The 45,196-nt window shown below is 65.9% G+C and carries 41 protein-coding genes (1 of these 41 running past the window's edge); 29 read left to right on the forward strand and 12 right to left on the reverse strand.

From position 1 onward, the window contains the following. Nucleotides 1-72: the 3' portion of a penicillin acylase family protein gene (locus ARC78_RS04030; RefSeq protein WP_057505804.1), read on the forward strand. It extends 2,223 nt beyond the left edge of the window; 72 of the gene's 2,295 nt are visible here — the last part of the coding sequence; the start codon falls outside the window, past its left edge; it ends in the stop codon at nucleotides 70-72. Between the two features lie 43 nt (nucleotides 73-115). Here the strand turns inward: ARC78_RS04030 and ARC78_RS04035 are convergent, their stop codons facing one another. Both ARC78_RS04035 and asnB read right to left on the reverse strand, forming a co-directional pair. Further along, nucleotides 116-541 carry a RidA family protein gene (locus ARC78_RS04035; protein WP_054657183.1) on the reverse strand — a complete coding sequence of 142 codons (426 nt, stop codon included), beginning with the start codon at nucleotides 539-541 and terminating at the stop codon, nucleotides 116-118. 101 nt (nucleotides 542-642) lie between these two features. Continuing rightward, nucleotides 643-2,328, reverse strand: a complete 1,686-nt coding sequence (gene asnB, locus ARC78_RS04040) for an asparagine synthase B (RefSeq protein ID WP_054657181.1) — start codon at nucleotides 2,326-2,328, stop codon at nucleotides 643-645. 357 nt (nucleotides 2,329-2,685) lie between these two features. Between asnB and ARC78_RS04045 the strand changes: the two genes are divergently transcribed. Together ARC78_RS04045 and ARC78_RS04050 are read left to right on the forward strand one after the other, a co-directional pair. Then, entirely contained in the window at nucleotides 2,686-3,582 is an 897-nt protein-coding gene (locus ARC78_RS04045; RefSeq protein WP_054657179.1) for a tetratricopeptide repeat protein, read from the forward strand. 98 nt (nucleotides 3,583-3,680) lie between these two features. Then, nucleotides 3,681-4,367 carry a pentapeptide repeat-containing protein gene (locus ARC78_RS04050; protein WP_054657177.1) on the forward strand — a complete coding sequence of 229 codons (687 nt, stop codon included), beginning with the start codon at nucleotides 3,681-3,683 and terminating at the stop codon, nucleotides 4,365-4,367. On the opposite strand, the gene dapE is transcribed toward ARC78_RS04050, so the two are convergent. The 5 genes from dapE to map form a co-directional block, all read right to left on the reverse strand. Further along, nucleotides 4,364-5,491, reverse strand: a complete 1,128-nt coding sequence (gene dapE / locus ARC78_RS04055; RefSeq protein WP_054657175.1) for a succinyl-diaminopimelate desuccinylase — start codon at nucleotides 5,489-5,491, stop codon at nucleotides 4,364-4,366. The two genes, ARC78_RS04050 and dapE, sit on opposite strands and share 4 nt — an antisense overlap. Nucleotides 5,492-5,579: 88 nt before the next feature. Beyond that, nucleotides 5,580-5,936, reverse strand: a complete 357-nt coding sequence (locus ARC78_RS04060) for a Spx/MgsR family RNA polymerase-binding regulatory protein (RefSeq protein ID WP_054657173.1) — start codon at nucleotides 5,934-5,936, stop codon at nucleotides 5,580-5,582. A gap of 72 nt (nucleotides 5,937-6,008) precedes the next feature. Further along, nucleotides 6,009-7,049, reverse strand: coding sequence for a 2,3,4,5-tetrahydropyridine-2,6-dicarboxylate N-succinyltransferase (gene dapD / locus ARC78_RS04065; RefSeq protein WP_057505794.1), 1,041 nt, complete (start codon nucleotides 7,047-7,049; stop codon nucleotides 6,009-6,011). Further along, nucleotides 7,049-9,688 (reverse strand): [protein-PII] uridylyltransferase, encoded by a 2,640-nt coding sequence (locus ARC78_RS04070; protein ID WP_054657171.1) that lies wholly within the window; start codon nucleotides 9,686-9,688, stop codon nucleotides 7,049-7,051. The genes dapD and ARC78_RS04070 overlap by 1 nt, the downstream gene beginning before the upstream one ends. Then, nucleotides 9,685-10,476, reverse strand: a complete 792-nt coding sequence (gene map, locus ARC78_RS04075) for a type I methionyl aminopeptidase (RefSeq protein WP_054657187.1) — start codon at nucleotides 10,474-10,476, stop codon at nucleotides 9,685-9,687. The genes ARC78_RS04070 and map overlap by 4 nt, the downstream gene beginning before the upstream one ends. A 478-nt stretch (nucleotides 10,477-10,954) precedes the next feature. Between map and rpsB the strand changes: the two genes are divergently transcribed. The 15 genes from rpsB (at nucleotide 10,955) to ARC78_RS04150 (ending at nucleotide 26,886) form a co-directional block, all read left to right on the forward strand. Beyond that, nucleotides 10,955-11,758 carry a 30S ribosomal protein S2 gene (rpsB, locus tag ARC78_RS04080; RefSeq protein WP_054657169.1) on the forward strand — a complete coding sequence of 268 codons (804 nt, stop codon included), beginning with the start codon at nucleotides 10,955-10,957 and terminating at the stop codon, nucleotides 11,756-11,758. A 133-nt stretch (nucleotides 11,759-11,891) separates the two neighbouring features. Then, a complete protein-coding gene (gene tsf, locus ARC78_RS04085) occupies nucleotides 11,892-12,770 on the forward strand; it encodes a translation elongation factor Ts (protein WP_054657167.1) in 879 nt (292 codons plus the stop codon). Nucleotides 12,771-12,945: 175 nt separating this feature from the next. Then, nucleotides 12,946-14,451 carry a GGDEF domain-containing protein gene (locus ARC78_RS04090; RefSeq protein ID WP_054657165.1) on the forward strand — a complete coding sequence of 502 codons (1,506 nt, stop codon included), beginning with the start codon at nucleotides 12,946-12,948 and terminating at the stop codon, nucleotides 14,449-14,451. 109 nt (nucleotides 14,452-14,560) lie between these two features. After that, entirely contained in the window at nucleotides 14,561-15,289 is a 729-nt protein-coding gene (gene pyrH / locus ARC78_RS04095) for a UMP kinase (RefSeq protein WP_057505795.1), read from the forward strand. Between the two features lie 82 nt (nucleotides 15,290-15,371). Further along, on the forward strand, nucleotides 15,372-15,929 hold the full coding sequence (frr, locus tag ARC78_RS04100) for a ribosome recycling factor (RefSeq protein ID WP_054657163.1): 558 nt from the start codon (nucleotides 15,372-15,374) through the stop codon (nucleotides 15,927-15,929). Nucleotides 15,930-15,932: 3 nt separating this feature from the next. Continuing rightward, nucleotides 15,933-16,706 (forward strand): polyprenyl diphosphate synthase, encoded by a 774-nt coding sequence (gene uppS, locus ARC78_RS04105; RefSeq protein WP_083468365.1) that lies wholly within the window; start codon nucleotides 15,933-15,935, stop codon nucleotides 16,704-16,706. After that, complete coding sequence (locus ARC78_RS04110) at nucleotides 16,703-17,524, forward strand: phosphatidate cytidylyltransferase (protein WP_054657161.1); 822 nt, start codon at nucleotides 16,703-16,705, stop codon at nucleotides 17,522-17,524. Before uppS ends, ARC78_RS04110 begins: the two co-directional genes overlap by 4 nt. A 1-nt stretch (nucleotide 17,525) precedes the next feature. Further along, complete coding sequence (locus ARC78_RS04115) at nucleotides 17,526-18,722, forward strand: 1-deoxy-D-xylulose-5-phosphate reductoisomerase (protein WP_057505796.1); 1,197 nt, start codon at nucleotides 17,526-17,528, stop codon at nucleotides 18,720-18,722. A 26-nt stretch (nucleotides 18,723-18,748) separates the two neighbouring features. Continuing rightward, on the forward strand, nucleotides 18,749-20,107 hold the full coding sequence (gene rseP, locus ARC78_RS04120) for an RIP metalloprotease RseP (RefSeq protein WP_057505797.1): 1,359 nt from the start codon (nucleotides 18,749-18,751) through the stop codon (nucleotides 20,105-20,107). Between the two features lie 71 nt (nucleotides 20,108-20,178). Continuing rightward, complete coding sequence (gene bamA / locus ARC78_RS04125) at nucleotides 20,179-22,644, forward strand: outer membrane protein assembly factor BamA (RefSeq protein ID WP_054658741.1); 2,466 nt, start codon at nucleotides 20,179-20,181, stop codon at nucleotides 22,642-22,644. Nucleotides 22,645-22,748: 104 nt separating this feature from the next. Beyond that, nucleotides 22,749-23,765, forward strand: a complete 1,017-nt coding sequence (lpxD, locus tag ARC78_RS04130; RefSeq protein ID WP_054658739.1) for a UDP-3-O-(3-hydroxymyristoyl)glucosamine N-acyltransferase — start codon at nucleotides 22,749-22,751, stop codon at nucleotides 23,763-23,765. Next, the gene (fabZ, locus tag ARC78_RS04135; RefSeq protein ID WP_054658737.1) at nucleotides 23,762-24,220 is read left to right on the forward strand and encodes a 3-hydroxyacyl-ACP dehydratase FabZ; all 459 of its coding nucleotides are present in this window, start codon (nucleotides 23,762-23,764) and stop codon (nucleotides 24,218-24,220) included. Before lpxD ends, fabZ begins: the two co-directional genes overlap by 4 nt. Before the next feature lie 16 nt (nucleotides 24,221-24,236). Beyond that, nucleotides 24,237-25,028: an acyl-ACP--UDP-N-acetylglucosamine O-acyltransferase gene (lpxA, locus tag ARC78_RS04140; RefSeq protein WP_054658735.1), complete on the forward strand. Its 792-nt coding sequence runs from the start codon at nucleotides 24,237-24,239 to the stop codon at nucleotides 25,026-25,028. Continuing rightward, complete coding sequence (gene lpxB, locus ARC78_RS04145; RefSeq protein ID WP_057505798.1) at nucleotides 25,025-26,230, forward strand: lipid-A-disaccharide synthase; 1,206 nt, start codon at nucleotides 25,025-25,027, stop codon at nucleotides 26,228-26,230. Before lpxA ends, lpxB begins: the two co-directional genes overlap by 4 nt. 32 nt (nucleotides 26,231-26,262) lie before the next feature. Further along, on the forward strand, nucleotides 26,263-26,886 hold the full coding sequence (locus ARC78_RS04150) for a ribonuclease HII (protein WP_054660606.1): 624 nt from the start codon (nucleotides 26,263-26,265) through the stop codon (nucleotides 26,884-26,886). 15 nt (nucleotides 26,887-26,901) lie between these two features. On the opposite strand, the gene ARC78_RS04155 is transcribed toward ARC78_RS04150, so the two are convergent. After that, the gene (locus tag ARC78_RS04155) at nucleotides 26,902-27,336 is read right to left on the reverse strand and encodes a hypothetical protein (protein ID WP_145974275.1); all 435 of its coding nucleotides are present in this window, start codon (nucleotides 27,334-27,336) and stop codon (nucleotides 26,902-26,904) included. A 54-nt stretch (nucleotides 27,337-27,390) separates the two neighbouring features. Beyond that, nucleotides 27,391-29,601 (reverse strand): winged helix-turn-helix domain-containing protein, encoded by a 2,211-nt coding sequence (locus tag ARC78_RS04160; RefSeq protein ID WP_057505800.1) that lies wholly within the window; start codon nucleotides 29,599-29,601, stop codon nucleotides 27,391-27,393. A gap of 146 nt (nucleotides 29,602-29,747) precedes the next feature. On the opposite strand from ARC78_RS04160, the gene ARC78_RS04165 reads away from it, so the two are divergent. The 4 genes from ARC78_RS04165 (at nucleotide 29,748) to ARC78_RS04180 (ending at nucleotide 36,201) form a co-directional block, all read left to right on the forward strand. Continuing rightward, entirely contained in the window at nucleotides 29,748-30,410 is a 663-nt protein-coding gene (locus ARC78_RS04165; protein ID WP_054660855.1) for a hypothetical protein, read from the forward strand. Nucleotides 30,411-30,683: 273 nt separating this feature from the next. Further along, complete coding sequence (gene dnaE / locus ARC78_RS04170; protein ID WP_054658627.1) at nucleotides 30,684-34,271, forward strand: DNA polymerase III subunit alpha; 3,588 nt, start codon at nucleotides 30,684-30,686, stop codon at nucleotides 34,269-34,271. Nucleotides 34,272-34,345: 74 nt separating this feature from the next. Continuing rightward, complete coding sequence (locus ARC78_RS04175; RefSeq protein WP_054658625.1) at nucleotides 34,346-35,305, forward strand: acetyl-CoA carboxylase carboxyltransferase subunit alpha; 960 nt, start codon at nucleotides 34,346-34,348, stop codon at nucleotides 35,303-35,305. Between the two features lie 116 nt (nucleotides 35,306-35,421). Beyond that, the gene (locus ARC78_RS04180) at nucleotides 35,422-36,201 is read left to right on the forward strand and encodes an alpha/beta hydrolase (protein ID WP_054658623.1); all 780 of its coding nucleotides are present in this window, start codon (nucleotides 35,422-35,424) and stop codon (nucleotides 36,199-36,201) included. Between the two features lie 76 nt (nucleotides 36,202-36,277). On the opposite strand, the gene ARC78_RS04185 is transcribed toward ARC78_RS04180, so the two are convergent. Beyond that, nucleotides 36,278-36,733, reverse strand: coding sequence for a CopD family protein (locus tag ARC78_RS04185; protein WP_057505801.1), 456 nt, complete (start codon nucleotides 36,731-36,733; stop codon nucleotides 36,278-36,280). A gap of 63 nt (nucleotides 36,734-36,796) precedes the next feature. On the opposite strand from ARC78_RS04185, the gene ARC78_RS04190 reads away from it, so the two are divergent. Both ARC78_RS04190 and ARC78_RS04195 read left to right on the forward strand, forming a co-directional pair. Beyond that, nucleotides 36,797-37,393, forward strand: a complete 597-nt coding sequence (locus ARC78_RS04190) for a class I SAM-dependent DNA methyltransferase (RefSeq protein ID WP_054658621.1) — start codon at nucleotides 36,797-36,799, stop codon at nucleotides 37,391-37,393. An 84-nt stretch (nucleotides 37,394-37,477) separates the two neighbouring features. Beyond that, a complete protein-coding gene (locus tag ARC78_RS04195) occupies nucleotides 37,478-38,800 on the forward strand; it encodes a polyhydroxyalkanoate depolymerase (protein ID WP_054658619.1) in 1,323 nt (440 codons plus the stop codon). 67 nt (nucleotides 38,801-38,867) lie between these two features. Here ARC78_RS04195 and ARC78_RS04200 read toward each other — a convergent pair whose 3' ends face one another. Then, on the reverse strand, nucleotides 38,868-39,878 hold the full coding sequence (locus ARC78_RS04200; RefSeq protein WP_057505802.1) for a sensor domain-containing protein: 1,011 nt from the start codon (nucleotides 39,876-39,878) through the stop codon (nucleotides 38,868-38,870). After that, the gene (locus ARC78_RS04205) at nucleotides 39,878-40,240 is read right to left on the reverse strand and encodes a PadR family transcriptional regulator (RefSeq protein WP_054660281.1); all 363 of its coding nucleotides are present in this window, start codon (nucleotides 40,238-40,240) and stop codon (nucleotides 39,878-39,880) included. Before ARC78_RS04205 ends, ARC78_RS04200 begins: the two co-directional genes overlap by 1 nt. A gap of 152 nt (nucleotides 40,241-40,392) precedes the next feature. Between ARC78_RS04205 and ARC78_RS04210 the strand changes: the two genes are divergently transcribed. The 5 genes from ARC78_RS04210 (at nucleotide 40,393) to ARC78_RS04230 (ending at nucleotide 45,128) form a co-directional block, all read left to right on the forward strand. Further along, entirely contained in the window at nucleotides 40,393-41,307 is a 915-nt protein-coding gene (locus tag ARC78_RS04210) for a peptidylprolyl isomerase (RefSeq protein ID WP_054660283.1), read from the forward strand. Nucleotides 41,308-41,331: 24 nt separating this feature from the next. Then, nucleotides 41,332-41,574 carry a DUF1653 domain-containing protein gene (locus tag ARC78_RS04215; protein WP_054660286.1) on the forward strand — a complete coding sequence of 81 codons (243 nt, stop codon included), beginning with the start codon at nucleotides 41,332-41,334 and terminating at the stop codon, nucleotides 41,572-41,574. Between the two features lie 268 nt (nucleotides 41,575-41,842). After that, on the forward strand, nucleotides 41,843-42,136 hold the full coding sequence (locus tag ARC78_RS04220; RefSeq protein ID WP_054660288.1) for a hypothetical protein: 294 nt from the start codon (nucleotides 41,843-41,845) through the stop codon (nucleotides 42,134-42,136). A 193-nt stretch (nucleotides 42,137-42,329) separates the two neighbouring features. Further along, nucleotides 42,330-44,132, forward strand: a complete 1,803-nt coding sequence (locus ARC78_RS04225) for a DUF885 domain-containing protein (protein ID WP_057505803.1) — start codon at nucleotides 42,330-42,332, stop codon at nucleotides 44,130-44,132. Nucleotides 44,133-44,747: 615 nt separating this feature from the next. Further along, nucleotides 44,748-45,128 (forward strand): hypothetical protein, encoded by a 381-nt coding sequence (locus ARC78_RS04230; protein ID WP_054660320.1) that lies wholly within the window; start codon nucleotides 44,748-44,750, stop codon nucleotides 45,126-45,128. Nucleotides 45,129-45,196 lie beyond the last annotated feature (68 nt).

Genomic DNA, 45,196 nt, shown 5'->3' on the forward strand with positions numbered 1-45,196 from the left:
TGGGTGGAAGGCCGCTCATCCCCGTTCCTGCCGGGTCGCACCGCGCACAGCCTGCGTTTGAGTCCGCGCTAAGCGACCGCGCGGCGCCTGCCCTGGCACCCCCTGCATAGCGGCGTCACTTCAGGCGAACCGTCCACTCCACCTCGAGCAGGGCCTCGGCGTCGAACAGCCGGCTGACCTGCACCCAGCTGGCGGCCGGATACATGCCATCGACGAAGAAGGTCTTGCGCTCGGGAATAGCCGTGATCAGCCCCTCCATATCGGTGGTGTAGACGGTTTCCTTGACCACCTGGCTGCTGTTGGCGCCAAACCGCTGCAGGATTCCGGTCAACTGGCTGTAGCAGCTCTGCACTGCAGCCTGCATGGTTTCACCTTTGCAGGGCACGCCCGACACATACAGCATGTCGCCGTCGCGGATCACGCCGGTATAGCCGATATCGGTTTCCCAGCTCCCCAGCACGTGCCGCTCCAGCGGCCCCTCCGCCGCATGGAGCAGCGGACTGCACAGCAAGCCGAACACCATCATGGGAAGCACGCGCATTGGTTTTCCTTGATTGACTGGACGCGGAAACGGTCACGGACAACCGCCCGCGACAACCGGAAAAAGAATGGCCCGCATCGCTGCGGGCCAGGCATCGACACTCAGCCAGCCAGTGCTTGGTCATGCACACCGGCGACGGCACGTCCGGAAGGATCGGCCATGCTGGCGAAGCTGGCATCCCAGGCAATCGCCGCCGGCGAGGAACAGGCGATCGACTTGCCGCCGGGCACGGTTTCAGAAGCCGCGCGGCTCGGGTAGAACTGCTCGAACAGATGACGGTAGTAGTACGCCTCCTTGGTCTGCGGCGGGTTGTACGGGAAGCGCTTGTCGGCCGCGGCCAGCACGCGGTCGCTGACCTGTGCCTCGGCGTGCGCCTTCAAACCGTCGATCCAGCCGTAGCCGACACCATCGCTGAACTGCTCCTTCTGCCGCCACAGGATTTCCTTCGGCAGGTAGCCCTCGAACGCCTCGCGCAGCACCGCCTTCTCAATGCGGCCGCTGGCCTTGTCGATCATCTTGTGGCGGGCATCCATCTTCATCGCCACGTCCAGAAACTCGCGGTCCAGGAACGGCACGCGCGGCTCCACGCCCCAGGCCATCATCGACTTGTTGGCACGCAGGCAGTCGTAGTTGTTCAAGGCGTCGAGCTTGCGCACCAGCTCCTCATGGAACTCGCGGGCGTTCGGTGCCTTGTGGAAGTACAGGTAGCCACCGAAGATCTCGTCGCTGCCTTCGCCGGACAGCACCATCTTCACCCCCATCGCCTTGATCCGCCGCGCCAGCAGGAACATCGGCGTGGAGGCGCGGATGGTGGTGACATCGTAGGTTTCGATATGGCGGATGACTTCCGGCAGCGCATCCAGACCTTCCTCGAAGGTGTACTCGAAACCGTGGTGCACGGTGCCCAGCGCCTGGGCTGCCACCTCGGCGGCAGCCAGATCCGGCGAGCCCTTCAGGCCGATGGCGAAACTGTGCAGGCGCGGCCACCACGCCTCGCTCTGGTCGCCATCCTCGATGCGATGACGCGCATAACGCGCGGCGACCGCGGCCACCAGCGACGAATCCAGCCCTCCGGACAACAGCACGCCGTAGGGCACATCGGTCATCAGCTGGCGGTGCACGGCGCGCTCGAAGGCTTCACGCAGCTCGGCCAGGGAGACGTCCACGCCTGCCACCGCGTCATAATCGCGCCACGGGCGTTCGTAGTATTTGCTCAGGGTATCGGTGCTGCTGTCATACCAGTGCCCGGGTGGAAACTGTGCGACATCGGCGCAGGTGTCGGACAGCGACTTCATTTCCGAGGCCACGCACAGCCGGCCCTGCTTGTCGTGCCCCCAGTACAGCGGTACCACGCCGATCGGATCGCGGGCGATGATTACACGGCCCTTGGCCTTGTCCCACAGCGCGAAGGCGAAGATCCCGTTGAGGCGGTTCAGATACGAAGCCGGCTCATCTTCCCGATACAGCGCGTTGATCACCTCGCAGTCCGAACCGGTCTGGAACGCATACGGCTGGGTGAGTTCCTTCTTCAGCTCCTGGTGGTTGTAGATCTCACCATTCACCGCCAACGCCAACTGGCCGTCGTCGGACAGCAACGGCTGCGAGCCGCCGGCCGGGTCGACGATGGCTAGGCGCTCGTGCACCAGGATGGCGCCTTCGTCCACGTAGACGCCGCTCCAGTCCGGGCCGCGATGGCGCTGGCGCTGGGATTGTTCAAGCGCCTGCCGACGCAGCGCCTGCAGGTCGTCACCGGATTGCAGGCCGAAAATGCCGAAGATGGAACACATGGGAAAGCTCCTGGGGTTGTGTGGGGACAAGCATTCGAAGCAACGGCTGGCAGAGGTGCAGCCGCTCGGTGTTCCCGCCCGGCCACAAAAAAACCCGCATCGACCGATGCGGGTTTTCTGGTGTCCTGAGCCTGTTGCCTGTCCTAGCTCTGGTCGCAGTCCCGCAGTGGCCGCGCACGATTATTCGCGCGCAGATTGTTGCGGTTGTTGTTATTGACAGCGTTAGCCGGGAACCAGGACATGGGGCAGACCGTATCCCGGTTTTCCGGAGCGCGCAACTGTTGCTGCGGCAACCGATTCAGTGCTCGGGCCGCCAGGTTCCCGGATAATCCGCGCACCGCTGTCTGGACTTCATGGATGAAACCGTTTGCCTTCCGCGTGCTGTTGCACGCCCTGTGCCTGTTCACACTGGCCGCCTGCACCACCACCGCACCACACCGTCCCGTCGACACCACCGAGCGCGAGGCGTTGGCTGCCGCCAGCGACGGCCAGTTCGACTCGGTACTGCGTGTGGCAAATCTCTACCGGGCCCGCAACGACCCGCGGGCGCTGGACTGGTACGCACGCGCCGCGGCGATCCCGCCCCGAACGCACCACAGCACCGGGGTGGAGGAGCAACTGGGAACGATCCTGCAACGCGGCCGCTTGGACAGCAGCGATGCGCCGCAAACACAGGAAGCCAGGGTGCTCAAGCCCTCCCCGCGCAAGGCATTGCACTGGTTCCGCAGCGCCGCCTACCACGGCTCACCCTACGCGATGCGCGATCTGGAGCGCTGGCATGCCGATCGCGGCGATATGGCTGGCGCATTGCGCTGGCGGCTACGCCACGCGGTGTACATGCGCGAGCTGTACAAGCTGGACGCACTGCGCAACGCAACCCGCACCTCACCCGAAGCGGTACGTCTGGCCAGCAAGCAGCCATCAACGAATGCCGCCATCGCCCACATCCAGCGACGGGCTGCCCGTGGCGATGCCGAAGCGCAGGTCGACCTGGGCACCTTGCACGAAGCCGGCATTGGCATGCCCGAGGACAAGAGCGAAGCACTGCGCTGGTATCAGCGCGCCGGCGAACAAGGCAATGTCTACGGCCAGTACTTCGCAGGGCTGGCATTGGGGCGCGGCGGCAGGGGGCTGCAGAAGGATGAAGTTGCAGCGGCGGCGTGGTTCGCCAGAGCCCATGCACAGGAGTTCTACCTGGCCGAGAAATCCTACTGGCGCAAAGCCATCGCTCCACCGTTCTTCATCTTCGAGTAGAACCGCGGTCTGTAGACACATGGACCAGCAGTGCGACAAGACTGCATCAACTGGCGGATATCGCGCAGAATGACGCGCTGGCATCCGCAGAGCTGGACATGACGAACACCGCCGTTTTCCGTGAAGAAACCATCGACCGCGCGCGCATGCAGCAGATCATCCATGCGCATCCGCGTGCAGCGGTGTTCGAATCCTGCACATTGGACGAAGGCGATTTCTCGCGACTGGACATGGACGGTTTCCAGTTCAACCAGTGCTCGCTGGCCGGTGCGCACTGGCTGGCTGCATCGCTGGAAGAAAGCCAATGGCAGAAGTGCCGTGGCGGCCAGTGCGACTTCAGCTCGGCGCAGCTCAGCGAATCACGCTTCGCCGATTGCGATCTCAACAACAGCCACTGGCGACGAGCAACGCTATCCTCGGTGCAGTTCCAGGACTGCAAGTTGACCGGTGCCCACCTGCAGGAAGTGACCGGCTGGGCATTGGAGTTCCGCCACTGCCTGCTGGTGAGCGCCGATCTGCGCGGGCTTTCGTTCCGCAAGGCACGCCTGGAGGGCATGGATTTCTCCGAAGCCGACCTGTCCGGCTGCGACTTCCGCGATGCCGTGTTCAGCGGCGGCAGCCTGCGCAACGCACAGACCCGCCTGACCCGGTTTGAAGGCGCCGACCTGCGCGATACCGATATCAGCGGGCTCAACGTGATGGACGCCAAGCACTTCAAGAAAGCGGTGATATCGCAGCGTCAGGCCGCCGCGGCGCTTGCCGCGTTCGGCCTGATCGTCGCCTAGGCGAGCAGGCGCTCAATCAGCCGCCGATACAGCTCCGGCAGCGCCTCCAGATCGGCCACCCGCACGTTCTCATCCACCTGGTGGATGCTGGCGTTCACCGGCCCCACTTCGATGCACTGGGCGCCCAACGGTGCGATGAAGCGCGCGTCCGAGGTTCCACCACCGGTGCTTTCTTCCGGCGCGGCGCCGGCGAATTCGGCCAGCACCTCACGCGCGACCCGCCGCAGGGTACCTTCCGGGGTATAGAACGGCTCGCCGCTGCGATGCCAGTCCAACACGTAGTCCAGCCCATGGCGATCCAGCAACGCGGTGATCTCCGCCTGCAACCGGTCGGCATTCCAGTGCGGGTTGTAGCGCAGATTGAACATCACCTGCAGCTCGCCCGGAATCACGTTGCTGGCCCCCGTGCCGGCACTGATGTTGGACAGCTGCAGACTGGTCGGCGGGAAGCTTTCATAGCCATCGTCCCAATGCCGGGCTGTGAGTTCAGCCAGCGCCGGTGCAGCCAGATGGATCGGGTTGCGCGCCTTGTCCGGGTACGCCACATGGCCCTGCACGCCCTTGATACGCAGCTTGGCCGACAGGCTGCCGCGCCGGCCGACGCGCAGCAGGTCACCGAGCTTCGCGGTGGAGGACGGCTCGCCGGTGATGCACCAGTCGATGGCCTGGCCGCGTTCGACAAACAGCCTGGCAACGTGGCGCACGCCGTCGATGGCGTCCCCCTCCTCGTCACTGGTCAGCAGCACCGCCAGCGTGCCCGGATGCTGCGGATACGCGGCGACAAACTGTTCGGCCGCCACCACGAAGGCGGCGACGCTGCCTTTCATGTCCGCAGCACCGCGCCCGTAGAGCGCGCCGTCGCGCACTTCCGGTGTGAAAGGATTGCTGCTCCAGGTCTCGACCGGGCCACTGGGCACCACATCGGTGTGCCCCAGCAGCACAAGCACCGGTGCGCCGCTGCCGTGCGTGGCCCACAGGTTGTCGACCTCGCCCAGCCGCAGGTGTTCGCAAGTGAAACCGGCAGCGCCCAGCCGCCCGGCGATCAGTTGCTGACACCCGGCATCATCGGGCGTTACCGAAGGGCGCGCGATCAACGCGCAGGTCAGGTCGAATACGTCGCTCATGGGACCTCGTGCGGAAGCACCCGCGGTGCTTCCCGGTGGTTTGGGTTGCCGTGGCCACGACGGTATGCGTCGCCAGGGCCACGGGGAATCAGGCGATGTTGAAGCGCGCCTTGAAGCCGTTGTCGCTGAAACCCTGGCTCAGCACGGCGTCCCCGGTGATGACCAGCGGACGCTTGATCAGCTGCGGATACTCGCGCAGCAGCAGCTTCCACTCGGCATCGGACTCGGGGGACTTGCGGTTGTCCGGCAGCTGCCGCCAGGTGGTCGAGGATTTGTTGATCAACGCCGCGAAGCCGCCGGCCTTGCCGGCCCATTCCAGCAGCGTTTCCGGCGCGGGCTTGTTGTCGCGGTAGTCGACGAAGGTGTAGGCGATACCGAAGCGGTCCAGCCATCTGGTGGCCTTCTTGCAGGTATCGCAGTTCTTGAGTCCGTAGATCGTGGTCATTGCAGATTCCATAAATTCAGGCAGGTGCACACAGCGCCCGTCGCCACGTACGGGCACTACGGCGGCAGTGTCTCAGTCCGCCAGACCGCGCAGCAGGTCGTTGACGCTGGTCTTGCTGCGGGTCCTGGCATCGACCTGTTTGACGATCACCGCGCAATACAGCGAATGGGTGCCATCCTTGCTCGGCAACGAGCCGGACACGACCACACTGTAGGGCGGGACGTAACCGTAGCTGATCTCACCGGTGGCACGATTGTAGATGCGGGTGCTCTGGCTCAGGAACACGCCCATGCCGATCACGCTGTGGTGGCCAACCACCACGCCTTCGACCACTTCCGAACGGGCACCGATGAAGCAGTGGTCCTCGATGATGGTCGGGCTGGCCTGCAGCGGCTCCAGCACGCCGCCGATGCCGGCACCGCCGGACAGGTGGCAGTGCTTGCCGATCTGCGCGCACGACCCCACCGTGGCCCAGGTATCGACCATGGTGCCTTCGCCGACGTGCGCGCCGATGTTGGTGAAGCTCGGCATCAGCACCACATCCTTGCCGAAGTGCGTGCCGCGACGGGCGATCGCGCCGGGCACCACACGTACGCCGGCCTGGCGGAACTCCGCCTCGCCATAGCCCTCGAAACGCGACTCCACCTTGTCCCAGAACGGCGCAGGGCTGCCGTCGATCACTTCCATCTCATTGACGCGGAAATACAGCAGCACCGCTTTCTTCAGCCACTCGTTGACCTTCCAGCCACCGTGGCCATCGGGCTCGGCGACGCGGAACTCGCCCGACTCCAGACCGTCGATCACCCGGTTGACCAGTGGACGGGTCGATCCTTCGATCTCATCGACGGTCAGCATGGTGCGGCGCTCGAAAGCGCTCTCGATGCTGAACTTCATTTCCGCCACGCCCGGTGCAGGCGGCTTGCGCAGGCTGCGCGGCCCCATCGACTCGATCGCCTTGGGTTTGGCCGGCATCACCTTCTTCACCGCCACGGCGGCTTTCTTGACCGCCTTCTTTGCCGCGGTCTTCTTGACTGCCGGCTTGGCAGACACGGTCCTGGCCGCGGCGGCGGGCTTGGATGCTGCCTTCTTGGCGGCGGGTTTCCTGGTAGCCATCAGTGGGGGTCTCCTGGCGTTCTGTCGGGCTCCAGACAGGCCATCAACGCATCCCGCAATGACTGTCTGGAAGATTCGGTAAGAGGTTGATCATGCCGATCGGTGAGCTGGAACTGGTCCTCGGCGCGCTCACCGAAAGTGGCGATACGCGCGTCCTGGACACTCAGGCACTGGTCGCGCAGCACATGCGCCACATCGGCCAGCAGGCCCGGGCGATCCGGCGCCACCAGATTCAGCACGGTGCGGTTGTGGTCGCGCGACTCCAGGAACTCGATCCGCGGCGCGAAGCGGAAATGTCTGAGCTGTCGCGGCATCACCCGCCGTGACGGCCGCAGGATCTGGATATTGCCGGCCAGCGCCTTGCGCAGTACCGCCTCCAGACGCGCGGTATCGCCATCGGCGAAGCTGCCGACCGGAATCACTTCAAAGGTATCGAAAATGGTGCTGTCCGGGCCGTCCAGCACACGCGCCCGGTGGATACCGTAGCCGGCACGGTCCAGGGTCATCACGATCGCCGCGAACAGACCATCGCGATCGGGCGAATGCACGAATACTTCCAGCGCGTCGCTTTCCGGCATGATCCGGCGCACCTTCACCAGCGTGCCGCCCTTGCGGATTTCAATCAGCGACGCCGCCTGCCACACCAGCTGTTCGGGCCGGAAGCGCACGAAACTCTCATCGGGCATCGCCGCGAACTGGCGGTCGATCAGCGTATCCGGGTGCCCCAGCAGCCGCATCTGCTGACGCACGCTGTCACGCGCTTCCTGCACCCGTTCGGCCTCGGGCAACGGATGCTCGAGGCCTTCGAGCAGTGCGCGGCGCGCGGCGAAGTACAGGTCCGCCAGCAAACGGTCCTTCCACGCGTTCCAGAGCTTGGGGCTGGTGCCGGCGATGTCGGCGCAGGTCAGCAGGTACAGGTAATCCAGGCGGTCGCGCGTACCCACCAGAGTGGCAAATCGATGGATCACGTCCGGGTCGGTGATGTCCTGTTTCTGTGCCGTCACCGACATGCGCAGGTGCTGTTCGACCAGCCAGGCCACCAGTTCGGTATCGGAGCTGCTCAGCCCGTGCTCGCTGCAGAACTGGCGGGCATCGGCCGCGCCCAGTTCGGAATGGTCACCGCCACGACCCTTGGCGATGTCATGGAACAGGCCGGCCAGCAGCAGCAGCTCGGGCTTGCGCAGACGCGGCCACACCTCATGGGCGATGGAAAAGCGCTCGTCGGCCCGCGCCGAAGCGAACAGACCGATATTCCGCAGCACCATCAAGGTGTGCTGATCGACGGTGTAGACGTGGAACAGGTCAAACTGCATACGCCCGGACACCTGCGCAAAGGCGGGAATCCACTGTCCGAGCACGCCCAGCCGGGCCATGCGGGCAAGCGTGTCGACCGCGCGCGGCCCACGCAGCAGGGCCATGAACCGCTCCCTGACATCCGCCTCCACCCGGGTATAGGGCGGAATCTCATCCAGCATCTCGGCCAGCCCACGCGCCGTCATCGAATGCAGACCTCGCACCTCCGGGATACGCGCCCAGCAGGCGAACAGCGCGAAGAGGGAGCGGATATCGCCATGCGGCCACAACGGATCGTCCGCCGACAGATAACCGCGGCGCAACGAGAAGCCGTCGCCGACCGGCTCGGGCGCAGCCTCGCCATCGAACTGCTCCTCGAAGCGCTGCAGCAGGCGGTCGCTGATGCGGCGGACCACCGCCGCGCTGCGGTAGAAGCCCTGCATCATCTTCTCGACCCCCAGGCTTTCCGCGTCGTCGGCATAGCCCATCCGCTCGGCCAGGGTCTTCTGGTAATCAAAGCGCAGGCGCTCTTCCGGACGCTGCGCCACCAGATGCAGGCCGAACCGGAGCCGCGCCAGCACCAGCCGCTCGCGTTTGAGCGCGGCCGCCTCGTCCAGACCGAGATGCCCCAGCCCGACCAGCGCATCGATATTGCTGACGCCGAACGTGCGCAGCGCCATCCAGCCCAGCGTATTGAGATCGCGCAGGCCGCCCGGGCCGTCCTTGAGATCGGGCTCCAGGTTGTCGGCGGTGTCGCCAAAGCGGCGATGCCGCAGCAGCAGCTCCTCGCGCTTGGCAAGAAAGAACTCCCGTGCCGGCCAGATCAGACTGGGCGAAATCGCCCGCGCCAGCGCCTGTTGCGCCGCGCTTTCGGCACACAGCGGCCGCGCCTCGATCAGCGCGGTCAGGACGGTCTGGTCAGCGGCGGCCTGCACGCACTGCGCAGCCGAGCGCACCGCATGGCTGACCGGCAGCCCGGCATCCCACAGCAAGGCGAACAGCCGGGCAAGATCGGCCTCGTGGGAGTGCTGCGCGGCGGTTTCCCCCAGCACCAGCAGATCGATATCCGAGCGCGGGAACAGCTCGCCGCGGCCATAGCCGCCGACCGCGAACAGCGCCAGCCCTGCACCGGCGGGAACACAGCGCAGCCAGGCCTCGCGGATCAGCTGGTCAACCGCGCGGGCGCGCAACGCGAGCAGGCGTTCGACGTTGTCGGCCTGCTCGAAGCGTTTGCACAGACGCGCATCGGTGTGGACAAGTGACTGCCGGGCATCGGCAGCCCACTGCACATCACCGGCAGTCTCTGCCGACGCGTCCAGACTCGGGCCCGTCGGCAGCTGGCTCATTCCTGCGTGGTTGGCGCTTGTTCGGACTCGGCCGGCGACAAGGTCAGCACCTCGACACCGTCCTCGGTCACCGCGATGGTGTGTTCCCACTGCGCCGACAACTTGCGGTCCTTGGTGACCACCGTCCAGCCATCCGGCAGCACCTTGGTGTGGCGCGCGCCTTCATTGATCATCGGCTCGATGGTGAAGGTCATGCCCGGCTTGAGCACGACCCCCTGGCCCGGCCGGCCGTAATGCAGCACCTGCGGCTCGTCGTGGTAGACCTGCCCGATGCCATGGCCGCAGTACTCGCGCACCACCGAGAAACGCTCGGATTCGGCGTATTCCTGGATCGCGTGACCCACGTCGCCCAGCGTCGCGCCCGGCTTGACCGCACGGATACCGCGCCACATCGCTTCGCGGGTGGTTTCCACCAGGCGCCTGGCCATCACCGACGGCGTGCCGACGTAGTACATGCGGCTGGTATCGCCGTGCCAGCCATCCTTGATGACGGTCACGTCGATATTGATGATGTCCCCGTCCTTCAGGACCTTGGCCTCGCTCGGAATGCCATGGCAGATGACGTTGTTGACCGAGGTGCACACGGTCTTGGGAAACCCGCGGTAACCCACATTGGCCGGAATCGCACCCTGCACGTTCACGATGTGCTCGTGGCAGATGCGGTCCAGCTCCTCTGTGGTGACACCGGGCTTGACGTGGGGGCCGATGATGTCCAGCACCTCGGCCGCCAAACGGCCGGCGATGCGCATCTTCTCGATTTCTTCGGGGGTTTTCAGTTGGATTGCCATCCGCCGATTATCGCCCATTTGACGCCAAACGCTGAATTCCTGACTGCTGCAACGGCGCCTGGACCAGCGGTACGCTGTCTCATCGCACGCGGACCGCGCCCCCGCCGTGCCAGCAATCCGGCGCGCGACGGCGATACCGGCGCCCTGAACGGGGGAAAGCATTCCCGCACCGCAGCCGGTGCAGCAATGCCCCGAACCCCGGGCGCATCGCACGGGCACGGACCCGGTCATTTGCGGGAAGCCCGCCATGCCCCTTATACTCCCGCAGCTGCGCCAGGCCCGGTGCCTGCAAAGTACGCCCACACCGAGCGCCATTCGGTGAATCCACACCTGTCGCCCCCATCCGTGCCGGGGTGCCCTGATCTGTCAGGGTTCGGCCACGGAGGCGCCAGGGAAGCCCAACCCCGGAACCTATCGCGCAGTGCGCGCCGCCTTCTCACCTTTCCTTGGCGGCAGGTTCCCTACCAGGAGTTTTGCAATGCCCCAGGTCACCATGCGTCAGATGCTGGAAGCCGGCGTCCACTTCGGCCACCAGACCCGCTACTGGAACCCCAAGATGGCTCCGTACATCTTCGGCGCCCGCGGCAAGATCCACATCATCAACCTGGAAAAGACCGTTCCGCTGTTCAACGATGCGATGAACTTCATCTCGTCCGTTGCCCAGAAGCGCGGCACCATCCTGTTCCTGGGCACCAAGCGCAGCGCCCGCGACTCGATCAAGGAAGAAGCCGAGCGTTGCGGCATGCCGTTCATGAACCAGCGCTGGCTGGGCGGCACCCTGACCAACTTCGCCACGGTGAAGAAGTCGGTGGCCCGCCTGAAGGAACTGGAAGCCGGCGAAACCGACGGCACCTTCGACAAGCTGGTCAAGCACGAAGTGCTGGGCCTGCGTCGCGAGCGCGACAAGCTGGAAGCCTCGCTGGGCGGCATCAAGGACATGAACCGTCTGCCCGACGCCATCTTCGTCATCGACATCGGCCACGAAGACATCGCCATCAAGGAAGCCAAGAAGCTCGGCATCCCGGTGATCGCCGTGGTTGACACCAACTACAACCCGGAACTGGTCGATTACGCCATCCCGGGCAACGACGACGCCATCCGCGCCGTGCAGCTGTACGCCCGCGCCGCCGCTGACGCCGTGCTGGAAGGCAAGGCCGCCGCTCCGAACTCCGCCTCGGTGCGCGAGGAAGAGTTCGCCGAAGCCGCCGCTGCCGAAGAAGCCAAGCCGGCCCGCCGCGCTCCTGCCAAGAAGACCACCAAGGGCGACGAGGCTTCGGCCTGATCCCCACGTGGGCGCGCCCGCCGCGCCCACCTCCCTGTACCGGCGCACCCGCTGCGCCCGGCACTGACAGGGTCGCGTAACAACGGCCGGCAATCATTGCCGGCCTTCCCCTTTCTATTCGTGAGGTAATCCCATGGCTGAAATCACCGCCTCCCTGGTCAAGGAACTGCGCGAGCGCACTGGCGCCGGCATGATGGAGTGCAAGAAGGCTCTGACCGAGAACGACGGCAACATCGACGCCGCCGCCGAATGGCTGCGCAAGTCGGGCCTGGCCAAGGCCGACAAGAAGGCTGACCGCGTCACCGCCGAAGGCCGCATCGCGGCGGCACAGGACGGCAACAAGGCCGTGCTGGTGGAAGTCAACTCCGAGACCGACTTCGTCGCCAAGGACGCCAACTTCATCGCCTTCATCGACGCCGTTGCCCAGGCTGCCCTGACTTCGGGTGCCGCTGACGCCGAAGCCCTGAAGTCGGCCAAAATGGCCACCGGCGAAACCGTCGAGGAAGCCCGCGCTGCCGCCATCGCCAAGCTCGGCGAGAACATGCAGATCCGTCGCCTGGCCCGCATCGACACCAGCAACACCGTTGCCGCCTACATCCACGGCGGCCGCATCGGCGTGCTGATCGAACTGGCCGGCGGCAACGACGAGCTGGCCCGTGGCTTGGCCATGCACGTGGCCGCCATGAATCCGCCGCACAACAAGGCTAGCGATGTGCCGGCCGAGTTCGTTGCCAAGGAAAAGGAAATCGAGCTGGCCAAGATGTCCGACAAGGAAAAGGCCAAGCCGGCCGACATCCTGGAAAAGATCATCTCCGGCAAGATCAACAAGATCGTCAACGAAGTGACCCTGTACGGCCAGCCGTACGTGCTGGACACCAACCAGTCCGTCGAGCAGGTGCTCAAGGCCGCTGGCGCCGAAGTGATCGGCTTCCAGCGCCTGGTGGTCGGCGAAGGCATCGAGAAGGTGGTGGAAGACTACGCCGCCGAAGTCGCCAAGGCGATGCAGGTCTGATTCCGGCCCGCACCTGATGTCCAGAAGAAGCCGCGGCCCTCCGCGGCTTCTTTTTTGTCCGACCCGAACGGCCGCCACACCCGCAAATCCGCGCAATGCCAGGCAAAAATGTGATGTATCTGCTTTCTTGGCGAGGCGCATGTATTCTTGGGCATCTGCTGACCGCCCTCATGACATGTCACCCGAGCTGACCAACACGCTATCTCTTTGCCGAAACCTGCCCTCGCCGCCGGCCATTGCCCTGCGCATCATCGAGCTGGCGCAGGATCCGGAAACCGATATCGCCACGGCGGCGGACGTCATCGCCCTGGACGTTGCCCTGAGCGCGCGCATGATGCGCATCGCCAACTCGCCGCTGTATGCCAGCCGGCGCCGGATCGAGAATCTGGGCCAGGCACTGACCATGCTCGGACTCAATGCCACCTTGCAGCTTGCACTGGGTTTTTCACTGTCCCGCGCATTGCGCGAGGAAAGCCGCGAACCGCAACTGCTGGAGGCAACCTGGCGGCGCAGCATCCTCAGCGCCCTGGCCGCCCGCTTCCTCGGACTGGGCTGTGGCGTGCGCCGGATCGAAGAACTGATGCTGGCCGGCCTGCTGCAGGACGTCGGCATCCTTGCCCTGCTGCAGGCCCGTCCGGACAGCTACCCCAACCTGCTCGGCACGGCCAGCAGCAACGACGAACTGCTTGCCCGCGAGCGCGCGGTACTGGACTGCAGTCACGCCGATATCGGCGCGCAGCTGTGCGAGCAATGGCACCTGCCACGCTACCTGGTCGAGGCCATCGCCCACAGCGAGCCGCCCGCCATCGCGACCGACCTTTTCGAACGCTGCGTCGCCCTTTCCGGATGCGTCGCCGAGATCTGGCTGAGTGATGACGCCGATGCCGCGCGCACCTATGCCCTGCAGCGGGTACATGCCGAGCTGCAGATGGACAGCCCGCGCTTCGAGCAGGTGCTGCAGCAGATCAGCCAGATGCTGCCGGACCTGAGCGCCCTGTTCGACACCCCGCCCCCGACTTCCGCCCGCGTGACCCAGCTGCTGGAACACGCCAGCGAACTGAAGGAACTGCGCAACCTGCGCGAGCTGCAGGACGCCTCCTCCGCACGCCGGCGGGCCGACGACTTCGAAGCGCAGGCACGCCGCCTGGGCGAGCAGGTCCACCTGGATGCGCTGACCGGGGTGCTGAACCGGCGCCAGCTTGAAGCCGTGCTGGAACAGGAGTTCGCCCGCGCCGCACAGCTCGACCGCCCCCTCTCCATCGCCTTCATCGACCTGGATGACTTCAAGAAAATCAATGACCTGCACGGCCATTTGATTGGCGACCAGGTCCTGCAGGTGTTTGCCGGACAACTGCAGGCACAACTGCGCAGCAGCGACACGATCGCCCGCTTCGGTGGCGAGGAGTTTGTGGTCATCTTCCCCGGCACCAGCGAGCAGCTGGCCGTGGAAGTGATCCGCCGGGTGCTGCTCAACATCGCGCACATCCCGATGATCGAGGTCGAAGGCGCTCCCGTGCATGTCACCTTCTCCGCCGGCGTGGCCGCCCATGGCGACTACGAACGGTTCGTCGATGTGCAGGAACTGCTCAAGGCCGCCGACGACGTGCTGTACCGCTCCAAGACCCAGGGCCGCAACCGCGTCAACGCGCGGGCACCGGCGCCCTCCCCCACCGCCTGCTGAACCGGCAGGGGGCCATCTCCGGAATTTACGCCGCATTGCAACAACACCTCTGACTTGGAACCGCCGCTTCCGTTAGAATTCACGCGTTTTCCAGCCCTGTGAGACCGCCATGTCCAAGCTCGCCTACCACCGCATCCTTCTGAAACTTTCCGGGGAGGCGCTGATGGGAGATGAGGACTACGGCATCGACCCCAAGGTCATCAATCGCCTGGCACATGAGGTGATCGAGGCCCAGCAGGCCGGCGCGGAGATCGCGCTGGTGGTCGGCGGCGGCAACATCTTCCGCGGCGCCGGTCTTGCCGCTGGCGGCATGGACCGCGTCACCGGCGATCACATGGGCATGCTGGCCACCGTGATCAACGCCCTGGCCATGCAGGACGCGCTGGAAAAGGCCGGCGGCAAGGCGCGCGTGATGAGTGCGATCAAGATCAACGACGTGTGCGAGGACTACATCCGCCGCCGCGCGATCCGCCACCTGGAAAAGGGCCGCCTGGTGATCTTCGCCGCCGGCACCGGCAACCCGTTCTTCACCACCGACTCCGGCGCCGCACTGCGCGCGATCGAGATCGGTGCCGACCTGCTGCTCAAGGCCACCAAGGTCGATGGCGTCTACGACAAGGACCCGAACAAGCATGCCGATGCCGTGCGCTACGACAGCCTGACCTACGACCGCGTGATCAGCCAGGGCCTGGAAGTGATGGACACGGCGGCGTTCGCACTGGCCCGCGACAGCGACCTGCCGATGCGGGTGTTCGACATGAGCCAGCCGGGCGAACTGCTGAAGATCCTGCACGGCGAGAACATCGGCACACTGGTCCACGGCCGCGACGCCCACTGACCTTCTCACAACCGGTTCCGGTCCGGTGGGTGCGGGGTTTCGCCTATAATCGACCGGTTCAAGAAACATCAAGGATTCGGCGATGATCAACGAAATCAAGCAAGATGCGCAGGCGCGCATGGCCAAGAGCATCGATGCTCTGCGCCACACCCTCACCACCATCCGCACCGGCCGCGCATCACCGGCCCTGCTTGAAGGCATCAAGGTCAAAGCCTACGGCACCGATACGCCACTGAACCAGGTGGCCAGCATCAGTGTGTCCGAAGGCCGTTCGCTGGTGATCACCCTGTTCGACAAGAACATGATCAAGGACGTGGAGAAAGCCATCTACGCCTCCGACATCGGCATCACCCCCACCACCATGGGCACGGTGATCCGCCTGAACCTGCCGCCGCTCACCGAAGAGCGCCGCCGGGAGCTGGCCAAATCGGTGGGCAAGGAAGGCGAGGAGACCAAGGTCGCCATCCGCAACATCCGCCGCGATGCCAACCAGGAAGTGGCCAAGCTGCTCAAGGACAAGACCATCACCGAAGATGACGACCGTCGTGCACAGGAAGACATCCAGAAGCTGACCGACAAGGCGATCAAGGACATCGACGAGGTGGTCAAACTCAAAGAACAGGAACTGATGGCGGTCTGACCCGTGCCATCCGTCCTGCCCAGCGGCACACCCGCAGCGCGTCTGCCCGGGCACATTGCCATCATCATGGATGGCAATGGGCGCTGGGCGCAGCAACGCCGGCGACCGCGCATGATCGGTCACCGCGCCGGCGCCCGTGCGGTCAACCGCACCATCGACTTCTGCCTTGAGAACGGCATCTGCGGCCTGACCCTGTTCGCGTTTTCCAGCGAGAACTGGGGCCGGCCGAAGGAAGAGGTCGATGCCCTGATGAAGCTGTTCCTCGGTGCGCTGGATCGCGAGGTGGATGAACTCCATCGTCGCGGTGTCCGCGTGCGCTTTATCGGGGACCGGACCCGCTTTGGCAAGGGCATCCTCGAACGCATGGCGCGTTCGGAACAGCGCACGCTCGACAACACCGCGATGACCCTGACCATCGCCGCCAGCTATGGCGGACGCCAGGATATCGCCCACGCCGCACGCGCACTGGCCGAACAGGTTGTCGCCGGCACCCTCACCCTGGACCAGATCGACGAGCAGGCGCTTGCGCGGCATGTCGCACTGGCCGACCTGCCGCCGCCGGATCTGTTCATCCGCACGGGCGGCGACACCCGCATCAGCAATTTCCTGCTCTGGCAGCTGGCCTATACCGAACTGTGGTTTACCGACGTGCTGTGGCCGGACTTCGATGCTGGCGTACTCCAGCAGGCGATGGACGACTATTGCCGCCGTGAACGGCGCTTTGGCCTGACCAGCGCCCAGATCACCGCCGCGGCAACGGAGACCGCAATCCCATGACCAAGACCCGAGTCATCGCCGCGCTGATCATGGCCCCGGTGGCCATCTGCGCGATCCTGCTGCTTCCCACCCAATGGCTGGCAGCTGCCGCGGCACTGGTGTTTCTGACCGGGCTGTGGGAATGGCTCAAGCTCACCCATGTCGACGGCCTGCCGCGCACGGTCCTGCTGGTGCTGAACCTGCTGCTGATGGTGCTGCTGGTGTGGGCCTCGGCCGGCAGCACGGTCCTGTTCCAGCTGGCCACGCTGGTCGGCGTCGGCTTCTGGCTGCTGGCACTGCTGTGGCTGCGGTTTTTCAACTTCGGCGCGCATGAGGAAAGCGGCTCGCGCACCCTCAAGCTGGCCGCCGCGACGCTGGCCATCATTCCGGCCTGGACTGCGCTGGTGCTGATCCATGCCGGCGAGCCCAATGGCAACCGCTGGCTGCTGACCGCACTGGCAACCGTCTGGGCCGCCGATTCCGGCGCCTATTTCGCCGGCCGCACGTTCGGCAAGCACAAGCTCGCCCCACGCATCAGCCCGAACAAGACCATCGAGGGTCTGCTCGGCGGACTGCTGGCAGGCCTGCTGGTGGCCGGCGTATTCGGCTGGATCGCCGGCGTGCAGGCTTCGCAGCTGGGCGGACTGATGCTCGTCGCCGCCATCGCCGTACTGGCCTCGGTGCTGGGTGATCTGTTCGAAAGCCTGCTCAAGCGTCATGCCGGCGCCAAGGACTCGGGCAACGTGATCCCCGGCCACGGCGGCGTGCTGGACCGCATCGATGGCGTCCTCGCTGCCTTGCCGGTGTTCGCGCTGGGCAAGGAAATCTTCGGTTTCTGATATGTCCTTGACCTCTTTTCCGCGCCAGATCGCGATCCTCGGCGCCACCGGCTCGATCGGCAGCTCCGCGCTGGACGTCATCGCCCGGCATCCAAGGCAGCTGCGCGCCAGCGTGCTGGCCGCCGGCAGCAATGTCGACGCCCTGATCGCGCTGTGCCGGACGCACCGCCCCGATCACGCCGCCATCGCCGATCCGGCGTTGTACGCGAGGCTGCGCGACGGACTGGCTGCCGCCGGCCTCACCACCGAGGCCCACGCCGGCGACGACGCCATTGATGCACTGGCGGCCGGCAACACCTGCGACACCGTGGTCGCGGCGATTGTCGGGGCCGCCGGCCTGTCCTCGACCCTGGCCGCCGCCCGGGCCGGCAAGCGCCTGCTGCTGGCCAACAAGGAGTCGCTGGTGCTGGCCGGCGAGCTGCTGACCCGCGAAGCCGCCGCTGCCGGGGCCGAGATCATCCCGATCGACAGCGAACACAACGCGATCTTCCAGTGCCTGCGCTCATGCGATGCACGCCTGGAAGCCGGTGTGCGCCGGATCATCCTCACCGCCTCCGGTGGCCCGTTCCGTGGCCGCAGCCGTGCCGAACTGGAAGGCGTGACCCCGGCCCAGGCTGTGGCCCATCCCAAGTGGTCGATGGGGCCGAAGATCTCGGTCGATTCGGCGACGTTGATGAACAAAGGCCTGGAAGTCATCGAGGCGCACCACCTGTTCAACATCCCGGGCGCGCGCATCGATGTGCTGGTGCACCCGCAAAGCCTGGTGCATTCACTGGTGGAATTCATCGACGGCTCCACCCTTGCTCAGCTCGGGCTGCCGGATATGCGCACCACCCTGGCGGTCGGTCTGGGTTGGCCGCAGCGCATCGAATCGGGCGTCGCCGGGCTGGACCTGCTCAGCCAGGGCCGGCTCGATTTCGAGGCGCCGGACCTGGACGCCTTCCCCTGCCTGCGCCTAGCCTGGCAGGCCATGGACGCCGGCGGCAGCGCCCCGGCCATCCTGAACGCGGCCAACGAGGTGGCGGTTTCAGCCTTTCTTCAGGGCCGTATAGGCTTCCTGTCGATTCCCGCGCTGGTGGAGCACGCCCTCTCCACCCTGCCGTACGTGGCGGCCGATACACTGGACGCCCTGCTGGCAGCGGACGCGCAATCCCGCCAGATCACCGAAGCCGCCATCGCCCGCCTGCCGCATGTCTGAACCCACCTTCCAATCGAGTTCTGCCCATGGGTGATTTTCTCGGCTCCGTGTGGTGGATGATCGTCAGCCTGGGCCTGCTGGTCACGTTCCACGAATTCGGTCATTACTGGGTGGCCCGCCGCTGTGGGGTGAAGGTGCTGCGCTTCTCGGTGGGCTTCGGCAAACCGCTGTGGAGCCGCCGCAACCGCAACGGTACCGAGTTCGCCATCGCCGCCATCCCGCTGGGCGGCTACGTGAAGATGCTGGACGAGCGCGAAGCCGAAGTGCCTGCCGGCGAGCGCGCGGTCGCCTTCAACAACAAGAGTGTGTGGCAGCGCATCGCCATCGTCGCTGCCGGTCCGGCCGCCAACCTGCTGCTGTGCATCGCCCTGCTGTGGGCGATGTTTGTGATCGGCAAGCAGGACTACTCGGCCACCATCGGCCGCAGCACCGGCATGGCCCAGCAGGCCGGCTTTGCCGCCGGCGACCGTATCGTTGAAGTGGATGGCCGCGCGGTGGACACCTGGGCCGAAGCCAGCATGGCCTTCACCACCGCCGCGATGGACCGCCAGGATGCCCGCACCAAGGTCCGCGATGCCCTGGACAACGAGCGCACCCGGGTACTGCCGCTGTCGCAGCTGCCGGCGGATTTCGATGAGCGCAACGTCCCGGTGCAGGCAGGCTTCATCTGGCAATTCTGGCTGCAACCGGCCCTGGTGGAGTCGATCGTCGCCGATTCGGCTGCCAGTGGCGTGCTGCAACCCGGCGACCTGATCCTGGCCATCGACGGCCAGCGGGTGGAGAGCGCCGACCAGGTTGCCCCGCTGGTGCAACAACTGGGCGAGCGCGGCGGCGCCGGCATGCTCGACATCGAGCGCGCGGGCGAGCGCCTGGCCCTGGAGCTGATGCCGATCGCGGGCCAGGGCCAGGACGGCAAGCCGCGCTGGCTGATCGGCGTGGGCTTTGTCACCGGCCAAGCCCCCGCCTACGACGCCCGCCAGCAGTACGGCGTGTTGGCGGCAATCCCGGCGGCCCTGCGCGAAACCGGCAAGCTCGCCAGTGATTCGCTGGGGATGATGCGGCGGATGCTGACCGGCCATGCCTCGGTCAAGAACATTTCCGGGCCGATCACCATCGCCCGCGTGGCCAATGCCTCGGCCGAGCGCGGCGTGGACTGGTTCCTGTATTTCCTGGCCCTGCTGTCGCTGAGCCTGTGCATCATCAACCTGCTGCCAATCCCGATCTTGGACGGCGGCCACCTGCTGTATTACCTTATCGAGTTGGTCAAGGGCAGCCCGCTGAGCGAGCGCGCCATCGCCGCCGGCCAGTACATCGGTCTGGCGCTGCTGGCCGGGCTGATGGGATTGGCGTTCTACAACGACATTCTCAGCCTGGTCCCGCGATGAACTTTTCCCTGCTGTCGTCGTCTTACGCCGGCACCCACGCAACATTGAAATCGACTCCAACCGGACGTGACATGACGCGACTTCCCAATCGCCGCCTGCTTGCCCTCGCCCTTGCTGCCGGTCTGGCCCTGCCTGCGCTTGCGCTGGCGGCCGAGCCCTTCACCGCCAGCGATATCCGCGTGGACGGCCTGCAGCGCATCTCCTCCGGTACGGTATTCACCTATCTGCCCATCGAGCGTGGCGACACGGTCGATGACGCCAAGGTCGGGGACACCATCCGCGCGCTCTACAAGACCGGCTTCTTCGAGGATGTGCAGCTGGACCGCCAGGGCGACATCCTGGTGGTCACGGTCAAGGAGCGCCCGGCGATCAACAAGTTGACCGTCACCGGCAACAAGGACATCAAGAGCGAGCAGCTGCTCAAGGGTCTGAGCGACATCGGCCTGAGCGAAGGCGGCACCTTTGACCGTTTGAGTCTGGACCGGGTGACGCAGGAATTGCGTCGCCAGTACAACGACCGTGGCAAATACAACGTCGAGATCACCCCGACGGTGAGCCCGCTGGACCGCAACCGCGTCGATGTCGCCATCGCCGTGAAGGAAGGCAAGGCGGCCAAGATCCAGCACGTGAACCTGGTGGGCACCGAGAAATTCCCCGCCGAGAACATCCTCGACACCTGGGAATCGAAGGAGCACAACTGGGCCTCGTGGTACCGCCGCGATGACCAGTACTCCAAGGAAAAACTGTCCGGCGACCTGGAGAAGCTCAACTCCTGGTATCTGGACCGCGGCTATGTCGATTTCAGCATCGATTCCACCCAGGTCTCGATCAGCCCCGACAAGCGCGACATGTTCATCACCGCCGGCGTCACCGAGGGTGAGCAGTACAAGATCTCCGAAATAAAGGTCACCGGCGACACCATTCTTCCGCAGGAAGATGTGGAACGCATGGTGATCCAGAAGAGCGGCGACACGTTCTCGCGCGCCCTGCTGGAATTCAGCGCCGATGCGATCACCAACAGCCTGTCCAACATCGGTTACGCCTTCGCCAAGGTGAACCCGATCCCGACCAGCAACCGTGCCGACCGCACCGTCGCGGTGAACATGCAGGTGGTGCCGGGCCCGCGCGTGGCCGTGCGCCGCATCGTGTTCAAGGGCAATTCGCGTACCGCCGATGAAGTGTTGCGCCGCGAAATGCGCCAGTTCGAGAACAGCTGGTACTCGCAGGCGGCAATCGACCGCTCCAAGATCCGCCTGCAGCGTCTGGGCTACTTCGAGTCGGTCGATGTCGAATCCAGCCCGGTCACCGGCAGCAACGACCAGGTGGACGTGGTCTACAACGTCAAGGAAACCACTTCCGGCAGCTTCGTGTTCGGCCTGGGCTATTCGCAGTCCTACGGCATGACCACCTCGATCCAGCTGTCGCAGAACAACTTCCTGGGCGGCGGCAACCGCGTGTCGGTCGACGCCTCGCGCAGCAGCTACCTGCAGCGCTACGGCTTCTCCTACACCAACCCCTACTTCACCGATGACGGCGTCTCGCTGGGCTACAACCTGTCCTGGCGCGAGCTGGACTATTCGGACTTCAACACCGCCCAGTACAACAGCACCAACGGTGCCGCGCAGGTGGTGTTCGGCGTGCCGATCACCGAGAACGACGCGTTCTCGCTGATGTTCGGCATCGACAGCAACCAGATCACCACCTACCAGGGCTACACCCCGCAGGTGATCATCGACTACATCGATGCGGTCGGCACGCGCACCTTCCACTCCTGGCGCACCGAGCTGGGCTGGGCCCGTGATACCCGCAACGACTATTTCATGCCGACCCGCGGCACCTACCAGCGTCTGGGCCTGGAGGCCACGCTGCCGGGCTCGACCGTGGAGTACTACAAGCTCAGCTACCAGTTCTCCAAGTACTGGCCGATCATGCCGTCGCTGGTCATCAATACCCGTCTGGAGCTGGGCTACGGCGATTCCTACGGCAGCGACAAGGTCCGCGACATCTGCTGGAACGATATTCCGGCGGTCCCCGGCACCCCCGCCAATGGCGACACGCCGGCCGTGCCGGGTACCCCGGGCTATTCGCAGGTGGTGGACTGCGCCACCAACCCCACCGCCAACTACCGCCAGATCAAGGCATCCGGCCTGCCGTTCTTCGAGAACTTCTACGCGGGCGGCACCAACTCGGTGCGTGGCTTCGAGGACAACACCCTGGGCCCGCGCTCGGAACCCATTGGCGGCTACTACAACGGCCAGCCGCTGGGTGGCTCGGTGAAGACGGTCGGCTCGATCGAAGCCTATTTCCCGAAGCTGTTCGACAGCCCGTCGGCGCGCGTTTCCGCGTTCCTGGACGTGGGCAACGTCTACGCCGGCACCAGCAACTTCAAGGCCAACGAGCTGCGTGCTTCGGCCGGTGTCGCCCTGCTGTGGCGCGCTCCGGTCGGCCCGATCTCGATCAGCTACGCGTTCCCGCTGAAGAAGGAAGAAGGCGACGAAATCGAGCGTTTGCAGTTCACCTTCGGTGGCCAGTTCTGATTTCCGCCTGACCATTCCATGCACCACCTGCATCAGACAAGGCCCGGGCAACCGGGCCTTGTCATGACCGCTGGCCCCTCTGGCGCTAAACTGCCGCAGTGAATATGCCTACCTATACCGCACAGGAACTTGCCGAACGCTTTGGTCTGCAGGTGCAGGGCGATGCGACCGCCAGCATCCACGGCGTCGCCACCCTCGCCCATGCCGGCGCCGGCCAGCTCACCTTTCTGGCCAATCCGCGCTATCGGCCGCAGCTGGCCGACAGCCAGGCTTCGATCGTCGTGCTTCGTGCCGACGATGCCGCAGCCGCGCCCGGCACCACCCTGATCGCCAAAGACCCGTACACCGCCTTCGCCAAGATCGGCGCGTTGTTCGAGACCGTGCCGCTGCGTGAGCCCGGCATCCACCCCAGTGCGGTCATCGATCCCAGCGCCCAGGTGGCGGCCAGCGCCCATATCGGTCCGCACGTATATATTGGCGCGCGCAGCGTGATCGGTGAAAGCTGCATCATCGGCCCCGGCAGCGTGGTCGGTGACGACTGCCAGCTCGAAGCCGGCTGCGAACTGCTGGCCCGCGTCAGCCTGGTGGCCCGGGTCAAGCTGGGCAAGCGCGTGCGTATCCACCCGGGTGCCGTGCTCGGTGCCGAAGGCTTCGGCCTGGCGATGGACGGCGGCCACTGGATCAAGGTGCCGCAGCTGGGCGGCGTGCGCATCGGCGACGACTGCGAGATCGGCGCCAACACCTGCATCGACCGTGGCGCGCTGGAAGACACCGTGCTCGACGAGGACGTGCGCGTGGACAACCTGGTGCAGATCGCCCACAACGTGCAGATCGGTGCGCACAGCGCCATCGCCGGCTCCACCGGCATCGCCGGCAGCGCCAAGATCGGCCGCTACTGCCTGCTGGGCGGCTCGGTCGGCGTGGTCGGGCACCTGGAAATCTGCGACCACGTCACCATCACCGGCCGATCGGTGGTGCGCAACTCCATTACCGAACCGGGTGAATACTCATCCGGCACCCCATTGACCGACAACCGCACGTGGCGCAAAAACGCCGCGCGCTTCAAGCAGCTCGATGCGCTGGCAAGGCGCATCCTGGCTGTGAGCAAGGAGAAGGAATGAACGCAAGTCCGCAGCTGCCCATCGACGTCACCACGATCCAGACGTTGATCCCGCACCGCTATCCATTCCTGCTGGTCGACAAAGTCGTCGAGCTCGATATCGAAGGCAAGCGCATCGTCGCGCACAAGAACGTCACCATCAACGAGCCGTTCTTCCAGGGGCATTTCCCGACCCAGCCGATCATGCCGGGCGTGCTGATCATCGAGGCGCTGGCCCAGGCCGGCGGCGTGCTGACCCAGCTCAGCCTCGGCCGTGATGCGCAGTCCAAGCTGTTCTACCTGGTCAAGGTGGACAATGTGCGCTTCATGAAGCAGGTGGTGCCGGGCGATGTGCTGGAGCTGCACGTGCAGGTCAAGCGGGTGATCCGCAACATGGCCGTGTACTACGGCGAAGCCAAGGTGGACGGCGAAGTCGTCGCCCATGCCGAAGTGCTGTGCGCCGGCACCCGCGACTGATCCCCGGAGCCGACGCATGAACAACAGCGCCCCGCTGATCCACCCGACCGCAGTCATCGACCCGGCGGCGGTGCTTGCCGCCGATGTCCGCGTGGGCGCTTTCACCCTGATCGGGGCCGAGGTTGAAATCGGCGCCGGCACGGTGGTGGGCCCGCATTGCAGCATCCACGGTCCGACCCGGATCGGCCGCGAGAACCACTTCATCGGCCATGCCGCCATCGGCGGCGAGCCACAGGACAAGAAGTTCGGCGGCGAACGCACCGAACTGGTGATCGGTGACCGCAACGTGATCCGCGAGTTCGTCACCATCAACCGCGGAACCGGCGGCGGCGGTGGCATCACCACGGTCGGCAACGACAACTGGCTGCTGGCCTATGTGCACGTCGCCCACGACTGCCATGTCGGCAACCACTGCGTGTTCTCCAACAACACCACGCTGGCCGGGCATGTCACCGTCGGCAACTGGGTGATCATCAGCGGCTTCGCCGGCGCGCACCAGTTCTGCCGCATCGGCGATCACGCGTTTCTCGGCATGGGCGCCCTGGTGGGCGGCGACGTACCGCCCTTCACCATGGTCGGCACCGACACCCACGGCCGTCCCCGCGGCATCAACAGCGAAGGCCTCAAGCGCCGCGGCTTCGATGCCGAGCGTATCGCCGCGATCAAGCGTGCCTACCGCACCCTGTACGTGGCGGGGTTGCCACTGGCCGAAGCCAAGCAGCAGCTGGCCGAGCAGGCCCGTGACAATGCCGACGTGAAGGACCTGCTGGACTTCATCGAACACACCGACCGTCCGCTGCTGCGATGACCGGGCGCCTGGACCGCTTGCCGGACACCGCCGGACGCGCGCTTCGCATCGCGCTCGTCGCCGGTGAGGCGTCCGGCGACGGACTCGGTGCCGGTTTGATCGATCAACTGCGCCAGCGCTATCCCGATGCCGAATTCGCCGGCATCGGTGGCGATGCGATGCGCAAAGCCGGCTGTCAGACCTGGTTTGATGCCAGTGAACTGGCGCTGATGGGGCTGGCCGAGATCCTGCGCCATCTGCCGCGGCTGCTGAAGCTGCGCAAGCAGTTCCGCCAGCGCGTGCTCGACTGGCAACCGGATGTCTTCATCGGCATTGATGCGCCGGATTTCAATCTGGGCGTGGAAAAGTGGCTCAAGCAGCGCGGTATTCCTACCGTGCATTACGTCAGCCCCTCGGTCTGGGCCTGGCGTGAGAAACGCGCCGAGAAGATCGGCGCCAGCGCCGACCTGGTGTTGTGCCTGTTTCCGATGGAACCGCCGATCTACGCGCGCCATGGCATCGACGCGCGCTTCGTCGGCCACCCCATGGCCGACGAGATACCGCTGGAAAGCGACCGCGAGCAGGCACGCGCGGCGCTGGCCATTCCCGCGCAGGTGCCGGTGCTGGCGGTGCTGCCGGGCAGCCGGCTGGGTGAAGTCAGTCGCCTCGGTCCGCCGTTCTTCGAGGCCGCCTGGCAGCTGTGCGAGAAGAGGCGCGACCTGCACATCGTGGTGCCGGCCGCCAACGCCCACTGCAAGGCGCTGCTGGTCGAGCAGATCCGTGCCGCCGCCCTTCCCAGCGCGCGTGTGCATCTGCTCGATGGTCGCGCCCGCGAGGCGATGACCGCCGCTGATGTGGTGATGCTGGCGTCGGGCACCGCAACACTGGAAACCATGCTGGTCAAGCGGCCAATGGTGGTCGGCTACCGCGTGGCGGAGCTCACCTACCGCATCGTCAGAGCACTGGGGCTGCTCAAGGTCAACCGTTATGCGCTGCCGAATGTGCTTGCCGGCAAGGATCTGGCGCCGGAACTGATGCAGCACGACTGCACCCCGGACAAGCTCGCTGCCGCGGTGACGCAGTGGTTCGAGCATCCGCAGGGCGTGAGCGGTCTGCAGGACGACTACCTGCGCCTGCACCAGGAACTGCGACAGGACGCCTCGGCCCGCGCGGCCGAGGCGGTCGCCGGACTGTTGCGCGTGCCGGCGGCCGCCCGGCCATGACCGCCCGCCGCACCCGCATCCGCGCCGCAGAGATGTCGCTGTCGCTGTTCGACGATGCCGCAGTGGGCGCACATCCAGCCCCGCGCCTGATCGCCGGGGTGGATGAAGCCGGGCGCGGTCCGCTGGCCGGACCGGTGGCCGTGGCAGCGGTGGTGTTCAATCCGGATCTGCCACGCATCAACGGTCTGGATGATTCCAAGGCGCTGACCGCACTGCGCCGCGAGCAACTGTTTGATCGCATCATCGAACGCGCCCTGGCCCACGCCATCATCATGGTCGACGTGGCCGAGATCGACAGCCTGAACATCTTCCAGGCCACCATGCAGGGCATGCGCCAGGCGGTGGAAGGCGTGGCACATGTCGCCCAGTTCGCGCGCATCGACGGCAACAAGATTCCCCAGGGCCTGCCCTGCCCGGCCGAGGCGCTGGTCGGCGGCGACGCCATCGACCGCAGCATCATGGCCGCCTCGATCCTGGCCAAGGTCAGCCGCGACCGCTACATGCGGGATCTGCACCTGCAGTTCCCCGAATACGGCTTCGAGCAGCACAAGGGCTACGGCACGCCCGCGCACATGGCCGCACTGCGGGCCCATGGCCCGTGCCCGCAGCATCGTCGCAGTTTCGCCCCGGTCCGCGCCTGCCTGCAGCCGGCCTGAACCCGGCCGCAGCGTTCAGCGCGGCACGATCTTGATTCCCGGATCGATGCGGGAAACGCCAATACGCGCGTCGTAGGGGATCTCGCTGGTGCTCGTCACCGGCTTGGCGGTGATCAGCACTTCCTGGCGGTTGCCGACGGGCCTGGAGAGGAACTGCGTCGCCGCGGTACCACCTGGCGCTTCGGCGAAGGTGAGTTCGAACGACTCCTGCGCATCAGCCGATTTGCGCCACACCACCTGGGTGCCGCTGCGGACCACACACAGCTCCGGCGTGACGACCGGTCCGGCCACGCCCGGTGCCACATCGACATAGACCAGCTTGACCGCCCGTGGCGGCAACTGGTCCGTGCACAGCGGCGGCTCGCGCGTTTGCGCCGGCGATGTCTGCTGCATGGCCCAGGCCGCGGCGCTGCCCATGACCACTCCGTACACCCACGTTCTGCTACGCATGACGACCACTCCTGGATGGGGTCCGCCGCCACGGACAGGGGAAAAGCAGCCCCCTTATTGCCGGTGCGCGGCCCCGCCGGCCGCGGCGAAACGCTGCAACGACAGCAGTGCATCGATCCGCTGTTGCGGAACGCCCTCCTTCAGCGCGCTGGCGACGCAACTGCGGGCACCTTGCCGATCATCGAGCAGGGTCAGCGTCTGCGCACACCACAGCGCGACCTCGGCCGGCTGGGTGCCCAGTTTGCGCGCGCGCTGCAGGTCCTGCAGCGCGCGTGCCCGCTCGCCCAGATTGGCGCGATACCAGGACAGCAAGGCCAGCGCGTACGCATCGTCGCGGCGCACGTCGACATAACGTTGCGCCAGTTGCGCCGCGCGCCGGTATGGCACCTGCGCCTGGGCGGCGGTGTCCGGTGAGGCGGCCAGCGCATCGGCCAGATTGCCCCAGTGCAGATAGTCGTCCGGCTCCAGCACCGTGGCCTGCTGGAACAACCCTGCAGCGACGGCGTATTCGCCGCTGTCAAATTTCATCGCGCCCAGATTGGTCAGCGCCCCGGCATTGGGTTCGATCGACAACGACATGCTGAACGCCCGGCCAGCCTGGGCGCTGTCACCCTGGGCCAGATACAGACCGCCCAGGCTGCTCCACAGGCGACTGTCTTCCGGCTGCAGGAGGGTGGCGGTGACAAAGGCCTCGATCGCCTGGGGCAGCTCGCCGCGCAGCCAGTGGTGATAGCCGAGCAGACGGTAGATCTGCGCGTCGCTGGGCCGCGCCGCCACCGCCTGCTGGAAGTAGTCCAGCGCCCGCGCCTCCTGCCCGAGCGCGCCATAGGTGCGGGCCAACCCGACCAGTCCGTCGGCACGCAGCGCCGGGTCGTCGGTGGCCTGCCGGTACAGGGTCAGCGCGCGCGCGCTCTGGCCGCTGACCCGGGCGATCTCGGCCATCGCCAGGCTCACCTCGCGCAGCCCCGGATCCATCGCCTGGGCCTGCGCGCAGGCCTGCCGCGCCCGCTCGAACGCCACCGCATCGCTGACCCCTTCGAGCCGGGCGATTTCCGCCCGGCAGATGCCGGCCTGGGCGCGGGCGAAATGCGGATCGGCCGCCAGCGCCTGGCGGAAATTGGCGATCGCCCGTTCATTGCCGGTCTCGCCGACCGGACGCTGCAGCAATGCCAGTCCGCGCAGATAGGCATCGTAGGCGTCGACGTCGTTGGTGGGCGTCAAGCGCTGCGCCAGCCCCGGCACTTCCCCGGGCAGGTGCCCAAGCAGTTCATGCACCACCTGGCCGGCAATCTCACTCTGCAAGGCGAACACGTCGTGGATCTCACGGTCATAGGTATCGGTCCACAGCGTGAATCCGGTCGTGGTGTCCGACAGCCGCGCACTGATCCGCACCTTGCCGCCCTCGCGGCGTACGCTGGCATCCAGCAACGTGGCCACCCCCAACCGGCGTCCGATCCGCCGTACATCGTCCTCGGCATTGGCCGGCGCCGCCAGCTGCCGCGCCGCCACCTTCAGGCCCGGCACATCGGCCAGTGCATCGTGCATTTCCACCGCCAGGCCATCGGCGAAATAGCGGTCATCGGCGTTGTCGCTGAGGCTGCTGAAGGGCATCACCGCGATGGAGGCCTCGGCCAATGACGGTTGCCTGACGGTGGTATGGCTCCGCCACCAGCCGCCGGCGGCCAGCACCAGCAGCGCCAGCCCGGTCCCGATCAGCATCCCGCGCGAGCGCAGCCACAACGGCAGCGGCACATTGGCGGCCTGACGCCCCCCGGACAGCCGCGATGCCGGCCTGGGCGCCGGCTCCAGCATCAGGGGCGACTGCGCCGCAGCTGCGCCCTCAGCCAGCGTGGACGGCCCGGTCCCGGGTGGCAGCGGCCCGGTCAGCGCCGGCGTGGCGGTTGACGGCTCTTCGGCCGGCAACAGTTTGCCGATGAACCGGTATCCCAATCCGTGCTGGGTCTGGATATAGCGCGGCTCGTGCGAGTGGTCATCCAGCGCCGCACGCAGCTGGGCGATGGCGCGGGTCAGCACGCCCGGGGTGACGTGCCGGTGGCCCCAGACCGCGTCGAGCAACTGGTCGCGCTCCAGCAATTCATCGGCGTGCCGCAGCAACAGCAGCAATACCGCAAACGCCTTGGGCTCCACGGAATGGAACTGGCCGTCGCGGCTGAGCGTATGCGCGACCGCGTCGACCACGATGCCGTCAAAACGGTAGCGTTCGGTCGCGTGACCAGTGTTACCCGGGTCTCCGGTCGACCCCATCGGCAAGCCCTCATCAAAACCTCAGAAACCAGCGCAATGACTGTCTGAAGGCTCCGCCTGCCATCATGACCCATGCTACGCCCAAGCGGATGCTGGTGCTGCACCGTTCTTCACGGGCGCACCCCTCCCCCGCCTGGAGCACCACCATGTACGCCACCCTCGACTCCACCGCCTTCGACGGCCGCCTTCCGCTTCCGCAGGTGCTCGATCAGTCCCCCGGCAGCAATCCCCACCGCCGCAACCATGTGAACGACTTCGTGCTGCTCCCACGGGAAGTCGAACGCTTCAACCAGCTGCTGGCCCGGCTGGGCCGCACCCAGCCACTGGAGGCCGACCAGCTGGCCACCGCCGCCCGCAGCCTGGGCAGCAATGCCAGCAGCAACACCGCTCCGTCGGCCTGCATCCGGCAGCGGCTGCAGCAGGCCCGGCTCGTGGAGCAGATGCTCCAGGACGATGACTGGGAACCGGTCGCCGAAGCGGTGAGCTGCGCCCGTTGCGTGCTCGGCTATCTGCACGAGAACCGCCAGCTGATTCCTGACTCGGTCCCCGGGGTCGGCCAGCTCGACCAGGCCATCGTGATCGACACGGCATGGCCGCAGCTGGCCGGTGAGGTCGCCAACTTCCTGGACTACCAGCGCCTGCGCCGCATCGAGGCCGAACGCCAGGGGCGCGATTACACGGAAATCGCATTCAGCCGCAGCCTTTGGCTGGAGCTGCGCGAGATCGAAGCGCGCCTGCACGAGCACCAGCGTCGGGTCCGCGAAAACAGCTACGCTCCCGAGCCGATGCGCTACTTCCGCGTCCACTGACCCTGCCGGGATGTCGGTTGGCCCCGGTTGCCTGGCCGGGTCGTCCGTCGCCCGGACGGCCACCCGGGCACATGCACATGGTCCTGTACCGCCTGCGGACCCCACGCCGCGGTACAGGAGGCCCGTCCCCGCCCGCACCGGCACGGTCGCCAGCGCCCCGCCGGGCGGTCGGCCGGCTCCCGGACCACAAGCCGGCAACCGCCCACGGTGATGTCAAGCCTTGTCCCCACCGGCCCCCACCGCTACCCTGCCCGGGCATCATTCTGGCCCAGCATGTCCACTTCCCGTTTCGTCCATCTCCACGTCCACACCGAGTTTTCGCTGGCGGATTCGACCATCCGTGTCCCGGCGAAGCCCGATCAGGCCGACCCCAAGAAAGCCAAACAGGCCAACCTGCTCAGCCGCTCGGTAGAGATGCAGGCGCCCGCGCTGGCCGTCACCGACCTGAACAACATGTTCGCGCTGGTGAAGTTCTACAAGGCTGCCGAAGGCGTGGGAGTCAAGCCGATTGCCGGTGCCGACCTGCTCATCGCCGAGGAAGGCCAGGACCCGTGGCGGATGACGCTGCTGTGCCGCGACCGCGAAGGCTACCTGAGCCTGTCGCGCCTGCTCACCCGGGCGTGGATGGAAGGCCATCGCCCCGAAGGCGGCGTGGCGGTGCATCCGCAATGGCTCAAGGACGGCTGCCAGAACCTGTTCGCGCTGGCCGGCCGCGAGAGCCTGGCCGGACGGCTGGCGGCCGAAGGGCGCCACGATCTGGCCGAACAGCAGCTGGCCGACTGGCAGCGCGTGTTCGGCGATGGCCTGCACCTGGAGCTGACCCGCACCAAGCGCGACGGTGAAGAGGCCTTCAACCAGTTCGCGCTGATGGCCGCCGGCCAGCGCGGCCTGCCGGTGATCGCCAGCAATGACGTGCGTTTCCTGTCGCCGGAGGATTTCGACGCGCACGAAGCGCGCGTGTGTATTTCCACCGGCCGCGTGCTGGATGACCCCAAGCGTCCGCGCGAGTACAGCCGCGAGCAGTACCTGAAATCGCCCGAGCAGATGGCCGAGCTGTTCGCCGACATCCCCGACGCGATCGACAACACGCTGGCGCTGGCACAGCGCTGCAATCTCGAGATGCGGCTGGGCACCTACTTCCTGCCCAACTACCCGGTCCCCGACGACGAGACCCTGGACACCTGGATCCAGAAGATGTCGCGCGACGGTCTGGAAGAGCGCCTGCAGAAGAATCCGCTGGCGCCGGGCATGAGCCGCGAGGACTACTTCGAGCGCCTGGAGTTCGAACTCAACACTATCATCAAGATGGGCTTCCCCGGCTACTTCCTGATCGTGGCCGACTTCATCCAGTGGGGCAAGAACCAGGGCATCCCGATCGGCCCGGGCCGCGGTTCCGGTGCCGGTTCGCTGGTGGCGTGGGCACTGAAGATCACCGATCTGGACCCGCTGCCCTACAACCTGCTGTTCGAGCGTTTCCTCAACCCCGAACGCGTGTCGATGCCCGACTTCGACATCGACTTCTGCATGGACCGCCGCGACGAGGTGATCGACTACGTCGCGCGCAAGTACGGCCGCGAGCGCGTCAGCCAGATCATCACCTACGGCACCATGGCCGCCAAGGCGGTGGTGCGCGACACCGGCCGCGTGCTCGGCTTCCCCTACGGGCTGGTCGATGGCGTTTCCAAGCTGATCCCCAACATCCTCGGCATCCATCTGAAAGATGCGCTGGGCATGGGCAAGGAAGGCGCCAATTCGGAAATGGCCTCGCCGGAGCTGATCGCCCGCTATGAGAGCGAGGACGATGTCCGCGACCTGATCGATCTGGCATTGCAGCTGGAAGACCTCACCCGCAACGCCGGCAAGCACGCCGGCGGCGTGGTGATCGGCCCCGAGCCGCTGAGCGAGTTCTGCCCGCTGTACGCCGAACACGACGAGAACGGCCAGGGCAAGAATCCGGTCACCCAGTTCGACAAGAACGACGTGGAAGAAGTCGGGCTGGTGAAGTTCGACTTCCTCGGCCTGCGCACGCTGACCATCATCGACTGGGCGGTCAAGGCGATCAACAAGCGCCACGAGCGCGCCGGCATCCCGCCGGTGGACATCACCCAGATTCCGCTGGACGACGCGCCGACCTACAAGGACATCTTCGCCAACGGCAACACCGGCGCGGTGTTCCAGTTCGAATCCTCGGGCATGCGCCGCCTGCTCAAGGACGCCCGTCCTGACCGCTTCGAAGACCTGATCGCGCTGGTGTCGCTGTACCGCCCCGGCCCGATGGACCTGATTCCCTCCTTCAACGCGCGCAAGCACGGGCAGGAAGAAATCATCTATCCCGATCCGCGCACCGAAGCCATCCTGAAAGACACCTACGGCATCATGGTGTACCAGGAGCAGGTGATGCAGATGGCGCAGATCGTCGGCGGCTACTCGCTGGGCGGCGCCGACCTGCTGCGCCGCGCGATGGGCAAGAAGGTGCCGGCCGAAATGGCCAAGCACCGCGAGATCTTCCGCGAAGGTGCGGCCAAGGGCGGCGTCGACGGACCCAAGGCCGACGAGATCTTCGACCTGATGGAGAAGTTCGCCGGCTACGGTTTCAACAAATCGCACGCCGCCGCCTACGCGCTGGTCAGCTACCAGACCGCGTGGCTCAAGCGTCACTATCCGGCCGAGTTCATGGCCGCGACGCTGTCCTCGGACATGGACAACACCGACAAGATGGTCGGCTTCCTGGCCGAAGTGCGCAATCTCGGCCTGACGGTGCTGCCGCCGCGCGTGAACGAATCGGCCTACATGTTCGAGGCCGCCAACGCCGACACCATCCGCTACGGCCTGGGCGCGATCAAGGGCGTCGGCCAGGGCGCCTGCGAGGCGGTGGTCGAAGAGCGCGAACGCAACGGTGAGTACGCCTCGCTGCTGGATTTCTGCGCGCGCATCGAATCGGGCAAGCTCAACCGGCGCACGCTGGAAGCCATGATCAACTGCGGCGCGCTCGATGGCCTGGGCACGAACCGCGCCACGCTGATGCTGCAGCTGCCCGAAGTGCTCAAGGCCACCGAGCAGATGGCGCGCGAGAAGGCCTCCGGACAGAATTCGCTGTTCGGCGCTCCGGATCCGGTCAACACCGCGCTGCAGCTGGACCTGCCGGAAAGCAAGGAATGGGCACTGGGCCAGCTGCTGGAAGGCGAGCGCGAGACACTGGGCTTCTACCTCAGCGGCCACCCGTTCGATCCCTTTGCCGACGACGTCAAAGAGCTGGTCGGCACCGATCTGGGCGGGCTGGAAAAGCTGATCCCCCCGGCGCGTCCCGGCAAGGACGGCGAAAAGCGCGCCTGGCGCCAGGAAGCCCCGGTGATCCTGGCCGGCATGGTGGTGGGGGTGCGCCGCAAGGGCGAGAGCCAGGTCTTCATGCAGCTGGAAGACGGCAAGGGCCGCGTGGAATGCAGCGCGTTCACCGATGGCCTGGCCGAGTTCGGCCACCTGATGACCAAGGACCGCATCCTGGTGGTCAAGGGTGGCCTGCGCGAGGACGAGTTCAACGGCGGCTATGCGTTGCGCATCCGCCAGTGCTGGGACTACGAGCAGCTTTGCGCCGACCATGCGATCCGCCTGTCACTGCGCGTGGATGCGCGCGACGGCCCGGTCTGGCAGCGCATCGATGCACTGCTGGACACCCATCGCCCCGGTCGCACACCGCTGCGTGTGGACCTGCTGCTCAAGGATAAGACCGGCAGCATCGCCGGCATGCTCGATCTGGGCGGCAGCGGTGCGGTCCGTGTCAGCACCAAACTGATCGATGCACTGCGCGAAGATCCCGCAGTGCGCACGGTCAAGGTCAAATGCAGCCCGCCGTGGGCCAATTGACCGGACGCACGCGTACGGGTTGATCTGACGCGTTCGGCTACACTTCCCCCCTTTAGAATTCATGACGGTTTCCGATGAACCCGAACTACCTCGATTTCGAGCAACCCATCGCTGATCTGGAAGCCAAGATCAAGGACCTGCGCAGTGCCAGCGCCGGGCCGGCGGTCAATGTCGATGCCGAGGTCAAGGCGTTGGAAGACAAGCTACGCCTGCGTACCGCGCAGATCTTCCGCAACCTCACGTCGTGGCAGGTACTGCAGGTGGCGCGCCATCCGTCGCGCCCGTATCCGCTGGATTACATCCGCATCTTCTGCGATGAATTCCAGGAACTGGCGGGCGATCGCGCCTTCGCCGATGACAAGGCCATTGTTGGCGGCCTGGCCCGTATCGGCGGCCGCCCGGTGATGCTGATCGGCCACCAGAAAGGCCGTGACACCAAGGAAAAGGTACGTCGCAACTTCGGCATGCCCAAGCCCGAGGGTTACCGCAAGGCGCTGCGCCTGATGAAGATGGCCGAGCGCTTCAAGCTGCCGGTGCTGACCCTGATCGACACCGCCGGCGCCTGGCCCGGCATCGACGCAGAGGAGCGTGGCCAGTCCGAGGCGATTGCCCGCAACCTGATGGAAATGGCCGAGCTGAAGGTGCCGGTGATCTGCACCGTGATCGGCGAGGGCGGCTCCGGCGGCGCGCTGGCGCTGGGTGTGGGCGACCGCACCCTGATGCTCGAATACAGCGTCTACTCGACCATCAGCCCGGAAGGCTGCGCCTCGATCCTGTGGAAGGACGCCGGCAAGGCCAAGGATGCGGCCGAGCAGCTGGGCATGATCGCCTCGCGCCTGAAGGGGCTGGGTCTGATCGACAAGGTGATCCGCGAGCCGATCGGCGGCGCCCACCGCAATCCGACGCAGATGGGCAAGCGACTGAAGGCCGTGCTGCTCAACGAGCTGGACGCGCTGGAAAAGCTGGGCGTGGAGGAACTGCTGGAGCAGCGCTACAAGCGCCTGCGCAGCTATGGAGCCTACGAGGCGGCCTGAGCCCGCCGGCGCAATCGCGCTCTGAACAGAAGGCCGGCATTGCCGGCCTTTTTGTTGACTCCCACACGACACCGCCAGGTCCACAATCCTCACCAGCACCCGTCAAGGGCAAGGCGATGAATACCGGAACGAAAGTGGTGGCCAGCGCCTCGGCGGTGGTTGCCGGCGTCTATCTGCTGGCCTGCGGCTTTCTGGCCGTCAATGCCCGCGCCCTGCTCTACCACCCTGCCCCGCGCGATCCCGCCACGCCCCACTGGACGCTGCAACGCGACGACGCACGGATCCTGATCAGCAGCAATCAGCGGCAAAGCCCGCATCTGGTGCTGTACTTCGGCGGCAACGCCGAGGACGTGGCGCAGACGCTACCGCTGCTGGAGCGCGCCTTCCCCGATGCCGGCATCCATGCCATGCACTATCGCGGCTACGGCGGCAGCTCGGGCATGCCGAGCGAGTCGGCGCTGATCGCCGATGCGTTCTCGCTGTATGACACCCTCGCCGCAGATGCCGGTCGTATCACCGTGATCGGCCGCAGCCTGGGCTCGGGTGTCGCCGTGCAGCTGGCCGCCGCGCGCACTGCCGACCGGCTGGTGCTGGTCACGCCCTACGGCAGCATCGCCGGGCTGGCGGCGCGGATGTTCTCGCTGTTTCCGGTGCGCTGGCTGCTGCGCGACCACTACGAGTCCTGGCGCTTCGCCGGCCACATCCGCGCCCCCAGCACGCTGATCATCGCCGGCCGCGATACGGTGATCCCCAACGACAGCTCGTTGCAGCTGGCCCGTCATTTCCGCCCCGGCCTTGCCGAGGTCATCACCTTCGCCGACGCCGACCACAGCGACATCACCCGACACCCGCAATTCGTCGCCGCCCTGCGCCACGGCACCGCGCCGGTGTCATGAGCACGTCCGCTGCAGCGTGGAGTGCGCAACAAAAAGGCCGGCAATGCCGGCCTTTTCATCTCATTTCCTGATCCCCTCAGAACGGCTTGGCCAGCACCAGGTAGACAATGGCGATGAACAGCACCAGCGGCAGCTCGTTGAACCAGCGCAGCGCGCGCGAGGACGGCAACGCCTTGCCCTTGAGCGTGCCCTTCAACCAGCGCCCGGTGACGCTGTAGTAGACCAGCAGCAACACCACCAGTCCGAGCTTGGCATGCAGCCAGCCGGCTGCCCCCGGTGCGACCATGGTCGGGAAATCGGGCAGCACCTTGTAGCCCAGCCACAGCACCAGTCCAAGCAGGAAGGCGATGCCGAACATGATGTGGCCGAAGCGGTACAACCGCTTGCCCATCAGCTGCAGCCGCTCCACCACGGCAGCCTGCCCTGCGGTTTCGGTGAGGTTGACCAGGATGCGCGGCAGGTAGAACACGGCCGCCATCCATGCCACCACGAACACCAGATGGAACGTCTTGACCCAGAAGTACGACTGCATGCACTGGCCCCTTTGGCGGCGTAGGATGGTCGCCATTTTCACCGATCCACCTCCCCTGCGCACATGCACGACAAACAGTACGACGCCGCCTACTTCCAACGCTGGTACCGGCGCGATGACATCGGCGGTCCCGCGCGTCTGGCGCGCAAGGTGCAGCTGGCCGTGGCCACGGCCGAGTACTACCTGGAACGTCCGGTCCGCAGCGTGCTGGATATCGGCTGCGGCGAGGGCGCCTGGCGCGCGCCACTGCTGAAGCTGCGGCCGAAACTGCAGTACATGGGCTTTGACAGCAGCGCGTACGCGGTGCGCCGCTATGGCCGCACCCGCAACCTGCATCTGGCCGGCTTCGGTGATTTCCAGTGGCTGCGCCCGTGCGCACCGGTGGACCTGCTGGTGTGTTCGGATGTCATGCACTACGTGCCCAGCCGCGAGTTGCGACAGGGGCTGCAAGGCCTGGCCGAGCTGTGCGGCGGCGTCGCGTTCCTGGAAACCTTCACCGCCGAAGACGACTTCCATGGCGACCACGACGGTTTCCAGCAGCGTGCGGCCAGCTGGTATCGCCGCCAGCTGCGTAGCGCCGGCTTCCAGTCCGTGGGCTCGCACTGCTGGCTCGGGCCGGCCTTCGACGAGGATGTCGCCGCGCTGGAACAGGGCCGCTGAGCCTCGCCGCCCGCGTTTAACGCCGCCAGCGCCAGAGTGCGCTATGCTGCGCAGCAACATATGACCATACATAATCAGTGATCCATGCTTTATCAATTGCATGAGTTGACCCGCAACCTGCTCGCGCCTTGGGTTCACCAGGCCCAGGCCAATGCGGCGTTCTTCAACAATCCTGGCCACTGGTGGTCATCCATGCCCGGGGCCGATCGGCTGGCAGCGATGAACGAGCTGTTCCACCGCATCGGCAAGGACTACGAAAAGCCCGAGTGGAACATCCACGAGCTGGAACTGGACGGCGAGATCGTGCCGATCGCCCAGCTCACCGAGGTGGAAAAGCCGTTCTGCAAGCTGCTGCGCTTCAAGCGCCACAGCAACGAGGCTTCCAAGGTCGAGGAACTGCTGGCCCAGCCGATCGTGCTGGTGGTGGCGCCGCTGTCCGGCCACCACGCCACGCTGCTGCGCGACACCGTGCGCACGCTGCTGCGCGACCACCGCGTCTACGTCACCGACTGGATCGACGCGCGCATGGTGCCGGTGGAACAGGGCGAGTTCGGCCTGGACGATTATGTGGAGTACGTGCAGGAGTTCATCCGCCACCTCGGCGCGGAGAACGTGCATGTGGTCAGCGTCTGCCAGCCGACCGTGCCGGTGCTGGCCGCCGTCTCGCTGATGGCCAGCCGCGGCGAAACCACCCCGCGTTCGCTGGTGATGATGGGCGGCCCGATCGATGCGCGCTGCAGCCCCACCGCGGTGAACAACCTGGCGACGCGCAATCCGCTGTCGTGGTTCGAGAACAACGTCATCCACACCGTGCCGGCGCCGTTCCCCGGCCAGGGCCGCCGGGTGTATCCGGGCTTCCTGCAGCATGCCGGTTTCGTATCGATGAATCCCAGCCGCCACTTGATGTCGCACTGGGATTTCTATACCGATCTGGTCAAGGGCGACATGGACGATGCCAACGCCCACCGCCAGTTCTACGATGAATACAACGCGGTGCTGGACATGCCGGCGCAGTTCTACCTGGACACCATCAAGGTGGTGTTCCAGCAGTTCCTGTTGCCACGCGGCGAGTGGTATGTGCGCGGCGAGCGCGTGGATCCGTCGGCCATCCGCAACACCGCATTGCTGAGCATCGAAGGCGAGCTGGACGACATCGCCGGCCTCGGCCAGACCGAGGCGGCGCAGGCGCTTTGCACCGGTATTCCGGCCTCGCGCCGCAGCCACTTCATCGTCGAGGGCGCCGGCCACTACGGCATCTTCAGTGGCCGCCGCTGGCGCGAGGTGGTTTACCCCACCGTGCGCGACTTCCTGGCCCGCCATGCGCAGCCGGCCACAGCTGCCAAGCCACGCAAGAAGGCCGCCGCCGGCAGCAACGTCACCCCGCTGCGGCGTCGCGCGCAGCGCTGATGCCGGAAGTGGAACGCAAAAGGGCGGGATGCGCGAGCACCCCGCCCTTTCTGTTTGCCCGGACGGCTTACAGGCGAACCAGCAGATGCTTGGCCAGCGCGCCGTGCAGCTTGCCGATGCCGCGTGCCAGATGCAGGGTGCCCAGCAGCAGCAGCAGGCCGGCCACCACCGTCAACGGCCACATCCAGAACGGCGAGCCGATATTGACCCCGTCGATCCAGATCCCGACCGGCTGCCCGAACAGCAGATCGGCCAACGGTGCGAACACCAGTGCCAGCGACGTCGACAGCAAGGCCGTTGCCAGCGTGAAGTACAGCGTTCCCAGCGGCAGCATCAGCAGGAAATACAGCATCGTCAGCCATGTCCGGCCGTCGGAGAACATCGCCCCGATGCGCTGCAGCCAGCCCTGGCTGCGGTCGGTATAGGCCGGCCGGCGCGGCATGCGCACCCCCAGCAGGGTCTCGATGATGCGACCTTCCAGCAGCGACAGCACCCTCACCGAGCCCAGGAACAGCAGCAGGATCGGGATGCCGATGATCAGGATCAGCAGGCCCAGCGACAGGCTCATGCCCGTCACCACCCAGGTGAAGAAGAAGGTGCCGGTCACCAGCGACAGCAGCATGTAGAACAGCGCGCCATAGGTGTGCGGATCGAGCACCACCCCGAACAGCCGCATCAGCAGCGAACGCGGCGGCGCGGCAGGCGGCTCGGCCTGTGCGGCTTGCGCTGAAGCCGGTTCCGGTGGTGCCGCAGCTGCGGCCACAGCCGCCGCCATCACCGGCACCACCGGTCCAGCGCTGGCACGCGGCGTGCGCAGGGCGCGGTTCACCGTCACTTCGGTCTCGCGGTAGATCTCGGCCACTTCCTCCGGTGCGCCGTAGCTGCCGGCGACCCCGGCGATCACCTCGGCCTCGCTCTTGCCCGGCTGCTCGGCCAGTTCCGAGCGCAGGTATTCCTCGGCGTCGTACAGCGCGTCCTGGATCATCGCCGGGTCCGCGCCGGCCAGCGCCGTGCGCAACTGCTCCAGGTATTCGGGAATCGTCGTCGGCAGCTGCCGCGCGGTGTTTTCGATGTTCATCAGTTGATTCCTTCCAGTACGGACTCGACCGAGTCGCGGGTGGCCTTCCAGGCGGCGATCCACTGCCGCAGAACGGCACGACCGTCGTCATTGATGCGGTAATAGCGGCGCGGTGGACCGGCCACCGACGGTTCAACGTGACTTTCCAGCAGCCCGGCGCCTTCCAGATTGCGCAGTACCGGGTACAGCGCGCTCTGCTTGCCGCTGAGCACCCCTTCGCCCACGCGCTCGAGTTCCTTGGCGATCAGGTAGCCGTACAGCGGCTCGGGCGCCTTGGCCAGCACCGCCAGCAACGCCAGCGACACCGTGCCGGTACTGAGTTCTTTCTGGAACTTGCGTAGCTGGGCATCAAGCTCACTCATGGCCCTCACTCCTGCACACTAGCCTGAAGGCAACACTAGTGTTTAGTTCGCTATAGTGAATGTGCCGATAGTCACCCCATCCTGCGCATGGACTGGCCGCGGGGCCCGGCGATCCCGCAGAATCGGCCAACACCCGTTCAGGAAAGTGCCCGATGACGCTTCGCCGTTCGCTGTTGACCCTGGCCTTGGCCCTGTCTCCGCTTCCGCTGCTGGCCGCCGACGCCCCGGCCAAATACCGCAGCGCGCAGGAGATCATCGACGCCTCACCGGCCAGCGACTGGCACACGCCGGCGCCGGAAAACCTCCTCTATATGGACGTGGACGGCGGCCGGGTGATCATCGAGCTGGCGCCGGACTTCGCCCCCGAACACGTCGGCAACATCCGCACCCTGGCGCGCGAGCACTTCTGGGACGGGCTGAGCATCTACCGCGCGCAGGACAATTTCGTGGTCCAGTTCGGCGATGCCGAGGCCGATGACGCCGCCAAGGCCAGGTCCATGGGCAGCGCCAGAACCCACCTGCCGGCCGAATTCCAGCGCCCCGCCCAAGGCCTGGCCTTCACCGCCCTGCCCGACCGCGATGGTTGGGCCACACAGACCGGCTTTGTCGGTGACTTCGCCGTCGGCAGCGATGGCCAGCACAGCTGGCTGGCGCACTGCTATGGCGCGCTCGGAGCCGGCCGCAACAACGCCGAGGACAGCAGCCTCGGCGCCGAGCTGTATGTCGTCATCGGCCAGTCGCCGCGCCAGCTGGACCGCAACATCACCCTGGTCGGCCGTGTGCTCAAGGGCATGGAGCTGCTCAGCGCGATCCAGCGCGGCCCCGAGCCGATGGGCTTCTACGACGATGCCGCGCAGCGCACACCGATCAAGGCCATCACCCTGGCCAGCACCTTGCCGGTCGAGCAGCGCGTGCCGCTGCAGGTGCTGCGCACCGATTCGAAAACCTTCGCCGCCACCGTGGAAGCCCGCCGCAACCGCGTCGATGGTTTCTACAAACGCGCCGCCGGGCATATCGACCTGTGCAACATCCCGCTGCCGGTGCGCGTTGGCAGCGCCGTGAAGTAATTCCCCCACCGATTGAGAACCACTATGTCCGAGCTCGCCCCCGCCCCCGAACTGGCCCCCGGCCGCTACCGCCACTACAAGGGCATGGACTACGAGGTCCTTGGCGTCGCCCGCCACAGCGAAACCCTGGAGCCGGTCGTGGTCTACCGTGCGCTCTACGGTGAAGGCGGACTGTGGGTGCGGCCGTACGCGATGTTCTGCGAAACCGTGGTCATCGACGGCCAGCCGGTGCGCCGTTTCGCGCCACTGGCGTCCCCCGCCGGATAAGCGCGGCGCCTAGTCCGGCATGGGTGTACCGCCGCGCGGCGGTCGCCCCCGCAGGCGGATGGGGACACGCCTGAAGGCGTCCATCCCAACGTACGCGAGCGCTCGTCCACTGCACTGCAACAGGCTCCCCGCACCGGTCAGAACCGCCTGCACCGCATGCGGGCCCGGCAAACACCCCGGTATGAAGCGCCGCGATTTCCCACGTGCGCTTCACCCGTCCTTTTCCGCGCCGTACCTATGCTGGCGCTCCATTGCCCGGAGGTTCCCAATGCCCATCCTGCGTATCCGCATTACCGGCAGCGCCGACGACGCGCGTGCCATCAGCAACCTGCTGTCCAGCCTGGAGGGCGTCGAACACATCGAGGAAACCGACGATCTGATGCCCCATCTGGATGATGAGGACTCCAGCTCGGCAGGGCTGTCCGATGAACATGGCCCGGGAATCCATGAACTGGAAATCGAAGTCGGCAACGCCGCCACCTCCCAGAACGTGCATCTGGCGGTAGAGCGGCTCGCTCGGACGCTGGATGTTTTTGTCGAATACGAGCACGACGAAGGCTGACCGCGCCGCCAGCTCATGGCGGCAATACCGGCGTCATGCCACCACGGGGATGCCCCTGGCTTCGCGGGGGCTCCCGGGCAGCGGCCGGTTGGCCTGCGGGCCACCCCGGCAGCGCTACACCAACCAACGGCAGGTGCGGCCGCCACCACAGCCACCTATGCTGGCAGACATCAATCGCCCCATAGGATCACCGATGCGCAAGCACCTGCTCGCCGCCGCCCTGCTCGCCAGCCTTGCCGGCTGCCAGAGTGGCGAAGCCCCCACCACCCCGTCCGCCGCCACCGAGCAGGCCGGGCAGAGCCAGGCCGACGCCCAGTTCGCCGAACTGTCCAAGAAGGCCCTGGACACCTGGATGCAGCTGTCTCCGGTCAGCGCCACCCAGATCGGCGATCACCGTTTCGATGCCGAACTGGACGACGTCAGCGCCGCCGGCCAACAGAAGAGCCTGGAAGCGAGCAAGGCGCTGCTGGCCGATCTGGAGAAGATCGACGTGAGCAAGCTCGGCCGCGAGAACCAGGTCGATGCCGCCATCCTGCGCAACCAGCTGCAGTCGGACATCTGGTCCAACGAGACCCTGCAGTCCTGGCAGTGGGACCCGCAGGTCTACAGCGGCCTGGCCGGCAGCGCCATCTACGGCCTGATGGCGCGCGAATTCGCGCCGCTGCCCGAGCGCCTGAAATCGGCCACCGCGCGCATCGAGAAGATCCCGCAGATCTTCGCCGCCGCCCGTGCCAACCTCGATCCGGCGCGGGTACCGAAGATCCATGCCGAAACCGTCGCCAAGCAGAACCGCGGCATCCTCAGTCTGGTGGAAACCTTCATCGTGCCCAACCTCGGCCAGCTCGAAGCGGCCGACCAGGAGCGCCTGAAGACCGCCATCGCCGGCCTGACCAAGGCGGTGGAAGAGCAGCAGACCTGGCTGGACAGCACCCTGGTACCCAACGCCAAGGGCGAGTTCCGCATCGGCGCGGAAAAGTACGACCAGAAGCTGAAGTTCTCGCTCAACTCCTCGCTGTCGCGCGCCGAGATCGGCGAACGCGCCCGTGCCGAACTGGCCCGCGTGCGCACCGACATGTACGGCATCGCCCAGGTGGTCTTGAAGGACAAGCCCGGCGCACCGGAGATGCCGGCCAATCCCACCGACGCCCAGCAGCAGGCGGCGATCGAAGCGGCGCTGGAACTGGCCTATGCCGACAAACCGGCCCGCAACAAGGTGGTCGAAGACGCCAAGGCCGCACTGGACCAGTCCACCGCGTTCGTGCGTGAGCACGACCTGATGACCCTGCCCGATTCGCCGGTGGACATCATCCTGATGCCCGAATTCCAGCGCGGCGTGGCCGTGGCCTACTGCGATTCGCCCGGCCCGCTGGACAAGAATCTCAAGACCTTCTACGCCGTCTCGCCGATTCCCGACGACTGGAACGACAAGCAGGTCGATTCGTTCCTGCGCGAATACAACAGCCGCATGATCCACCTGCTCTCCATCCACGAAGGCACGCCGGGCCACTATCTGGAAGGCTGGCACTCCGGCAAATTTCCCTCCACCCTGCGCGCCGTGCTGCGCTCGGGCCTGTTCGCCGAAGGCTGGGCGGTCTATACCGAACGCATGATGCAGGAACAGGGGTATCTGGATAACGACCCGCTGTTCCACCTGGTGCAGCTCAAGTTCTACCTGCGCACCATTGCCAACGCCATCCTCGACCAGGGCGTGCACGTGGACAACTGGAGCCGCGAACAGGCCATGCACCTGATGACCCACGACGCCTTCCAGCAGGAAAGCGAAGCGGCGGGCAAATGGATCCGCGCCCAGCTCACCTCGGCGCAGTTGCCAACTTACTTTGTCGGCGCGCAGGAACACTTCGACACCCGCAAGGCCGTGGAAGAAAAACAGGGCGCCAACTTCAACCTGAAGGCCTACCACGACCAGATCCTGTCCTACGGCGCGCCGCCGGTGCGCTTCGCCCGCCAGCTGATGCTGGACCAGCCGATCGAGTGATCGTGACCGCTGATTGATTGTCAAAAAGCCCGGCATTCGCCGGGCTTTTTCTTTAAAAAATGCCGTGGCCTCCCGGCGTTATCACCCGCTCTCGGGCTAATAGGTGCTTATCCAGCAAAATTGGGGGTTTTGCGGGGGAGCGTCGTGCGCGCTTATCCCTCCAGCAGCGGCCAAGCCACTGACCTGAAAGGCCTGCCATCCCTTTCCAACTCCTTGGATGTGGGGTAATACTCCGTGCCACACCCCACTTCTGGGGTCTACTTAGAGTTAGGCGGAATTGGTAAAAGTGGCTGGCGGTTTCTAGCCGGGTCATTTCACCGGCTGTTCGCCAGTTAGCTCCGGATCGCAGTCATCACCACATTGCCGTCGTCCAAGATTTCCGCTCCGGCCTTGGCTTTATCGCCGCCGCACAATCATTGCTTTTAGCTTCGGCGGCTCCGCGCGGCACGGTTTGCGGAGCAAGCCCCGGTCTTGCCAGCTGTGGCATTATCGGCCTTTGTTGAGCAGTCCAAGCGGCGGCACTGGCCAAGGGGAAAGTTGGCTGGCCAATTCAGCCTAACAAGTCATTCAAGCCGACGTTGCTCCGCAACGCGGCTTAATTCTGGCGTTAGGCACGTGGAAGAAGATCTTCGCCAGCTGGTAAAGGCCTGCACCGAAGACGGCGAGCGAAACCCGCTGATGCCGTCTAGGCACCTAGACTTCTGTGCGACCCATGGTATCACTGAAGAGGCCTTCTACTGGCACTTTTCTAGAATTATCGCGCTAGATTTTGCGAACGGCCTTATATCCTTTTCGGATGGGGACGCAGCAATGAATCGGCTATGGAGCATGCGCAATTTTGGTCTCGATGGATTCGCACTCGAAATCTACGAGGCCTTTGACGCGGGCGAGTTCACGCATAGTGGAGACCACCATGAAACAATCTCGTGGCAAAAGTACACGCTTCCGCATGTCATGGAGTCCTTGTTCAACGCCGGTCTACTGCCACGTGTCTAACAATTCATTCAAGCCGACGCCGCTTCGCGGCGCGGCTTAATTCAAGTGTTAGGCCCCGTATGAGCCAT

Source organism: Stenotrophomonas pictorum JCM 9942, assembly GCF_001431585.1.
GTDB lineage: Bacteria > Pseudomonadota > Gammaproteobacteria > Xanthomonadales > Xanthomonadaceae > Stenotrophomonas > Stenotrophomonas pictorum.

Bases quoted from the DNA above. Each gene is read 5' to 3' on its own strand.
- ARC78_RS04035 (WP_054657183.1), bottom strand. From the start codon at position 541: ATGCGCGTGCTTCCCATGATGGTGTTCGGCTTGCTGTGCAGTCCGCTG.
- asnB (WP_054657181.1), bottom strand. From the start codon at position 2,328: ATGTGTTCCATCTTCGGCATTTTCGGCCTGCAATCCGGTGACGACCTG.
- ARC78_RS04045 (WP_054657179.1), top strand. From the start codon at position 2,686: ATGAAACCGTTTGCCTTCCGCGTGCTGTTGCACGCCCTGTGCCTGTTC.
- ARC78_RS04050 (WP_054657177.1), top strand. From the start codon at position 3,681: ATGACGAACACCGCCGTTTTCCGTGAAGAAACCATCGACCGCGCGCGC.
- dapE (WP_054657175.1), bottom strand. From the start codon at position 5,491: ATGAGCGACGTATTCGACCTGACCTGCGCGTTGATCGCGCGCCCTTCG.
- ARC78_RS04060 (WP_054657173.1), bottom strand. From the start codon at position 5,936: ATGACCACGATCTACGGACTCAAGAACTGCGATACCTGCAAGAAGGCC.
- dapD (WP_057505794.1), bottom strand. From the start codon at position 7,049: ATGGCTACCAGGAAACCCGCCGCCAAGAAGGCAGCATCCAAGCCCGCC.
- ARC78_RS04070 (WP_054657171.1), bottom strand. From the start codon at position 9,688: ATGAGCCAGCTGCCGACGGGCCCGAGTCTGGACGCGTCGGCAGAGACT.
- map (WP_054657187.1), bottom strand. From the start codon at position 10,476: ATGGCAATCCAACTGAAAACCCCCGAAGAAATCGAGAAGATGCGCATC.
- rpsB (WP_054657169.1), top strand. From the start codon at position 10,955: ATGCCCCAGGTCACCATGCGTCAGATGCTGGAAGCCGGCGTCCACTTC.
- tsf (WP_054657167.1), top strand. From the start codon at position 11,892: ATGGCTGAAATCACCGCCTCCCTGGTCAAGGAACTGCGCGAGCGCACT.
- ARC78_RS04090 (WP_054657165.1), top strand. From the start codon at position 12,946: ATGTCACCCGAGCTGACCAACACGCTATCTCTTTGCCGAAACCTGCCC.
- pyrH (WP_057505795.1), top strand. From the start codon at position 14,561: ATGTCCAAGCTCGCCTACCACCGCATCCTTCTGAAACTTTCCGGGGAG.
- frr (WP_054657163.1), top strand. From the start codon at position 15,372: ATGATCAACGAAATCAAGCAAGATGCGCAGGCGCGCATGGCCAAGAGC.
- ARC78_RS04110 (WP_054657161.1), top strand. From the start codon at position 16,703: ATGACCAAGACCCGAGTCATCGCCGCGCTGATCATGGCCCCGGTGGCC.
- ARC78_RS04115 (WP_057505796.1), top strand. From the start codon at position 17,526: ATGTCCTTGACCTCTTTTCCGCGCCAGATCGCGATCCTCGGCGCCACC.
- rseP (WP_057505797.1), top strand. From the start codon at position 18,749: ATGGGTGATTTTCTCGGCTCCGTGTGGTGGATGATCGTCAGCCTGGGC.
- bamA (WP_054658741.1), top strand. From the start codon at position 20,179: ATGACGCGACTTCCCAATCGCCGCCTGCTTGCCCTCGCCCTTGCTGCC.
- lpxD (WP_054658739.1), top strand. From the start codon at position 22,749: ATGCCTACCTATACCGCACAGGAACTTGCCGAACGCTTTGGTCTGCAG.
- fabZ (WP_054658737.1), top strand. From the start codon at position 23,762: ATGAACGCAAGTCCGCAGCTGCCCATCGACGTCACCACGATCCAGACG.
- lpxA (WP_054658735.1), top strand. From the start codon at position 24,237: ATGAACAACAGCGCCCCGCTGATCCACCCGACCGCAGTCATCGACCCG.
- lpxB (WP_057505798.1), top strand. From the start codon at position 25,025: ATGACCGGGCGCCTGGACCGCTTGCCGGACACCGCCGGACGCGCGCTT.
- ARC78_RS04150 (WP_054660606.1), top strand. From the start codon at position 26,263: ATGTCGCTGTCGCTGTTCGACGATGCCGCAGTGGGCGCACATCCAGCC.
- ARC78_RS04155 (WP_145974275.1), bottom strand. From the start codon at position 27,336: ATGCGTAGCAGAACGTGGGTGTACGGAGTGGTCATGGGCAGCGCCGCG.
- ARC78_RS04160 (WP_057505800.1), bottom strand. From the start codon at position 29,601: ATGGGGTCGACCGGAGACCCGGGTAACACTGGTCACGCGACCGAACGC.
- ARC78_RS04165 (WP_054660855.1), top strand. From the start codon at position 29,748: ATGTACGCCACCCTCGACTCCACCGCCTTCGACGGCCGCCTTCCGCTT.
- dnaE (WP_054658627.1), top strand. From the start codon at position 30,684: ATGTCCACTTCCCGTTTCGTCCATCTCCACGTCCACACCGAGTTTTCG.
- ARC78_RS04175 (WP_054658625.1), top strand. From the start codon at position 34,346: ATGAACCCGAACTACCTCGATTTCGAGCAACCCATCGCTGATCTGGAA.
- ARC78_RS04180 (WP_054658623.1), top strand. From the start codon at position 35,422: ATGAATACCGGAACGAAAGTGGTGGCCAGCGCCTCGGCGGTGGTTGCC.
- ARC78_RS04185 (WP_057505801.1), bottom strand. From the start codon at position 36,733: ATGCAGTCGTACTTCTGGGTCAAGACGTTCCATCTGGTGTTCGTGGTG.
- ARC78_RS04190 (WP_054658621.1), top strand. From the start codon at position 36,797: ATGCACGACAAACAGTACGACGCCGCCTACTTCCAACGCTGGTACCGG.
- ARC78_RS04195 (WP_054658619.1), top strand. From the start codon at position 37,478: ATGCTTTATCAATTGCATGAGTTGACCCGCAACCTGCTCGCGCCTTGG.
- ARC78_RS04200 (WP_057505802.1), bottom strand. From the start codon at position 39,878: ATGAACATCGAAAACACCGCGCGGCAGCTGCCGACGACGATTCCCGAA.
- ARC78_RS04205 (WP_054660281.1), bottom strand. From the start codon at position 40,240: ATGAGTGAGCTTGATGCCCAGCTACGCAAGTTCCAGAAAGAACTCAGT.
- ARC78_RS04210 (WP_054660283.1), top strand. From the start codon at position 40,393: ATGACGCTTCGCCGTTCGCTGTTGACCCTGGCCTTGGCCCTGTCTCCG.
- ARC78_RS04215 (WP_054660286.1), top strand. From the start codon at position 41,332: ATGTCCGAGCTCGCCCCCGCCCCCGAACTGGCCCCCGGCCGCTACCGC.
- ARC78_RS04220 (WP_054660288.1), top strand. From the start codon at position 41,843: ATGCCCATCCTGCGTATCCGCATTACCGGCAGCGCCGACGACGCGCGT.
- ARC78_RS04225 (WP_057505803.1), top strand. From the start codon at position 42,330: ATGCGCAAGCACCTGCTCGCCGCCGCCCTGCTCGCCAGCCTTGCCGGC.